At 59.2% G+C, this 57,249-nt stretch carries 54 protein-coding genes and 1 rRNA gene (1 of these 55 running past the window's edge); 17 read left to right on the top strand and 38 right to left on the bottom strand.

Annotated features, from left to right (window positions below; all coding sequences use genetic code 11):
* The first annotated feature begins 844 nt into the window (after positions 1–844).
* From CAUR_RS19560 to odhB, 3 genes are all read left to right on the top strand, one after another.
* On the top strand, positions 845–994 hold the full coding sequence (locus tag CAUR_RS19560; protein ID WP_157866497.1) for a hypothetical protein: 150 nt from the start codon (positions 845–847) through the stop codon (positions 992–994).
* 266 nt (positions 995–1,260) lie between these two features.
* Positions 1,261–4,083, top strand: coding sequence for a 2-oxoglutarate dehydrogenase E1 component (locus tag CAUR_RS19555; protein ID WP_012259558.1), 2,823 nt, complete (start codon positions 1,261–1,263; stop codon positions 4,081–4,083).
* 37 nt (positions 4,084–4,120) lie between these two features.
* Positions 4,121–5,467: a 2-oxoglutarate dehydrogenase complex dihydrolipoyllysine-residue succinyltransferase gene (gene odhB, locus CAUR_RS19550; RefSeq protein WP_012259557.1), complete on the top strand. Its 1,347-nt coding sequence runs from the start codon at positions 4,121–4,123 to the stop codon at positions 5,465–5,467.
* A 31-nt stretch (positions 5,468–5,498) separates the two neighbouring features.
* Here the strand turns inward: odhB and CAUR_RS19545 are convergent, their stop codons facing one another.
* Positions 5,499–6,182, bottom strand: a complete 684-nt coding sequence (locus tag CAUR_RS19545) for a hypothetical protein (RefSeq protein ID WP_012259556.1) — start codon at positions 6,180–6,182, stop codon at positions 5,499–5,501.
* A gap of 557 nt (positions 6,183–6,739) precedes the next feature.
* On the opposite strand from CAUR_RS19545, the gene mgtE reads away from it, so the two are divergent.
* Positions 6,740–8,095 carry a magnesium transporter gene (mgtE, locus tag CAUR_RS19540; protein ID WP_012259555.1) on the top strand — a complete coding sequence of 452 codons (1,356 nt, stop codon included), beginning with the start codon at positions 6,740–6,742 and terminating at the stop codon, positions 8,093–8,095.
* A gap of 6 nt (positions 8,096–8,101) precedes the next feature.
* On the opposite strand, the gene CAUR_RS19535 is transcribed toward mgtE, so the two are convergent.
* A complete protein-coding gene (locus tag CAUR_RS19535) occupies positions 8,102–8,908 on the bottom strand; it encodes an IS5 family transposase (RefSeq protein WP_012259554.1) in 807 nt (268 codons plus the stop codon).
* A gap of 142 nt (positions 8,909–9,050) precedes the next feature.
* Here CAUR_RS19535 and CAUR_RS19530 point away from each other — a divergent pair, with 142 nt between their 5' ends.
* Positions 9,051–10,763 (top strand): ABC transporter permease, encoded by a 1,713-nt coding sequence (locus CAUR_RS19530; RefSeq protein WP_012259553.1) that lies wholly within the window; start codon positions 9,051–9,053, stop codon positions 10,761–10,763.
* Between the two features lie 84 nt (positions 10,764–10,847).
* Complete coding sequence (locus tag CAUR_RS19525; protein ID WP_012259552.1) at positions 10,848–12,164, top strand: ABC transporter ATP-binding protein; 1,317 nt, start codon at positions 10,848–10,850, stop codon at positions 12,162–12,164.
* Positions 12,165–13,493: 1,329 nt separating this feature from the next.
* On the opposite strand, the gene CAUR_RS19520 is transcribed toward CAUR_RS19525, so the two are convergent.
* Positions 13,494–13,775, bottom strand: coding sequence for a hypothetical protein (locus CAUR_RS19520; RefSeq protein ID WP_162015823.1), 282 nt, complete (start codon positions 13,773–13,775; stop codon positions 13,494–13,496).
* Between the two features lie 95 nt (positions 13,776–13,870).
* Here CAUR_RS19520 and CAUR_RS19515 point away from each other — a divergent pair, with 95 nt between their 5' ends.
* A complete protein-coding gene (locus CAUR_RS19515; RefSeq protein ID WP_162015904.1) occupies positions 13,871–14,014 on the top strand; it encodes a hypothetical protein in 144 nt (47 codons plus the stop codon).
* 549 nt (positions 14,015–14,563) lie between these two features.
* On the opposite strand, the gene CAUR_RS19510 is transcribed toward CAUR_RS19515, so the two are convergent.
* The 5 genes from CAUR_RS19510 to solA form a co-directional block, all read right to left on the bottom strand.
* A complete protein-coding gene (locus tag CAUR_RS19510; protein WP_012259551.1) occupies positions 14,564–17,695 on the bottom strand; it encodes a hypothetical protein in 3,132 nt (1,043 codons plus the stop codon).
* A gap of 230 nt (positions 17,696–17,925) precedes the next feature.
* Positions 17,926–18,351 carry a hypothetical protein gene (locus CAUR_RS19505; RefSeq protein ID WP_012259550.1) on the bottom strand — a complete coding sequence of 142 codons (426 nt, stop codon included), beginning with the start codon at positions 18,349–18,351 and terminating at the stop codon, positions 17,926–17,928.
* Between the two features lie 391 nt (positions 18,352–18,742).
* Positions 18,743–19,048, bottom strand: a complete 306-nt coding sequence (locus tag CAUR_RS19500) for a DUF2442 domain-containing protein (protein ID WP_012259549.1) — start codon at positions 19,046–19,048, stop codon at positions 18,743–18,745.
* Positions 19,049–19,061: 13 nt separating this feature from the next.
* Entirely contained in the window at positions 19,062–19,247 is a 186-nt protein-coding gene (locus CAUR_RS21995) for a DUF4160 domain-containing protein (protein ID WP_012259548.1), read from the bottom strand.
* A 1,140-nt stretch (positions 19,248–20,387) separates the two neighbouring features.
* The gene (gene solA, locus CAUR_RS19490) at positions 20,388–21,551 is read right to left on the bottom strand and encodes an N-methyl-L-tryptophan oxidase (protein WP_012259547.1); all 1,164 of its coding nucleotides are present in this window, start codon (positions 21,549–21,551) and stop codon (positions 20,388–20,390) included.
* 152 nt (positions 21,552–21,703) lie between these two features.
* Here solA and CAUR_RS19485 point away from each other — a divergent pair, with 152 nt between their 5' ends.
* Positions 21,704–22,090, top strand: coding sequence for a hypothetical protein (locus tag CAUR_RS19485; protein ID WP_012259546.1), 387 nt, complete (start codon positions 21,704–21,706; stop codon positions 22,088–22,090).
* Positions 22,091–22,302: 212 nt separating this feature from the next.
* On the opposite strand, the gene CAUR_RS19480 is transcribed toward CAUR_RS19485, so the two are convergent.
* The 3 genes from CAUR_RS19480 to galK all read right to left on the bottom strand — a co-directional run bounded on the left by CAUR_RS19480 (position 22,303) and on the right by galK (position 24,978).
* Positions 22,303–22,527, bottom strand: coding sequence for a hypothetical protein (locus CAUR_RS19480; RefSeq protein ID WP_012259545.1), 225 nt, complete (start codon positions 22,525–22,527; stop codon positions 22,303–22,305).
* Between the two features lie 37 nt (positions 22,528–22,564).
* Complete coding sequence (locus tag CAUR_RS19475) at positions 22,565–23,503, bottom strand: alpha/beta fold hydrolase (protein ID WP_012259544.1); 939 nt, start codon at positions 23,501–23,503, stop codon at positions 22,565–22,567.
* Positions 23,504–23,805: 302 nt separating this feature from the next.
* On the bottom strand, positions 23,806–24,978 hold the full coding sequence (galK, locus tag CAUR_RS19470; protein ID WP_012259543.1) for a galactokinase: 1,173 nt from the start codon (positions 24,976–24,978) through the stop codon (positions 23,806–23,808).
* Positions 24,979–25,464: 486 nt separating this feature from the next.
* On the opposite strand from galK, the gene CAUR_RS19465 reads away from it, so the two are divergent.
* The gene (locus CAUR_RS19465) at positions 25,465–25,782 is read left to right on the top strand and encodes a hypothetical protein (RefSeq protein WP_157866495.1); all 318 of its coding nucleotides are present in this window, start codon (positions 25,465–25,467) and stop codon (positions 25,780–25,782) included.
* An 84-nt stretch (positions 25,783–25,866) separates the two neighbouring features.
* On the opposite strand, the gene CAUR_RS19460 is transcribed toward CAUR_RS19465, so the two are convergent.
* The 14 genes from CAUR_RS19460 to CAUR_RS19385 all read right to left on the bottom strand — a co-directional run bounded on the left by CAUR_RS19460 (position 25,867) and on the right by CAUR_RS19385 (position 37,942).
* Positions 25,867–26,121, bottom strand: coding sequence for a hypothetical protein (locus CAUR_RS19460; RefSeq protein ID WP_012259542.1), 255 nt, complete (start codon positions 26,119–26,121; stop codon positions 25,867–25,869).
* Positions 26,122–26,784 (bottom strand): hypothetical protein, encoded by a 663-nt coding sequence (locus CAUR_RS19455; RefSeq protein ID WP_012259541.1) that lies wholly within the window; start codon positions 26,782–26,784, stop codon positions 26,122–26,124.
* Positions 26,785–26,893: 109 nt separating this feature from the next.
* On the bottom strand, positions 26,894–27,556 hold the full coding sequence (locus tag CAUR_RS21990) for a DUF2442 domain-containing protein (protein WP_423191599.1): 663 nt from the start codon (positions 27,554–27,556) through the stop codon (positions 26,894–26,896).
* A gap of 581 nt (positions 27,557–28,137) precedes the next feature.
* Positions 28,138–28,446 (bottom strand): hypothetical protein, encoded by a 309-nt coding sequence (locus tag CAUR_RS19435; RefSeq protein ID WP_242604990.1) that lies wholly within the window; start codon positions 28,444–28,446, stop codon positions 28,138–28,140.
* Between the two features lie 504 nt (positions 28,447–28,950).
* Entirely contained in the window at positions 28,951–30,006 is a 1,056-nt protein-coding gene (locus tag CAUR_RS19430; protein WP_012259536.1) for an immunity 26/phosphotriesterase HocA family protein, read from the bottom strand.
* Positions 30,007–30,011: 5 nt separating this feature from the next.
* Positions 30,012–30,395: a GIY-YIG nuclease family protein gene (locus CAUR_RS19425; protein ID WP_242604989.1), complete on the bottom strand. Its 384-nt coding sequence runs from the start codon at positions 30,393–30,395 to the stop codon at positions 30,012–30,014.
* Positions 30,396–30,748: 353 nt separating this feature from the next.
* The gene (locus CAUR_RS19420; RefSeq protein ID WP_012259534.1) at positions 30,749–31,594 is read right to left on the bottom strand and encodes a hypothetical protein; all 846 of its coding nucleotides are present in this window, start codon (positions 31,592–31,594) and stop codon (positions 30,749–30,751) included.
* A gap of 45 nt (positions 31,595–31,639) precedes the next feature.
* A complete protein-coding gene (locus CAUR_RS19415; RefSeq protein WP_015909471.1) occupies positions 31,640–32,371 on the bottom strand; it encodes an RHS repeat-associated core domain-containing protein in 732 nt (243 codons plus the stop codon).
* Positions 32,372–32,482: 111 nt separating this feature from the next.
* Positions 32,483–32,992 carry a hypothetical protein gene (locus CAUR_RS19410; RefSeq protein ID WP_015909470.1) on the bottom strand — a complete coding sequence of 170 codons (510 nt, stop codon included), beginning with the start codon at positions 32,990–32,992 and terminating at the stop codon, positions 32,483–32,485.
* Between the two features lie 63 nt (positions 32,993–33,055).
* Complete coding sequence (locus CAUR_RS19405) at positions 33,056–34,093, bottom strand: hypothetical protein (protein ID WP_012259533.1); 1,038 nt, start codon at positions 34,091–34,093, stop codon at positions 33,056–33,058.
* A gap of 66 nt (positions 34,094–34,159) precedes the next feature.
* Positions 34,160–34,966, bottom strand: coding sequence for an IS5 family transposase (locus CAUR_RS19400; protein WP_044233954.1), 807 nt, complete (start codon positions 34,964–34,966; stop codon positions 34,160–34,162).
* A gap of 813 nt (positions 34,967–35,779) precedes the next feature.
* Entirely contained in the window at positions 35,780–36,034 is a 255-nt protein-coding gene (locus CAUR_RS19395) for a hypothetical protein (RefSeq protein ID WP_012259531.1), read from the bottom strand.
* The gene (locus CAUR_RS19390) at positions 36,035–36,703 is read right to left on the bottom strand and encodes an RHS repeat-associated core domain-containing protein (protein ID WP_044233952.1); all 669 of its coding nucleotides are present in this window, start codon (positions 36,701–36,703) and stop codon (positions 36,035–36,037) included.
* A gap of 639 nt (positions 36,704–37,342) precedes the next feature.
* Positions 37,343–37,942: a hypothetical protein gene (locus tag CAUR_RS19385; RefSeq protein ID WP_015909468.1), complete on the bottom strand. Its 600-nt coding sequence runs from the start codon at positions 37,940–37,942 to the stop codon at positions 37,343–37,345.
* A 311-nt stretch (positions 37,943–38,253) separates the two neighbouring features.
* On the opposite strand from CAUR_RS19385, the gene CAUR_RS21800 reads away from it, so the two are divergent.
* The gene (locus CAUR_RS21800) at positions 38,254–38,385 is read left to right on the top strand and encodes a hypothetical protein (protein WP_273067457.1); all 132 of its coding nucleotides are present in this window, start codon (positions 38,254–38,256) and stop codon (positions 38,383–38,385) included.
* A 570-nt stretch (positions 38,386–38,955) separates the two neighbouring features.
* Here the strand turns inward: CAUR_RS21800 and CAUR_RS21665 are convergent.
* Both CAUR_RS21665 and CAUR_RS19375 read right to left on the bottom strand, forming a co-directional pair.
* Positions 38,956–39,225, bottom strand: a complete 270-nt coding sequence (locus CAUR_RS21665; protein WP_242604988.1) for a hypothetical protein — start codon at positions 39,223–39,225, stop codon at positions 38,956–38,958.
* Between the two features lie 692 nt (positions 39,226–39,917).
* Positions 39,918–40,544, bottom strand: coding sequence for a hypothetical protein (locus CAUR_RS19375; protein WP_012259526.1), 627 nt, complete (start codon positions 40,542–40,544; stop codon positions 39,918–39,920).
* A gap of 400 nt (positions 40,545–40,944) precedes the next feature.
* On the opposite strand from CAUR_RS19375, the gene CAUR_RS19365 reads away from it, so the two are divergent.
* Positions 40,945–41,175 (top strand): hypothetical protein, encoded by a 231-nt coding sequence (locus CAUR_RS19365; protein WP_162015820.1) that lies wholly within the window; start codon positions 40,945–40,947, stop codon positions 41,173–41,175.
* Between the two features lie 219 nt (positions 41,176–41,394).
* On the opposite strand, the gene CAUR_RS21985 is transcribed toward CAUR_RS19365, so the two are convergent.
* The 6 genes from CAUR_RS21985 to CAUR_RS19330 form a co-directional block, all read right to left on the bottom strand.
* Positions 41,395–41,592 (bottom strand): DUF6881 domain-containing protein, encoded by a 198-nt coding sequence (locus CAUR_RS21985; protein WP_015909466.1) that lies wholly within the window; start codon positions 41,590–41,592, stop codon positions 41,395–41,397.
* A 29-nt stretch (positions 41,593–41,621) separates the two neighbouring features.
* A complete protein-coding gene (locus tag CAUR_RS19360; protein WP_012259524.1) occupies positions 41,622–42,344 on the bottom strand; it encodes a hypothetical protein in 723 nt (240 codons plus the stop codon).
* Between the two features lie 873 nt (positions 42,345–43,217).
* On the bottom strand, positions 43,218–43,649 hold the full coding sequence (locus CAUR_RS19345; RefSeq protein WP_012259522.1) for a hypothetical protein: 432 nt from the start codon (positions 43,647–43,649) through the stop codon (positions 43,218–43,220).
* Between the two features lie 17 nt (positions 43,650–43,666).
* Positions 43,667–44,407: an RHS repeat-associated core domain-containing protein gene (locus CAUR_RS19340; RefSeq protein ID WP_012259521.1), complete on the bottom strand. Its 741-nt coding sequence runs from the start codon at positions 44,405–44,407 to the stop codon at positions 43,667–43,669.
* A gap of 111 nt (positions 44,408–44,518) precedes the next feature.
* Positions 44,519–45,472, bottom strand: a complete 954-nt coding sequence (locus tag CAUR_RS19335; protein WP_015909465.1) for a carbohydrate-binding domain-containing protein — start codon at positions 45,470–45,472, stop codon at positions 44,519–44,521.
* A gap of 135 nt (positions 45,473–45,607) precedes the next feature.
* Positions 45,608–46,108 (bottom strand): glutathione peroxidase, encoded by a 501-nt coding sequence (locus CAUR_RS19330; protein WP_012259519.1) that lies wholly within the window; start codon positions 46,106–46,108, stop codon positions 45,608–45,610.
* An 844-nt stretch (positions 46,109–46,952) separates the two neighbouring features.
* On the opposite strand from CAUR_RS19330, the gene CAUR_RS19325 reads away from it, so the two are divergent.
* The gene (locus tag CAUR_RS19325) at positions 46,953–47,462 is read left to right on the top strand and encodes an NUDIX domain-containing protein (protein WP_012259518.1); all 510 of its coding nucleotides are present in this window, start codon (positions 46,953–46,955) and stop codon (positions 47,460–47,462) included.
* 3 nt (positions 47,463–47,465) lie between these two features.
* Here the strand turns inward: CAUR_RS19325 and CAUR_RS19320 are convergent, their stop codons facing one another.
* Genes CAUR_RS19320 through CAUR_RS19310 form a run of 3 tightly spaced genes read right to left on the bottom strand, consistent with a single transcriptional unit; the run spans position 47,466 to position 49,915 of the window.
* Complete coding sequence (locus CAUR_RS19320) at positions 47,466–48,164, bottom strand: energy-coupling factor ABC transporter ATP-binding protein (RefSeq protein WP_012259517.1); 699 nt, start codon at positions 48,162–48,164, stop codon at positions 47,466–47,468.
* 3 nt (positions 48,165–48,167) lie between these two features.
* Positions 48,168–48,926, bottom strand: a complete 759-nt coding sequence (gene cbiQ / locus CAUR_RS19315; protein WP_012259516.1) for a cobalt ECF transporter T component CbiQ — start codon at positions 48,924–48,926, stop codon at positions 48,168–48,170.
* A gap of 8 nt (positions 48,927–48,934) precedes the next feature.
* Entirely contained in the window at positions 48,935–49,915 is a 981-nt protein-coding gene (locus tag CAUR_RS19310; protein ID WP_012259515.1) for an energy-coupling factor ABC transporter permease, read from the bottom strand.
* Positions 49,916–50,402: 487 nt separating this feature from the next.
* On the opposite strand from CAUR_RS19310, the gene CAUR_RS19305 reads away from it, so the two are divergent.
* The 4 genes from CAUR_RS19305 (at position 50,403) to bchE (ending at position 54,035) form a co-directional block, all read left to right on the top strand.
* Positions 50,403–50,744, top strand: coding sequence for a hypothetical protein (locus CAUR_RS19305; protein ID WP_012259514.1), 342 nt, complete (start codon positions 50,403–50,405; stop codon positions 50,742–50,744).
* A gap of 2 nt (positions 50,745–50,746) precedes the next feature.
* Positions 50,747–51,529 (top strand): TlyA family rRNA (cytidine-2'-O)-methyltransferase, encoded by a 783-nt coding sequence (locus CAUR_RS19300; RefSeq protein ID WP_012259513.1) that lies wholly within the window; start codon positions 50,747–50,749, stop codon positions 51,527–51,529.
* Positions 51,530–51,711: 182 nt separating this feature from the next.
* Positions 51,712–52,314, top strand: a complete 603-nt coding sequence (gene bchJ / locus CAUR_RS19295) for a bacteriochlorophyll 4-vinyl reductase (protein WP_012259512.1) — start codon at positions 51,712–51,714, stop codon at positions 52,312–52,314.
* 71 nt (positions 52,315–52,385) lie between these two features.
* Positions 52,386–54,035, top strand: coding sequence for a magnesium-protoporphyrin IX monomethyl ester anaerobic oxidative cyclase (gene bchE / locus CAUR_RS19290; protein ID WP_012259511.1), 1,650 nt, complete (start codon positions 52,386–52,388; stop codon positions 54,033–54,035).
* A gap of 59 nt (positions 54,036–54,094) precedes the next feature.
* On the opposite strand, the gene CAUR_RS19285 is transcribed toward bchE, so the two are convergent.
* Together CAUR_RS19285 and CAUR_RS19280 are read right to left on the bottom strand one after the other, a co-directional pair.
* On the bottom strand, positions 54,095–54,655 hold the full coding sequence (locus CAUR_RS19285; protein ID WP_012259510.1) for a VTT domain-containing protein: 561 nt from the start codon (positions 54,653–54,655) through the stop codon (positions 54,095–54,097).
* Between the two features lie 22 nt (positions 54,656–54,677).
* Positions 54,678–55,409, bottom strand: a complete 732-nt coding sequence (locus tag CAUR_RS19280; RefSeq protein ID WP_012259509.1) for a DUF5995 family protein — start codon at positions 55,407–55,409, stop codon at positions 54,678–54,680.
* 427 nt (positions 55,410–55,836) lie between these two features.
* Between CAUR_RS19280 and CAUR_RS19275 the strand changes: the two genes are divergently transcribed.
* A 23S ribosomal RNA gene (locus CAUR_RS19275) occupies positions 55,837–57,249 on the top strand; it runs 1,528 nt beyond the window's last position.

The raw sequence follows: 57,249 nt of genomic DNA, 5'->3' as shown, positions 1-57,249 counted from the left end.
CCGACACCTTGCGCTGTTGCCCAGGGTTTCCGGCGATGAGGTACCGTTTTGGTCAAAATGTGATAGTGCGGATGGTCAAACCAGCCAGATATGCGCTGCACACCCGTCGTTCCCGTGGCCCGCACAGCAACCGCTGCCACCCGCCCGTGATCGCAAGCACGGCTGGCGCGGCAGCATGGCTGCCGCACTCCAAACTGCGCGACACGCGCATAATGGGCGCGTAAGACAACCCATTCAGCACGTGTTGGCACGGCTGGAGCGGCGCACTGCCACCGGGCCAGTCGCCCACAACAGCACCTAGGGTGATCATCCCCGCTGATACGCACGTGGTTGACACCAGGTATGGGTAATGCATAGCCGCTGGGGGTGGGAGAGGGGAGGGCAGACGTTTGATCCAGGGCTTCCTGATAGGGTAGATGTTGTGTTCGATCATCTACCCTGGCCGTCCGTGAATGCCGCCAGGGGCGGGAGCTTGCTCTCGTTTCCTTCCTCCAGCAATGGTACCGGCACCATGCGCGCCGGAGGCGCGCGCTCCCAGCTCCCGGCTGGGGAGCACGCCCGTCATCACGCCCCCGACCCGCTCCGGCACGCGAGCTATGCAATATCCGAGTTATGAATGCATAGCCCGGCGGGGGCGGAGTAGGGTGGGGGCTTGTTGGTTTCGTACTCCTCGTAGCATACAATTGCCCTGCGCAATGCAGCAATGGCAACACCAGAACCCGGTTACCATTCCAAATCGGGTGAATCTTCCCGGCATAAAGTGAGCATCACCCCTGGTTAGACACAGTATCAACCATTTATCTTCAAAGTACATGGCTATCAAGAATAAGTGTATAGTGAGGCAATGATGCAGCAAGAGCGAGTCATTTCGGTGAAGCAACGGGCATCCCGATTTGAGATGCCATACCGGCTTGCACAAACGATTGCAGTTCTGATCACCTGTGGCGCAATGGTTGCAATTGCAGCAGCCTGCAACGCAATTACTGCGATGTAGGAGCAGGTGCGCGGAGACGGTTTCTGGCTGGAAGTTGATGGTGGGTGAAGGAAATGCCTTCACCCATCATTCTTTTTCGTCCCCATCCCAGACTGGCGGTTTGTGGGTCAAAAAACAGTACCCGGTGGCGTTTTGCCTGGAAACGCCGTGCAGTCAACGTGGTACAATAAAGGCAGCGTAACAGCGTTGTTACTGCGCTGTTATTGTTTGTGATAATATGAACAAATAACTGACAACCCTTATCCAGGTAAAGGAGCGGGCGAAGCATGAATGAATGGAACGGCTTCTATGGCCCAAATGCCGGCTATCTGATCGAATTGTACGAGCGTTATTGCGCCGATCCCAATTCGGTCGATGAGGCAACCCGGGCCTTTTTTGCGCAATGGGCGCCGCCCAGCGACAGTGCGGCGCCGGCTGGCGAGGCCGGCCAACCGCCGTTGGATGTGACGCGGATTGTTGGTGCAGCGCGATTGATCCGCTACATCCGTGAATTGGGGCATCTGGCAGCACGGATTGATCCGCTCGGCAGTGATCCACCCGGTGATCCCGGTCTGGAGCTGGCAACACACGGGGTGACGCAGGCCGATCTGGCTGCACTACCGGCACACATCGTCCGGGGGCCGATTGCTACTCAGGTACGCAATGCTGCCGAAGGTGTAGAACGTCTGCGACAGGCCTATTCCGGTTCGATTGGCTACGAGACCGATCAGATTCAGGATTACCTTGAACGTGCCTGGATTCGTGAGGCGGCCGAGGATCGCCGTTTCTTCGGCGGGCTTGATGCAGACCGTCAGCGCGAACTACTCGACCGGCTGACGGAAGTTGAGTGTTTTGAGCGCTTTCTACACAAGACATTCCCCGGTCAAAAGCGGTTCTCGATTGAAGGCTGCGACATGCTGATCCCGATGATCGACGCCATCATTCGGAATGCTGCGGTCAATGGTACCAAAGAGGTTGTTATTGGGATGGCGCATCGCGGTCGTCTGAACGTTCTCGCGCATATTCTCGGTAAGCCCTATTCGATGATCTTGACCGAATTTCATTCGCCCGACTATACCAAAGATACCTATGAAGGCTGGACAGGTGATGTGAAGTATCATCTCGGTGCCCGCAAAGCCTACCGCGAGAGCGGGATTGCCGAGATGCCGATTACGCTGGCACCCAATCCAAGTCATCTCGAATTTATCAATCCGGTGGTCGAAGGTCGCGCCCGTGCTGCGCAAGAGCACCGTAATCGGCCTGGCTTCCCGGAAGAGGACGAGAAGGAGTCGCTGGCGATTCTGATCCACGGTGATGCTGCTTTCCCCGGTCAGGGTATTGTCGCTGAGACGCTGAACCTCTCGCGGTTGAAGGGGTATCATACCGGCGGAACGATTCACATTATCATCAACAATCAGATTGGGTTTACGACCGACAGCAACGACTCGCGTTCGACCCTCTACGCCAGCGATCTGGCGCGTGGTCTGGAAATTCCGGTCGTGCATGTCAATGCTGATGATGTTGAAGCCTGTATTGCTGCGGCCCGGATGGCTTCAGCATACCGTGAGAAGTTCCAGAAAGATTTCCTCATCGATCTGGTAGGTTATCGGCGGTGGGGCCACAACGAGGGTGATGAGCCGGAGTTTACCCAACCCAAGATGTACGAGCGAATTCGCAATCATCCGACGGTGCGCGAGATTTGGGCGCGCGAGCTGGAACGGCGCGGGATCATCACCCGCGAGGAAGCCCAGGCTCGCGTCGATGCGGTAATGAATCGGCTCCAGCAGGCATTTGAGAAGGTGCGTGAACGTCAGCGTCTGGCAGCGTCGTTGCCACCTGCACCACCGCCGCCCGTCCAACCGCTGCGTCGTCCACCGATCTTTGCCCGCCCGGTTTCGGCGAAAACGCTGATCGAGCTGAACGAGGCATTGTTAGATCGGCCTGAAGGCTTTACGGTTCATCCCAAGCTCGAACGCACCCTGCAACGGCGCCGACAGGCTATCTTTGAGGAAAGCGGTATCGATTGGGGCCACGCCGAGGCGTTGGCGTTTGCCAGTATCCTCGCCGATGGCACGCCCATCCGGTTGACCGGGCAGGACAGCGAACGGGGTACATTTAGCCATCGCCATGCTGTCTTGCACGATGTGGTGACCGGCGAGCGTTTCATTCCACTGCACCACATTCCGCAAGCCCGCGCCTCATTTGCCGTCTACAACAGTCCGCTTTCCGAGGCGTCGGTATTGGGTTTTGAGTACGGCTACAGTTGTCACGCGCCCGACACGCTGGTGTTGTGGGAAGCGCAGTTTGGCGATTTTGCTAACGGCGCTCAGGTGATCATCGATCAGTTTATCGTCAGTGGGCACGCCAAGTGGGGGCAGAACCCATCGCTGGTGATGCTGCTGCCGCACGGTTATGAAGGGCAAGGCCCGGAACACTCAAGCGCACGTCTGGAGCGATTTTTGCAGTTGGCAGCCAATGACAATATTCGCGTCGCGAATTGTACGACTGCGGCGCAATACTTCCATCTGCTCCGTTACCAGGCGGCATCGCTGTATGCCGACCCCAAGCCATTGATTATCCTGACGCCCAAGAGCCTGCTGCGCCATCCACGCAGTAGTTCGTCGTTGCGCGATCTCACCGACCATCGCTTCCAGCCGGTGCTTGGTCTGGGGGCAGAGGCGCCAGCGCCAGAAGGGGTCACGCGCCTCATCCTGTGTTCGGGGAAGGTAGCGATTGATCTGCTCTCCAGTGCCGAATGGGAAAAGACTGCTGGCCGGGTTGATGTGCTGCGGCTTGAGCTACTCTATCCCTTCCCTGCCGAAGAGTTGCGGATGGCCATGCAGCGCTATCCGAACCTGCAAGAGGTGGTCTGGTTGCAAGAGGAGCCGCAGAATATGGGAGCCTGGAGCTTTGTCTGGCCCCGCTTACAACAGCTCTTACCCGAAGGGGTTACACTCCGCTATGTCGGACGTGCCGAGTCGGCCAGTCCGGCAGAAGGGTTGCATAGCATTCACGTGCGTGAACAGGCTCGTATCTTACGCGAGGCGGTAGCTGATCTGCCGGAGTCTCCTGTACCGGCATTGCAAGGACGAGAAACGATGACGCGCTAAGGTATGTGCGTTACTGATGAGTGAGGTAGGTTAGGGCATGGCATACGAAATTCGCGTACCGTCACTCGGTGAGTCGATTGTTGAGGCGACGGTAGCACGCTGGCTTAAGCGTGAAGGTGAACCGGTTGCGGTTGGTGAACCGGTAGTTGAATTGGAGACCGATAAGGTTAATCTCGAAGTAGCCGCCGATCAGAGCGGGATTCTGACCAGCATCGCATGTCCAGAAGGGACTACGGTTGGTATTGGCGATCTGCTGGGTACGATTGAAGCCGGGGCATTGCCTAAAGAAGCACCGGTGGCGGCAGCCAGTACAACAACGGTAGCGGCCCCTGTCGCTGAACCGGTAGCTGCTACTGCGGTCAATGAAGTGCTGGCGACACCGGTTGCCCAGCGCATGGCTGCCGAACACGCTATCGATTTGCGCACAGTTCCCGGCACCGGCCCCGGCGGGCGCATTACTAAAGAAGATGTTATGCGGCTGGTGTCGGGTACCGGGCCGAGTGAAGCAACCGCTAAAGCGGATGAAGCGCGGGTCCACGTCAGCCATCCGACCCCGGCTGTGGTAGAGCGCCCACAGCCCGCTCAGCCGTCACCTGCGCCAGCTCCGGTTGCGCCGCCACCACCAGCACCGGCCCCACGGCCAACGCCACCTGCAGCCCCGGCAGTAGTCAGTACGAATGGTGACCGTCGTGAAGAACGCCAGCGCCTGAGTCGGCGCCGTTTAACCATCGCTCGCCGGCTGGTGGAAGCGCAGCACACCGCAGCGATGCTTACCACCTTCAACGAAGTGGATATGAGCGCGGTGATGGCGTTGCGCGCCCGTCACAAGGACTCGTTCAAAGAGCGGCATGGGGTTGGTTTGGGCTTTATGTCCTTCTTCACCAAAGCCGTGGTCGGAGCGCTCAAAGCTTTTCCGATGGTAAATGCCGAGATTCAGGGCGAAGAGGTCGTCATCAAGTACTACTACGACATCGGCATCGCCGTTGGTGTTGACGAGGGGCTGGTGGTGCCGGTTGTGCGCGATGCCGACCGTAAGACCTTCGCACAGATCGAGCGCGAAATCGCCCAACTGGCGAAGAAGGCACGGGAAGGAACGTTGAGTCTGGCCGAACTTCAGGGGGGCACATTCACGATCACGAATGGCGGTGTCTACGGTTCGCTCATGAGCACGCCGATTCTCAATGCCCCGCAAGTAGGCATTCTGGGCATGCACAAAATCGAAGAGCGTCCGGTCGTCGTCGGCGGGCAGATCGTCATTCGCCCGATGATGTACGTTGCGCTGAGCTACGACCATCGCTTGATCGATGGCAGCACAGCAGTGCGCTTCCTGGTGAAAGTGAAAGAGCTGATTGAAGACCCAGAGGCGTTGCTGCTGGAAGGGTAGCTAATCCAACCATCAAGAGGAACGGGGGCGGCTACGCGAGTCGCCCCCGTTGTGTTTTCGCAACCTCCCGAAAGACACTCAGCGCGTAAGCCGCCCAGAAGATAATACCGCTCAATTTGGCGACATCCTCGTATAGCGTGTGGCGAGGGGTAAACGGGAGCACTATGTCAATCAGGTACGAAGCGGCCAGACAGCCAGCAGCGATACCTGCCAGCAGGTAGTCGGTTTGCAACATACGAGGCAGGGCATAGCCGGCAAACGTGATTGCCAGGAGGGCATAACCGGCCAGAAACACCTTCTCGCTAAGTCCGGTTAACTGAGGTAAGAGGTATTCGTGCAACATCCAGCCATCATCAATCAACAAAATCGCGGTGATCACCCCTGCACTGATGGCTAACCCATAGCGGGGGTCAGCACGGTGCGGATGTAACAGATAGACGGTTATACTCCAGACAGTCGCTGCCACACACCAGCCCAATAAGCCAATGTTTGACATCAGTCCTGCATACGGCTCTGCACCAACAACGATGTAGACATCGCGTAACAGAATAATCGGATCAATATGCCAGAGACGTGCTGCGAGCCATACCACTGTTACGCAGCATGCAACGATCAGCGCTGCACTGCCGAGAAGGTAACGGTTGCGCTGCCATTGAAGGCGTAGACTGGCAACAACCTTACGCTCGATCCGGTTCTCCATATGTAACAGCTTCATGTTCAACCTCACCCTTTCGTTTGACAGGTACTATGGAGAATCGTCGTTAGTGATGGGATTCAGGATACGGCTTCAGAGCGGATTTTGGGGTAACATTTTCTTAATCTTTTTGATAGAAAATCTTTACATCTTTTGGTTAAATAACTTGTTCTTGAAGATATTTTTCTGGAGATTGTCAGTTAAACTTTCTTCAAATGTCTTAACACTTTCTTAATAACAAATTTACGGACAGACTCGCTCACTGCCAGAAAATGACTTACCAATGTGCGCAAGATTGACAAATCAGCGTCTCCGGCGTATAGTAGTGAAGCCTGTTGGCAACGTTTAGACACGATGAGGAACGGAACCGCTATGGATAGTAGTCATTCTCGTCAGCGGCACAGTATGGTAATGACAATCAATACCTGCACCGGCCTCATCGGCTCACGGTGTCGATATGAGTAGACGTTTGGTCTGATCATAACGATCTGCCCCGGTGAGGTTGAGCTTACCGGGGCTTTTTGTGTACTGAATGTCGTTACCTCCTGTGCCGCTGCCAGAAAGCACAGGGGGTGACAATGACCACATTCCCAACTCCCCGCCTCGATGAGGTTAAGGCATTGATTGCCGAACAGCGCTGGCTCGATCTGCGCGAGCAACTTTCGCGCTGGCCGGCGCCGGAGATTGCCGATCTGCTCCGCGAGCTGTCTGCCGCCGAGCGCATGCTGGTGTTTCGCGTTTTACCACGTGCGTTAGCCGGTGAAGTCTTCTCCTACCTTGAGCATGACGATCAATACGAGTTGTTGACCAGTCTGAGTCTGGAGGAGACGCGCTTACTGCTGGCGAATCTCAGCCCCGATGATCGCACGCAATTGTTTGAAGAGCTTCCCGGCCAGGTAACGCAAAAGTTACTCAATCTGCTCAGCCCACACGATCTCAAAGAAGCCCGTCAGTTACTCGGTTATCCTGAAGAGAGCGTCGGGCGTCTGATGACCCCCGATTATGTCGCGGTGCGTCCGGGTTGGACGATTGCCCGTGCCCTCGACCATATCCGGGTACGTGGACGCGATAGCGAAACAATTGATGTGATTTATGTGACCGATGAGAAGTGGCGGCTGCTCGATGCGATTGAGTTGCGTCGTTTTATTCTGGCCGAGCCGACACAGACGGTGCGTAGTCTGATGGACGAGAGCTATGTTGTGTTGTCGGCATTTGATGATCGTGAACGGGCAGTTGAGGCGTTGCGGCGCTACAGCTTGCCGGCTTTGCCGGTCGTTGACTCAGATGGGGTACTGGTTGGGATCGTAACCTTTGACGACCTGATTGACGTTGCCGAGGAGGAGGTCACTGAAGACTTCTATCGCAGTGCCGCTATTGAGCCGCTGCGTGGCAGCTATCTGGAGACCCCGATCTTTGAACTTGTCCGCAAGCGCGTGCCCTGGCTGGTCGCCCTGGTCTTTGTGAATGTCTTTTCTGGGGCGGCGATTGCTGCGTTTGAAGAGACAATTGCCGCAGTCGTGGCCCTGGTCTTCTTCCTGCCACTGCTGATCGGTAGCGCCGGTAATGCCGGTTCGCAGTCGGCAACGCTGACGGTGCGTGCGCTGGCGACCGGTGACATCGATTCAGGCGACTGGTGGCGTTTGCTGGCAAAAGAGTTGCTGGTCGCGCTGTTGTTGGGGAGTGCGATGGCGCTGGCGGTCGGTTTACTAGGTGTGATTCGGGTTGGCTGGCACGTCGCCAGCGTGGTTTCGCTGACGATGATGGTGCTGGTGCTGATGGGTAGTTTGATTGGGATGTCGTTGCCATTCCTGTTGCGCCGGCTGGGGCTTGATCCGGCGACGGCCAGCGGTCCATTGGTGACCTCGCTCTCGGATATTGGTGGGGTGTTGATCTATTTCTCGCTGGCGACCTGGTTGCTGGGACTAACAAGCTAGAGCCTGTTATGAACGTTGAACCATGAGAGCGACAAACCGATGGGCCAACAAGATGGCAAAGGCAACGACATGCAAGCCGGCCAGCGTCTCTGCCACACGGTCGTAGTCGCGCACCAAGCGACGGCAGCGCGTCATCCAGGCGCACCTGCGCTCGACCACCCAGCGCCGCGGCAGCAAGACAAAGCCCCGTTTGGCGGTCGGCAGCGTGACCACCGCCAGGCGACTGCCGTGGGCGGCGGCCTCGGCTGCCGGTTGCTCACCAGTGTAGCCCTGGTCAACGACGGCCACTTCCACCGTGTCGCCAGGTATCTCCTGCATGCGCTGCGCCAGCGCCGCCACCTGCGCCTGGTCGTGGTCGTTGGCTGGCGTGACCACCACCGCCAGCAGGTGCCCCAGCGTAGCCACGGCCAGATGCACCGTCGCGCCGTTCCGCCGCTTGTGTCCATCGTCGCCAGCACGTCCCCCGCGTTCCGGCGTCGACGGGAGCGTCCGGCTATCCACAATGACGGCACGGGGCTGGGGCGTGCGGTCGGTAATTTCGCGCAGCAGCATCCGCACGTCATGCACCATCTGCGCAACCACGCCCGCCGTCAGCCAGCGCTGGGTCTGGTGATCCACCACGGGCCACGGCGGCACGTCGGTGGGCAGCATCCGCCATGGCGCACCCGTGCGCAGCATGGAGCGCAGCCCGTTGGAGACGTCGCGCAGGGGATAGTTCCGCTGCGGCGCTTCTTCGTCCATCAGCGTCACAGAGGGCGCGACAAACGCCCACACTTCATCGGAAACATCACTGGGATAGGCTGTTCGTGTCATAGCGTCATGATATACGAGCAGAACCGAAAAGTCCATAACAGGCTCTAAGCGCTTATCCGGACCTTCCTATGGGACAGGCGAAAGTATTGTCTTCGCCTTCTCATCAAACAGACTCTGCTAACTTGTGAAAGTGAGACGTGGTATGTTCAAATTGCGCACCTTTACTCCCGAACCACCGACACGTGCAGTATTCACCCAAGCCGATTTGTGGCTTCTGCTCGTACTGATCGGTCTGATCGGTTTGGCAGGCGGTGTCGCCAGCAGTGCACCCGAAACTATCCGTGGGCCAGAAATATCTCTCAGTCTGACGGCATTACCGTTTTATGCGTTGTATTCAGTGGGCCGAATGGCGATGGCCTATATGCTGTCATTCATCTTCACGTTGGTTTACGGCTATATTGCCGCTTACAATCCACGGGCAGAGCGGATTTTAATCCCGCTGCTCGATGTCTTGCAGAGTGTGCCGATCTTGTCGTTCTTGCCGGTTGTGTTGCTGGGTTTAAGTGCCATTTTGCCACAGGCGTTCGCCGTCGAGCTGACGGCGGTTGTCCTGATCTTCACCAGCCAGGTCTGGAATATGACGTTTGCCTGGTATCAGTCGCTGACCACAATCCCCAAAGAGCTGCGCGAAGCGAGCAGCATCTTTCGTTTCTCGTGGTGGCAGCGTTTCATCACGCTCGAATTTCCGTTCGGTGCGCCGACGCTGGTCTGGAACAGTATGATGAGCTGGGCCGGGGGTTGGTTCTTCCTGATGGCAGCCGAGATATTTACCCTTGGCGAGCGTGATTTTCGGTTGCCGGGCTTAGGTGCTTTTTTGCAGACCGCGGCTGATACCGGTGATCTGGGTGCAATTGGCTGGGGCTTGTTCAGCCTGGCAGTTGTGATCGTTGTGCTGGATCAACTCGTCTGGCGACCGTTGCTTGTCTGGTCTCGTCGGTTTCGGCTTGAGTTCGTTGAGCGCGAGGAAGACTCAACGTCGTGGTTCTACGATCTGTGGCAACGCTCGATGCTGGTTGCATGGATTGGTAGAAGACTCCGCTGGCTAAACGACCTTCTGGGACGGTGGCTCGGTCAGCATCCGGCTGATGATGTGCCAACCGGGGAACGACGGCGTTCATTGTTTGGCTGGATTGCCCTGGCCGTCATTATTGTTCTTACGGGATGGGGCTTGTTGAATGGCAGTCGATTTCTGTTCAGTGTTTCGCTTACCCAGTGGGGAGAGATTTTGCTAGGGGTGGCAGCTACCTTCGGGCGGGTTAGTGTAGCGATGTGCATTGCGTTGCTCTGGACAGTGCCGTTGGGGGTGTTGATTGGCACACGCCAAAAGATTGCGGCAGTCTTACAGCCGGTGGTACAGATTCTGGCTTCGATTCCGGCAACTGCACTCTTTCCAGTGTTGGTTTTGGCTTTGTTGGAGTTTCCAGGTGGCCTCAATCTGGCTGCCATCGCTTTGATGATGCTCGGTACACAGTGGTACATCCTGTTCAATGTCATTGCCGGCGTCAATGCCATTCCACAGGATTTACGTTTCACCAGTGATTTGTTGCAGTTGCACGGATGGCGCCGCTGGCGGACGTTGATTTTGCCCGGTCTCTTTCCGTATCTGATCACCGGTCTTATTACGGCAAGCGGTGGGGCCTGGAACGCCAGCATTGTCGCTGAGTACGTGGTATTCAATCAGCAAACATATCAGACTATTGGGATCGGATCAACGATTGCTGCCGCTACCGACGCTGGCGATTTTGCAAAGCTATTTGCCGCAACCCTTACGATGATTATCACTGTGGTAACCATCAATCGTCTGGTCTGGCGGCGACTGTATCGGCTGGCCGAAGATCGATATCGTCTGGAATAGGAGTAAAACGATGCAGCAGTTATAGTGGAGGAGGAACCAACGGAGAGTAGAAAGATCGATATCGTCTGGAATAGGAGTAAAACGATGCAGCAGACACAATTGCAGCCCCTGGTGGAAGTGCTGCGCGTGACGCAGCGCTATGGCGGCAAGGACCGGCAGTTTACCGCCATTCAGGATGTGAATCTGACTATCGGTGATGGTGAGTTTGTTGCTTTGCTCGGTCCGTCGGGTTGCGGGAAGAGCACGTTGCTGCGCATTATTACCGGTCTCAATCGCCCCTCTGAGGGTCTGGTTCGTTATCGCGGACAGGCACTTCACGGGGTCAATCCGCACGCGACGATTGTATTTCAAACCTTTGCCCTTTTTCCGTGGCTAACGGTGCAGGAGAACGTTGCAGTCGCCCTGCAAGCACGGGGTGTTACTTATGATGAAGCGCAGAAACGTGCGATTGAGCTAATCGACCTGGTTGGTCTCGACGGCTTCGAGCAAGCTTATCCGCGTGAGTTGTCGGGAGGTATGCGGCAGAAGGTCGGTATTGCCCGTGCGCTGGCTGTCGATCCAGAACTCTTGTGTCTGGATGAACCATTTAGCGCGCTTGATGTGTTAAGCGCCGAGACATTGCGCGGCGAAGTGTTGGAGTTGTGGACAAGCGGTAAGCTTCATATTCGGGCCGTGTTGATGGTGAGCCATAACATCGAAGAGGCCGTGTTTATGGCTGACCGCATTGTGGTCATGGATAAGAATCCGGGTCGGGTTATTACTGAAATTCCGATTAATCTGCCACACCCACGGGATCGCAAATCAGAGGCATTTGCCGCACTGGTAGCACGGGTTTATGCTGTGCTGGCCGGGCAAACTCAACCGGAGGCGGTCGAGTACGGTACTGAGCCTGGTCAGAGCGGGCAGACTCGACTGCTTCCTATGGCCAGTGTTACAGCGCTGGCCGGCCTGATCGAGCAGGCGAATGCGTCTGATGTAGAGCGTGATCCAATCGTTCACTTACAGGATGAGCTAGGGCTTGATCTTGATCAGCTCTTGCCATTGATCGAGGCCGCCGAGTTACTCGGTTTTGCACGGGTGGAGAGCGGTGATCTGATTTTAACCCCACTCGGTGAGGCATTTGCTGAAGCCAGTATCCAATCCCGCAAAGAGATTTTTGCTTCTCGCCTGCGGCGATTACCGTTCTTCCGCTGGATGATGCGAATGTTGACCGCAGCCGATAATCAATCGCTACGGTGGGAGGTGTTTCTGGCTGCGCTGGAGCGTGAATTTCCCCGCGCCGAGGCTGAACGTCAGCTCGATATTGCGCTGGAGTGGGGACGCTATGCCGAGCTGTTCGCGTATGACGATGCGGAAGGTCGCTTCTTTCTGGAGGCGCCGGTGGGTACGGTGGCTGGTTAGGAGATAGGAGAGAGAAGATAGGGTGTAGGGTGTAGGGGAGAGTGGAGATGGGTTTGCTCCTGATGACTCCCGTGCACCGCAATCCCGGCCCCCCTCACCTCACCCCCCTGCCCCCGCTCCTCTCCCTCGTGGGAGAGGAGCGGGGGAGGATGGTGGGCGTGCTCCATACTGGTGGTCGCGCACCGCAATCCCGGCCCCCCTCCCGGCCTCCCCCCGCTGGGGGGAGGAGATATGAGTGTATCCCCGCTGGGGGGAGGAGACAAGAGCGTATCTCCGCTGGGGCTATGCATTACCCACATGTCGCGCTGCGTTAGGTCGGGATCCAAGCGCTCCCTGTGGCGCAGGCTTCCGGCCTGCGTGCAGGTATCCCCTCCACCGCCGGCAGGTGCTGGCCGTGGCCGCTGGTGCGCAGGCTGGACGTCTTCCCCATGGTCTGATCCAACGGCTACTTTCGCTGCTATCATCCGCTTTCCGTTCGTGACGTAAGACCCACGCTACAACAGGGTGACGCGATAGTGCACAGGATCGCGCACAATGAGATAGGTTCGACTGATGAGCGAAGCGGTTAACAACCTGGGTATGGGTAAGGCATAGCGCTGCGCGGGAGCGGGGAGCGTAGCGGCTGCGATCACCTCTGAACAACTATCCATTGCACGCGATGCAAGACATTCCCGTCCCCCACATCCCGTGGATGGTCAGGTGAACGGTACAGGTACCGTCCGTAGGGGCGGGTTCTCAACCCGCCCCTACCGAACCCGCCCCTACATACCACCGGCACCAGCACGCTGTGGGGCAGGCGGTTAGCCTGCGTTCAGCCATCTCCATCATCAGAGTCACATACCGGCACGGGCGTCCGCTGCAATCCGCGTCGGATCGAGAGCGCGGCTGCTGTGGCAGACACGCTGCCGCGCACCACACGTCGCGCCACGGGTAACGCCGCCGGACAACCGTATCCACCCCGGCGGGTGCAGCGGCAATGCCGTGCGCCGGGTCTGTGATCACGACCGGCGTGACAGGGTGATCTCCCTCATCCCCCACATCCCGTGGATAGTCAGGTGAACGGTACAGGTACCGTCCGTAGGGGCGGGTTGAGAACCCGCCCCTACCGAACCCGCCCCTCCACACTACCGGCACCAGCACGCTGTGGGGCAGGCGGTCAGCCTGCGTTCAGCCATCCCCATCATCAGGGACCGGCACGGGAGTCCGCTGCAATCCGCGCCGGATCGTGAGCACGGCTGGCGCGGCAGCATGGCTGCCGCACGCCATACGAGGGCAATCCGGGCTGGAAGCGGTATCCTTGCCGGTGTGCGGAATGGGAACGAGATACAGCTATTTGTTCGTGCTATGACCATCCGGGGCACCGCTCCACCACGCGCCGGATGGTGAGCGCGGCTGGCGCGGCAGCATGGCTGCCGCACGCCATACGAGGGCAATCCGGGCTGGAAGCGGTATTCCTGCCGGTGTGCGGAATGGGAACGAGATACAGCTATTTGTTCGTGCTATGACCATCCGGGGCACCGCTCCACCACGCGCCGGATCGTGAGCACGGCTGGCGCGGCAGCATGGCTGCCGCACGCCAAACTGCGCGCCACGGGTAATGGTGGTCGGCAACGGTATCTCCACTGAAACGTGATCCCACTGTGCGCAGAGCTGCGGGGTAACCGCTGCGACCTCCACGTGATCGCGAGCACGGCTGGCGCGGCAGCATGGCTGCCGCACTCCAAACTGCGCGACACGCGCATGACGAGCGGGCAAGGCAATCAATCCAGCACGCGCCGGCACGGCTGGAGCTGCGCGCTATCACCGGGCCAGTCGCCCACAACAGCATCCATGGCGATCATACCTGCTGATACACACGTGGTTGACATAAGTTGTGGGTAATGCATAGCCCCGCTGGGGGGAGGAGATATGAGTGTATCCCCGCTGGGGGGAGGAGGTGAGGGTCTATTCCCGCCCCCAGCGGGGGCGGGTTAGGGTGGGGGTGTGTCTCCAACTGGCGGGGAGGAGAGATGGGCGTGCTCCATACTGGTTATCGCGTACCGCAATTCCGGCCCCCTCACCTCACCCCCCTGCCCCCGCTCCTCTCCCCCACGGGAGAGGAGCGGGGGAGGAAGACAGGCGTGCTCCATACTGTTGGTCGCGCACTGCAATTCCGGCCCCCCTCCCGGCCTCCCCCCGCTGGGGGGAGGAGACGAGGGTGTGGCCCCCGCTGGGGGGAGGAGAGAAGAGGGTATCCCCGCTGGGGGGAGGAGAGAAGAGGGTATCCCCGCTGGGGGGAGGAGGTGAGGGTGAACTCTTGCCACCAATGGGGGCGGTTGGGGTGTGACGTGTCTCTCCCCTCTCCCGCGCACTGCGCGGGAGAGGGGCCGGGGGTGAGGGCGTGATCTGTTTTGAACTCCTTACTCTTCAACCCATAGTCGGCTGATTTGCACGTGCAGGACGCGCTGGTCGTTCTGGCGCGGGTCTTCGGCTGCCGGTATCCAGGCCGGGCCGGTGAGGTGGAGCAGGAGGGCGCCGCTCGCTGCCGGTGGTAGTTGCGCCGGGTCGAGGGTGAAGCGGATGGTGGTCGGTTGTTGTCCGATGGTGTGGCAGCCCAGTTCAACGAGCGGGGTGGCAGTCGTTGGCCAGAGGGTCGCTTCGATCTGGGCGCTGATGCAGAGGGTGGCCGGGCCGAGATGGGGTGGGCGGAGGCCGCTCGCTGCTTCGAGGGCGATGGTTTGGGTTGTGGTGGCCGACCAGGGCAGGCGGATGATCGCTTCGCCGTTGCTCCAACTGTACGTCCAGCCGTCGCTGTGCTGTTCGGGGCGATAGAAGCCAATGACCTGGGCGGCGAAGGCGGTTGTGATCAGCGGTGGCTGATCGGTTGCTACCAGCGGTTCGGTGGTCGGGTCGAGGCGGTAGATGGTGAACGGTAAGGTCAGGCGCGAGACGTTTTGTGGTTTCTGGTCGGTGAGTTGCTCGAATTCGGCCAGGTTAAGCTCTACGCCGGCGATTGGGGTTAGCCGGAAGCCGGGAAAGGCCAGGTTGCCGCCACTGGCACTGAGCATCAGGTAGACGGTACGGCCATCGGCCTGCCAGTGTCTGATCTGCTCGGCGAGCAGGTCGGCGTAGGGAGCGGTCGCTACGCTCTTGACGGTAAAGGCGTTGATGCCGTGCGCGAAGCGGAGTGGTGTCGCCAGGAGGTCGGGGATGTCGCGTGAGTCACTGTAGACCGGGGCACCACCGCGCAAGAGGACAATATCGCTCTCTGGGGTGAAGTGACGGGCTATAGCCGCTACCTGGCCGAGGGCGCCGGCATATTCGGTGTGGGCAAAGTAGTAACGGCCTGTCCATCCTAAAAACAGAATCAGCAGACCGGCACAGCCAGCCGCGATTCCCTGGCGCCAGCGGTTGGCGGTTGGGCGGATTTGCCACGCGCCGGCCAGGGCGGCCAGGGTATACGCGGCGCTCAGGGCGAAGATCGGGTAGGCAATCGGTACGAACCGGCGCAGAATGTAGATGTAGGTCTGTTCGGAGGTGCCGTAGGTCTGGCGCAGGTAGAAGAAGCTGCCGAGGAAGCCAACGGTGAGCATGAGCCAACTGGCCGCGGTCAGGCCGCGCCACCACCAGAGGGCAAAGCCGATGCCGGCCAGGATGACGCCGAGCGGTGAGAGGTACCAGCCGACGCGCACCAGTCCGGCCAGTGGGATCAGTTCCTTCGCCTGTACCGGGGCCGGTTCGCTGGTGAAGGTGGACGGATCGGCCAGCAGACGTTGCCACCAGTTCATTGAGCTGTATTCCTGGTAGTACAGTACCAGCGGCAAGCGGATGGGGGCGCCAACGTACCCTTGCAGCCGTAACCAGTTCAGGGTCTGGTTCGAGAATGGCCCTTGCCACGGCCCGCGACTCGCCGCCAGTTCAGCACGTAGCGCTGCGGTTGCCGCCAGATCGGGTTCGGCTTCCCAGGGTCGCCCCTGCAGGACAACGCCGGCTTGCAGGCGGGCTTCGGTGGGTGTCATAACGCCGCTGCGCACGTCGCCGGCGACCAGCGCCGGATCGCGGGTCAGCGGGTCGTTCCAGCCGCCGCGGGTGTTGAAGAGCAGGTCGGCATCGATGATTTGGGGGCGGATCAGGTAGGCCCAGCCGACGAGGAGCAGCAGTGCGATGGCGATGCCGCGCTGCCAGCGTTGGCGGTGCGTGACAATCCGGCGCTCAATCGCATTGATTAGCCCACGACGACGGACTACAATCAGCCCGACCACCAGCACGGCAATCACCGCCAGCTCCAGCCAGATGCGCCATGGCTCATCGAGCGAGCTGAACTTCGAGGTGAAGTAGGCTTCGCGCACCGCCGGCGAGAGAAACGGCAGCGCGATGAGCGAGGTGAGGGCAAAATCCTGAAAACGGGCAAAGCCGGTATCGAAGAAATAGGCGCGGGCGATGAAGATGATGTGCAGCGCGGCGTGTGCCAGCATCGCCAGCATCCCCAGTGCGAGTGCCGTCTGTTCGGGTTGCCAGCGGCGGCTTAGCCAGCAGTAGCCCAGGTAGAGCATGGCCGGCGCCAGCAAGAAGAAATCAATGCGCGCCAGCGCAACCTGCCCAAACGCAATCCCGGCCAGCGCAGCGTACACGATCCGCGTCGCAGGGGAGAGACCGCGGTCGTGGTATTTGGCGAACAGGTACAGTCCGCCCCAGGTCAGCATCTGCGCCGTGGTTTCGGCGGTTGAGTAGCGGGCAAACCAGACCTGCACCGCATTCAGGCCGAGGAAGACCATACCCAGCCAGCCCACCCACGGCCCGGCGAGCCGGCGACCGATCATGCCGACGCTCCACACGCCGAGCATGCCGAGGAGGCCGGTGGCAAAGAGGCCGAAGAGCGGCCCGCCGGCAGCGGTCAGCAACCCGATCCAGGCCGGAAAGAGGTGAAACCCTTGCGGCACAATCCGCCCCTGGGCCAGATCGCCTTCGTTGATCAGAAAGCCGGCGGCGCGCAGGCGTGACGCGATGTAGCGATCACGGGCCTGGGCAATCATGAAGTTGCTGATGGCCTGGGCTGCCGGTTCGCGGATCGCCGGATCGGTGCTCTGCGCCGCCTGACCCAGTTCAGCCACGACGGCATCGGTCTGGACAATGCTGCCGGTGCGGGCCATGGCAAAGCCGGTGACCGCGTAGACGCCAGCGTCGCGCACGCCCAGAATCACCTCGAAGGGACGGGCTACCAGCAGGGTGAGTAGCAGCAGGGTCGCGAACCAGACCAGCGCGGTGGAGGTGGCAAGCGGGGCTGTCACCCGGCGAGCGCGGCGGAATGCCCACCAGAAGAGGAGCGCGGTGACGATCAGGGTGAGGCCCAGATGGAGCCAGAGCGAGAAGATACCCAGGCTCCCCAACAGCAGGGCCAGCCAGCCACTCCAGAGGGCGCTGATCAGACAGCGTTCAAGATGCAGTTCCAGGCCGTCGAGCCGATCAGAGGCGAGCAGAGCCTGGGTGAATGCCCACCCCGGTACGTATATAATCAGCGGTAACAGCAGAATCCCGACAACAATGTGTTCCATAGCGCTTCCCGGCAATCAGTGCCGGGCGCGATTATAGCACAGCGTAGCGATGGCGACGAATGGGTTGATGGGGGCGAAGGATGAGAGGCAGGGCCTGAGCTGAAGGCTGATGAGTGCCGTGATGTGGATTCAGCGCGGCAAGCGCTCTCTGACAAGCAACGGACAGTGCATAAGAGCACGGCAACGCTGCTACCGGCAAACGTACCGTCGCGGCTACCGATTCGTCCTCATCACTGCCATACGATAGCCAGGATAACCGCAATCACACAGGCGATGCCGCCCAGAAACAGCACCTGTGCAACCTGAAGCAAGGAGGCCTTGCGTCTGAGCAGGTGATCATACGCCTGCCGCATAGCGGTCAGATTGTCTTCCTGATAGGCGATCCGGCGGGGCAGCAGCACCAGCATCGCCGCCACCAGGGAGGCGAAAAAGATACACACCCCGGCACTGCCGGCCCAGCGCACGACCGGCAATTGCAAATAGGTCGGCTGATCGCTCAGGGCCAGTACTGCGAACAGCACCCCGTACAACCCGCTAATCACCTGCATCATCGTCTGCGCCCCGGCTTCCAGGCGCTCGATATTCCCGCGCTCCTGGGTGGCAAACCACTCGCGCAGCTCGCGATCCTGCTCAGTTTCCGGCCCGACAAGCCGCATAACCGGCCTCACTTTTTCGATATCTGAATGCGCATCCGATGGTCGCAATCCCGGTTCTTACAACGCACGCTATACTCCAGCACGTCAACCGTCTCTTGCCGATAAACGATTTTCTGCCCTTTCTGCAACAACTCATCGCGGGTCCAGATGTTGAGGTAATCGCACTTCGGGCACTTGTAGCTTACACTGTTGTTATCGCTCATCGTCGGTTCCCTGGTTCGATGTGGCTGATGCGGTATATGGTACTGCACATTGGGCGAGTCCGGCAAGAGGTGTTATCACCGCAGAGGCGCAGAGGCCACAGCGGATAGGTATACCCCAGATTGCTACTGTAAGATATGATGTAGCACGTCCGGTGGAGCACGTATCCGTTGCCGCCAGGGTTGGGTGATTACCCAACCTTCGCCATTGTTGTCGCCCAGCGCTCTGCCATTCGCTTCATCTCATCCGCATACGTCGGCCACTCATGCAACGTCTCTGGGTCAAAATCCGCCCCATTTGGCCACACCAATGTGTGTACCTCTGCGTCTATGCTCACTTGCTTGAACAATTCTTCGTCCCGCAACGCGCCATACACCGGCCCTGCCAGCACCGGCTTGAAATTGATCTCTCGAACCATTCCATCGTCAAATGTGATGCGCAGTGTGTATGGGCCGGTGATTTCACATCCAACCACCCGGTAGATCGCATGTCCCATCTCGCTCACCCCTTTAGCGCAGCGGTGCTATCTTGTACGCTACCTGTCCTGCTTGCAACCGCTCCCAATTTTCTTTCAGTTTGCCCTGGTGCAATTCCGCCCATGCTTCCACAAGTCGTTGTTCTCGACGCGGCAACTCACCACGTATCAGCTCTATTGGGTCAATGCTGTATACCGCAGCATGGTTCTGGTAGTACACGTGGAAGTGCGGAACATGATGGGGTACACCTGGCTCCGCGTATATTGCGGATGATAATACCGAAGAAGCGAGCAAGTTCAGGCAAGATATCACTCCACAATCGTAATTATTGTACTTTAAAGTTCACGCCACGCAATATTATGATCAGGTTAACGATGCCGTGGAATCGGCTTCTACCCGGCAACCATCCGCCTAACCATTACAATCCGGCATCTGCCCGAAATGAGCTACAAAAACCAACGATTACCTCTCCGTTGCACTGTGTGATGCTCTATGCCATCTTGGGGATGTGGAGCAAAATCATACGTTTCTCTGTAGTATACATTGTGATCTCGGAAGTGATCAAAACCTTTGCGGGTAGAGCCTGGAGCAATCGCCTGTGAAATATATGATAATCCAGGTTGCTACCTTACGTCACCACAGCGGTGCGGGGCGTTGAGCGCGACGGGGGGAAGGGTGGAACACGGATGGACGCGGGTGAGGCGGATGCACGCGGATAGATCGTCAACCAGGGTGCTCCCTTATATCACCACAGAGACACAGAGGACACAGAGGATGGGGAGAACCCAGGTTGCTGCCGTGAGACGCAACGTCGCACGTCCATGGGCACTGGCTGCTCACCACGTTGCTGGTGCGATTACGCTATACGGTGTTACGGGCAATGTCGTACTGGTCATCCTGGCACTCAGTCTCCGTAGCCTGTCACAGGGTAGGTGGCAACTTGAGTTGTGATAATGATAATCCAGGTTGCCACCTTACGTCACCACAGCGGTGCGGGGCGTTGAGCGCGACGGCTATGCATTACCCATAACTATTTTGTCAACCTCTTCACGCATCAGGAGCGCCTATCTCATCGTGCGTGATCCTGGGTACTATCGTATTGTAACGCTGTCGCGTAAGTCTCACGTCACGAACGGGAAGCGGTGTACCAGCCCGTGGCGCAGGCTGGAAGCCTGCGCATCAGCGGCCACGGCTCGCACCTGACGGTGGTGGAGAGGATGCCTGCACGTGGGCTGGAAGCCCACGCCACGCCACCCATGCTACGGGGAGTGCTTGCAGTCCGGCATGACGCAGCGCGACATGTGGGTAATGCGTAGCCAGCGGGGGGAGGTAGGGAGGGGGGCAAGGAAACCCCAACCCTCATCCCGCCTGTTGCGCCCGAAACCGCAGTGGATCGAACAGTCGGATCGGGTGGCGGGTGGTGCCATCGATGGCGAGGTCGGTCAGGATTTCGCCCATCACGCTGGCGAATTTGAAGCCATGTCCAGAACACGGCGAGGCGATGACGACGTTGGGGTGTTGCGGGTGCAAACCGACGATGAAGTGCTGATCGGGGGTGGTGGTGTACATACAGACCACCGCAGCCAGGTGGTTGCCGTTCAGTGCCGGAATGCGATCAGCGATGGCGGCACGCATGGCTGCGATCTCTGCCGGATGTACGACCCGATCAACTGTATCGGGATCGCACGGTTCACCGGCGCGGAAGAGGGCCACCTTGACGCCGCCGGGTGGCCCTTCCTGGTGGGGAAAACCGTAGAACTGGGTGCCGTCTTCTGTCTCCCAGATATAGATCGGGAAGCGGTCGGGCAGAAATGGCTCCAGGCCACCCGTGGGGGCGAACCAGTGCAGGGTTTGGCGTTCGACCACCAGCGGCAGGCCGAGGTCGGCCAGGAGACGCGGTGCCCATGGGCCGGGTGTGATGATCAGGCGTTCGGCGACGTAGCGGCCACGCGAGGTTGTGACGGTCACGCCAGCGGTGTCGGCTTCCCAGGTCAGCACCGCTTCTTCAGCGTGAATCTCGGCGCCGAGCGCCGCTGCGCATTGCAGGTGCGCGGTGACGCTGGCTTCCGGGCAGAGGAAGCCGGCCTGGTGTTCGTAGAGCGCAATGGTGCCCTCGGTCGGGTGTAGCGCCGGGAAACGGCGCCGGATCGCAGCGGCGTCGAGGAGTTCGTACTCCAGCCCGTGTTCCCGGGCACTGCGGAGCGCTCCGGCAACGGTGTGGCTGTCAGGAGGGCCGATCATCAGGCCGCCGGTGATGGTCAAAAGGTGCGTACCGCTATCGTGTTCAATCTGCCGCCATAGCTCGTAGGCGCGCAAAAGTAACGGCACATAGGCCGGGTCTTCAAAATATGCCTGGCGAATGATGCGGGAACGTCCGTGGCTGGAGCCGAGGGTGTGGGCAAGGGTGTGGCGCTCGATACCGAGGACGCGCTGCCCGCGCCGGGCGGCGTGATACGCTGCCGCGCTTCCCATTCCGCCGAGGCCGATAATGATGATGTCGTAGGTCGGTTTCATACCGTGCATTGTACCACACGCTGCGGGCAGGGATGGTGGGTGAGCGGTTTGTCGTACCGCAGACGCACGCCGATCAGCCCTGAGATGTCGGATCAGGTGTGGTATGCTGATAGGCGTAATCTTCCGTACCTGGCCTGGAGAACGGCGTAGAAAGATGGGGCATGGACAAAGACACCCTCATTCGTGAACTCGGCGCGGCCATCATCGCTCATCCAAAGGTTGCCGCACTGCCGTGGCAGCGCTACGCGCTGGTGGCACGGATTGATGCGCAGCAGAGCAGCCTGCACGGTTTCGCTTTCGATGCTGATGGTGGTTATCAGATGGCGACACCGACGGGGCTTGCGATACACGATAAACTCAGAGCACTGCGTGAGGCGATGCACGTCGCCGGTGAAACGCCCTGGGGCGCATGCGTGGTGCGTCTTGTGCGGGCCACGCAACGGATCACGGTTGAGTTTGAGTACGATCATCCTGAGCGCTGGTCTGTTACGCCGCAGCGTGTGGCCGAGATCGCCGTTCGTTTAGCGGATGATCATGCTTTCTGGTAGACGGCGTCGTGATCCTGGTCGTTGCCAGACGGACGTGCGCTGTCGCTGCCGCTGTTTCTGCCTTTCCGGCGTGCAACGTGGAGGTAAAACCACATCGCACGCCGACGATGATTGAGCGAGGATCGGGTGTGCGAACCGATTCGGTAGGTTGCCGGTGATCCCTCTCCCTTCTACGGGCCGTCGAACACCAGGCGGCCTATGCAAAGGCTGATTTATGACGGGCGTGGGGTGATGTTGGTCACCACCCCCACCACATAGCTCACCAACACCTGATCGCCGGGCTGGGGGTTGGGATAGACGCTCTCGGCCCCGATCCGGGCGCGGATCGGTTGCGTTTCACCGGTGTGATGGAAGGTGACGTCGTAGAAGATTGTGCCGTGAATATCAATCCGCTGCACGCTCAGCAGTACCGCTTCACGAGTGCCGGACAGGATCATTGCGGTTTCCTCTCTGTAGCAACGAACGACCTTTTGCTTACCCTGCGCTGTGTTGGCTGTGGTGCTGGGCTGTCGTTGCCGGCGCCTGGCCGCTTATCTCCTGAGCAAAACGCCGGATGAAGGCGGCAACCTGGCGTGGCCGTTGCTGTTGCGGCATGTGGCCGCAGCCCGGCAAGAGCAGCAGGCGCGGGTTGGGCAGATTGGCGCAGAAGAACTCGCGTGATTCGGGCGGCAGGAAGCGGTCGGCCTCGCCCCAGATCAGCGCCGTCGGCACCTGAAGCGCTTGCAGGTCGGTGGGGCGCAGCATCGCCTGTTCGTCGAGATGGGCGATGAATTGGGTCACCGGGTCGCGGTGAAAGATTGAGCGCAGGCCGTGGCCGGCCAGGTAGAGCGGCAGCGGTGGCCGGCCATACATCTGGCGCAGAGCCTGCCGTACCGCGCGGGCATCGGCCAGCTCGATGGTGTGCAGAAACGGCTCCCACGACTCGCGCCCACGCAAGATTGCGCCCCCCGGCGCGAGCAGCACCAGCCCAACCACCAGTTCTGGCGTGGCCAGCGCGACCCGAATGGAAATCCACCCACCCATCGAGTTGCCGACCAGTAACGCCGGTCGTCCGATCACCTCGCGAATAAACGCCTGCACCAGTGCCACCTGCTGATCGATGGTGGCGTAGCGCTGACCGGGCGGAAACCCACTCAGCCCAAACCCGGCCAGATCGAGCGCGTACACCGGCCCAATCGTGGTCAATTGCGGCATCACAAACGACCAGGTCTGGGCGCGGTCGGCGATCCCGTGCAACAGCAGCACCGGCAGATCACCCGCCCCACGGGCCGGCATAGCGTAATAGTGAGCACGAATCCCGTTCAGACAACGCTCCTGGCTGGTTGCCCCCATACGCAGCAGCGCGCGATGGCTCAACCCGTACACCAACGGCAGCGAAACGGTTGACAGTGGCGCAAAGATGCGACCCAGCATACGCTCCTCCCACAAGGGTACTCACGATCTCCTCGTGCGCCTCGTGTCCAGCCTTATCCCGCCGGCACCGGCGCGAGCACCCCCCTGATAGGGATAAACGGATGGATGATTGACGATTTGCCGGTCGGCGATACGATATTTCCGCTATAGACTACGCTCCGGCAGGCAGGGCGGTCGTGCAATTGGCGAGAGTGGGTCAGCGCTGAATCGCACCTGCCTGCCCCGTGGCGATTCCGCACCACCGGCGGATGGCCGCCCTACCGGCTTGCCTCGCGCAGGCGAACCATCCGCAGGGCGAGACCCTATTCCTCTTCGCTGGCGTAGACACACGACACCCCGGCGCCGGCGGTGCAGACCAGCGGTTGCAGTTTGCGTCCGGTACGAATGGCATAGCCGTCTACCATCGCTGCCACGAACGCATCAACGTGATCGGCGGCTACCAGCGACACTGTGCTACCACCGAAGCCACCGCCGGTCATGCGACTGCCGAAGCAACCCGGTGCGGCCAGCGCCAGATCGACGAGCGTATCGAGTTCGCGCACACTCACCCGATAGTCGTCGCGCAAGCTTACGTGCGAAGCGACCATCAACTGGCCCATCTTCACCAGATCACCGGCAGCCAGCGCCTCGGCAGCCGCCAGCGTGCGTTCATTTTCGCTCACCACATGGCGGGCCAGCGGCAGCAAATCGGGCGGCAACAGGTGACCGTACATAGCCAGATCGCTCGAACGCACATCACGCAGCGCCTGAATCTTCCCCAACGCCGGCTTGAGCAGGCGCACCGCTTCTTCGCAACCGGCGCGGCGCTGATTGTACTCGGAACCGGCCAGGCGATGGCGTACACCGCTATCGCACACGACTACCCGCGCTTCGGCGGGAATCGGCACCGGACGATAACTCAAGTCGCGGCAGTCGATCAGCAGCGCATGGCCGGCTTCACCCAGGGCAGCGATCAACTGATCCATAATCCCACACTTGACCCCAACAAACGTATGCTCCGCGCCCTGCGCCACCAGCGCCAGCTCCTCACCGAGCAGGTTGATATTGTTCAGCAGTTGAAACGTATACCCAACCGCCACCTCCAGTGCCGCCGACGACGAGAGACCACTCCCCGCCGGGACATCGCTATCGATCATTAAATCGGCACCACGCAGCGGCAAATCACGGGCCAGTAACCCTTTTGCCACACCGCGAATATAATTCACCCACTGCCGGCGCTCATCGCGCACAATCTGCTGTAAATCGAACTGATCCTCGTCGCGGAACTTTATACTAAACACCCGCACAATCTGATCGTTGCGTGGCCGGGCCGCCACATAGGTGGCGCGATCCAGCGCCATCGGGAAGACAAAACCATCGTTGTAATCGGTGTGCTCACCGATCAAATTCACCCGACCAGGAGCGCGAGCGATGCGGGTTGGTGGATGACCGAAGTACTGCTCAAATGCAGCGTACAGTGTAGATAATTCGTACATAACCTTACTCCAGCAGGAACACCCCGCGAGTGATACGAGCGCTTTGTGTTGTCTTGCGTACTATATCACTTTTTGAGGAAATAGGAGATAGGAGATAGGAAATAGGAGGGAGGAGAGAGGGAGTAGGGAAGGGGAGTAGGGACGAGGAGATAGGAGAGAGGGAGTAGGGAGGGGGAGTAGGGACGAGGAGATAGGAGAGAGGGAGTAGGGAGAGGGAGTAGGGACGAGGAGAGAGGGGAGAGGAGATAGGAAATAGGAAATAGGAGAGAGGAGATAGGAAATAGGGGGAGAGGGTAGGGCGTAGGGACGAGGAGAGAGGGGAGAGGAGATAGGAAATAGGAGGGAGGAGATAAGGAGTAGGGAGGGGGGAGTAGGGAGTAGGAACGAGGAGAGGAACGTGGTGCCTGCATCGACCACCGGACTGATCACGCTGTCGTTGCAAACGGCAATCCCGCACGCCACTCCAGAAGTCGCCAGGCACCCAGGTTGTTTGCGTTATCGCGGATAGTGCCGCTCTGGTCGATGAAGGTGGAGGGGCAGGATGGTGTCCGTGGGGTATGTACCGATTTGGAGGTGCAGGTACAGGGAGGGGTGAGTTGTATCCCACGCCGTCCAGCCGTCGTCAATCGCCTTCAGCAGCGCCAGCCCGCCAACGAGCAGCACCGGCAGCAGCGGCAGATGCTCCGTCGGATCGGTATATTTCAGTGGATTGCTCCGCGTATCGGCGGAGCGGGTCAGGTGCTGTGGATTGACCGGGCCGCTACTGGTACTACGCTCCCCATCACCTGGTACGACTGTTCATGATGGGCTGTTGGAGAGACGGGGAGTGATTACTATCGCATGCTACGATAGCAGTTGGTTGGTGTCCAGGCTAGAATGGACGCTATGCTAGCGCAGCAGCTCATCGGGATCGATGTTGGGGATGCCGAGCTGATCAGCCGGAATACCAAAGACCTCAGCTTGATGCACAAACGTAGACAGCACCTCATAGTAAGCCTGAGCATGCCCGCACGCAAAGTCACGACTGCTAGGCTTATCGGGTCTCTTCTGAGCAGCCGTGCATCGCTCCTTACTTTCCAAGGCTCGTTCGTACAAAAGCCCTGCAAAATACTGCAAAAAATAGATAAGGGTCTTTTCATCCATTCACGAGCCTCCTTGACTACGTTCCATCAGCAGGCCGCGCAGCACATCAGCTTGCTCTGCGTAATTGGTAGCTTCTTTATGCCAGTAACGCAGTAGAGCTTTCCGTCGCTCGGCAGTCATGGCTTCCCACTCTTCGGCATACTGTGCGGGATTGGCAAGCTTGTCACGATGCAGTGCGGCCTGCCGCTCCAGGCTGCGTAGTGCACGCTCAATTTCTGCCGAACGCCGTGAGAGATAGTTTTTGAGAATGCCAGCCTGACGGCCACCAGCCTTCGCGATCTCATACGCAGCGGGTAATGATTTCCCTGCCCCCTTGCTCCCCCCGATGATCCCAACCCGAAGCAAGTCATCGCGGGGCAAGCCGACCGGCAGCAGGTCATCAGGTTCGGCCGCTTCCAGCGCAGCGGTCAGGGCCAGGTTGACGGTCGCCGCGCGCTTCTCCTCAGCAGGAGCCTCCGGGTCGGCCAGCGTGCGGGTGGCTTGCACGGCATCCCACGTCGTCCAGCCGTCGTCAATCGCCTTCCGCAGCGCCAGCCCGCCAGCAATGAGCACCGGCAGCAGCGGCAAATGCCCCGTCGGGTCGGTGGAGGGCAGTGGATTGTTCAACGCATCGGCGGAGCGGGTCAGGTGCTGTGGGGTGGCCGGGCTGCTGCCGCGCTGCACTCCCTATACACTGGTACTACTGTTCATGACGGGTTTGTCACAGCACTGCGTCTGACATACGATGACCCATAACCAACCTGCCACCAGGCAGGCTTCATACAGCGCACGACTATGATTCTTGCCTCCGTCGTTGCAGCCATCGCTCAAATGAAGCACGACTCTCAGTAGATTTCTTGCCCAAGAGTAAACCTTCAACACTGATGTCTTCGTCGAGGTCCGGCCAATGGATGCCGTACCCGGCGCTGCTGATTTCAAAATTGGCCCGCTCAGCAGGGGTTCCGTATGCCAGCCGTGGGTACCAGCCGATGGGGATAGCAATGGTTCGTCCATCGTCTAAATCCACCGCCAGCGTATCATCCGTCACAGTGACGTTGATCACCCTAGGAAGTACCAGTGTCACCACGACAGAAGGCGTCCCATTCATTGCATAACCTCTCTCGATGGTCGCGTATGATTCGTTCGATTGTGCGGAGTTCCTGGCGGCTGTAGCCGTGATTTTCTGCGAGCGATACATCAGGGTCAAGCCAGAATTTGGCACTCCTGTTTTCTCGATCCACGTGCATATGGCGCGGTTCGCCGCAGTCGTGCGAATAGAAGTAGAAACGGTAGGCACCAATGCGAAGAGCTGTCGGCACAGCAGGTCCTTACTTCGTGTATCAAGTTGCGTGCTTTGTCCTGTTGTAGCGCAACGACTTTGGCGATCGTCTGACAGGTGCAGACACTCCCATTGTAAAGTGGGGTAACGGAACGTGCAATATGGTTTTGCTGACATCCTGTCGTTCTATCACTCTGCTACCGGGTGTTGGACGAACTCAGTTGCCCGCTCCAGGCATTCTCTCGAACGATTCCCGACATCCTCGAACAGGATCATTACCGCAATTGCGCTGCTATCTGGCAGGACATACCGCGCTCACCAGGATGGAGGTCTTTAGGGAATCCCTGAAATTGTCCATCCTTGGGAGGACGCGAATATTGGCAAAGGATGTTGTCATCAGGGAGATCATCGATAAACTCATTCCCACCCCTTCCCCCCGCCTGCGCCGCACCCGCCGCCTCATCGGCGTGGGCCATAGCGTGCAGGGCAGCCGCTGCCTCATCGGCGTGGGCAGCGGCGCGGACTACCACCCCCGTGCCGGAGGGATAGAGGAGCGTCGCACGTGCGGTCAGACGGCCGCAGTGCTGATGGCGAGAGAGGTACGCTTCCCTGCCTGATGCCCGGTTGGATGATGATACCGCCGCGCCTGTTCAGGAAAGCGGCGCTGTCCGTGCGCTGCGGCAGGGGCCATCTCTCACGTGTCAACGGGTCGCAGGAGGAACAGGCGTTCCGCAGACGGCGCTGCAGTGGGCCGAGCGCTAGCTCGCTGCGTTCAATCCCAACTTCGCCTTACATTCCTGCTTCATCTGGGCCACTGCATCCGCGCTAACCCCAAACCCTGCCAGGACTTGCCCGATCCCGGCAAAGACCAGGTCCAGATACTCGTGCACATCGGCAATCACTTCGGGCAGGTAGATGCCGTAGACATACTCCTTGTGCCGCCGCGAGATGTCTGGGCCTTTGACCGCAAGCGTCGTCACGCCTTTCTTCGCTATCAGGTAGAACCATAAGTCATAATCTGGCTTGCGCTTGAGAAACCCCGTCCAGGTCGGGAAATGTGTGTTCAAAGTCTCCTGTATAGCCGACCTGGTGTTCAAGCAGTACGGGTCTTTCGCCTCCCATGCAAAGCATGTGACAATGACCATATGCGTGTCTTCCTATTCCGGTCGAAAGCTGCGCTGATTGCCCGGTGGGATCCGTCCGGTTTGGGCATAGTAGCGTTGCAAGGCAGCGCGCTCGGCCTGCTTCGCCTGTTGTGTCGTGACGTAGCCAAGGTCATTGATTACCTCTGCCTCGACATTCTGATACGTTTTCAGTCATTGACGCACCTGCTGATGGATGCGGGTTGGCCGTCCCGACGATTGCGTCACGCGGTCGAGGTCTGCCGTGCCGAACTTGGACGGGTGCTGCGGATCGGCGTCCATTCCCTCCGAAGATTGCCGCGAGCTATATGCATTAGGTCTTGGTGTCATCAAGGAGCTTTCCAGGAGCACGGACCGAAGAAACAACCTGTCCATATCACCCAGTGATCGCCAACACGCATTTGCCGTCCTTCGGGCGAATGGCAACTGCTATCCTTCAGCACCCGCATCGGGCTTCCTGCGGGCTTTCTTCAATGAGCGCTCCTGGTCAGAAAAGATCGTCTCTAACCGTGACTCAATACCCGCAAAGCTATCAACCCTATCGTCTGGAAGGCGGCCTGCCCTTTTCGCATCCACATAGGTTTGCTGCTCAGGAATCTTCGACCCATCATCATCCTGGCGATACGCAACAACCCAGCCCTTACCCAGGTTACCCGGCTCAAAGCGCCAAAACGCAGGCACCGGCCATTCTTCGCGGCGAAAGGGTCGAGTGCTGGGGATCAGCGGCCACTGCCCCCAGCTGATCCCATCGTCCAAGAACCACGCGACAAGAACTGCATCCGCGGGCTGTTTGCGCCAGGTTTCGTCCTCATCGGGAACGTCTGGATAGCGCGGGCCAAAGAAATAGCCCAGCCCGCCTCTGGTTTTGGAGCTGCCGCGCACGATGATCCCCAGACCATAGCCGCCATCCGGCAACGGCACGGCAAACCACTGGCCTTCGCCGTATTTGATGCGCCTGCCGCGAGGCTCGCCGAATAAGGCAATCTCGTGCGCAGAAATGAGTGTCGTCAACTCGATCTCAACCGATACATAGCCGCAAACGCGATCTTCTGGGAGATGGGCTATTTTTTTTGTGTCCGTGTACGTCTCTCGCTCGGGGGGAGCAAATCCATTCATATCCTGGTGATACTCGACGAGCCAACCCTTATCGGGGTTGAGGGCGTCAACGCGATGAAACTTGGGCACCGGCCAGTCCTCGCGGCGGAAAGGACGGGTGCTGGCAATCAGCGGCCACTGTCCCCGGATGATCCCCAGGTCGCCGAACCGAGCAATAAGAATCGCCTCCGCGGGCTGTTTGCGCCAGGTTTCGTCCTCATCGGGAACGTCTGGATAGCGCGGGCCAAAGAAATAGCCCAGCCCACCTCTGGTTTTGGAGCTGCCGCGCACGATGATCCCCAAAGCGTAGCCACCGTCCTTCAAAGGCACAGCAAACCACTGGCCCTCCGCATATCTGATGTGTTTTCTGCGGGTTTTCTTTTCCGTCATCGGCGTTACTCCTGACCCCTACTTGCCTCGAACTGTCGTGCAGCCTCCAGATACTGGGACCTGTGCGGATTGCGGGGGCTGATGGGGCGCAGGCGATTTTTGTCCGGCTGATATTGCTCGTAGAGCATCTGCTCTCGCCCCCGCATGACACGATAATCGTCAGTTCTCCAGTCTACTTCAAAATATAGACCTGCTTTGTCCGGGTCACGCGCATGCTCTGCCTCACGCCTCGCCAAATCCCTGGTGCGCCCCACGTACCGAACCTCTCCGGTTCGTTGATCGATCAGCTTGTAGGTGCCGCCTCGTGGCAGTTGCTGGGCGATCTCCTCAGCAATCGTCCCCCGCGCCGCCGCCTGCGCCGCCCCCGCCGCCTCATCGGCGTGGGCCATAGCGTGCAGGGCACCCGCTGCCTCGTCAGCGTGGGCGGCGGCGCGGATCAGTGCCCATCCGCCGCCGGGGACGACGGGCAGCACGGTGGTGGTGTGCAGGGTCGGGGTGGACTATCACGTCGCGCCACGCTCCCGGCTCAGCGGCTCAGCCGTGTGCCGGCCAGGTCCCTCATCGCGCGTACCCGCCGGCGTGGCGTACGGGGCGCTGATAGTGCGCGTGCCCCCCTCCTCTGCCGCTATCGTTGTGTTCGTGCTGACCGTGGCCTGGCCGATGGCCGTCAGGCGGTCGTCGTACCGGTGGCGGCGCCGGGATCCCTCGTTGCCTTGTCCGCCCTCACCCCAGCGCGACCCGCTCACGCTGAGGCCACAACCCGGATCGGTTCACAGCCAACAAGCTGCGTGACCCCCATCGCCAGCAGCAGGCGGTAGACCCGGTTTGAGATGATGACGATGCGCCCTGTGGCCCTGCCGCCATCCCCGAACACCTCATACGAGGCATTGACGTCGGCGGCAGCAAAGCCGTCCTGTCGATAATAGAGCTCCGATGTGGGAGATTCCCAGTGGTGGTCGCGGGCGCAGTGCGGGGTTGCCGTGGGTAGCCGGCGCATCCGGGTCGGTGGCACCAGCAGCGGAGGCAAGAGGTGGGTTGGCTGCAGCGCATACCACCCGGCGGGCCGCTCTGGACCCACCGGGATGAGGGAGAGGCCGGTGACGTCTGCCTGCTGCAGCGCCTCCGCCAGCGGTGCACTGACAACCAGGGGGTGCCAATCGACCGCCGCCAGGTGCGAGCCGGTGGGCAGGTCGCTGATCTGGAGGTGTTGCCAGTCCCAGCGCTCCTCGGCGAAGCCGCAATGGGGACAGATGGTGACCCAGTCCCAGCGGAGGGTGCCGTCGACGGAACTGACCACGGCCTCCGTGCCAAGCCTGAGGAAGGCGGCGTCGAGGAGTTCGGTGGGGGTGTATTCCCGCCGTTCCCAGACCGAGCCGTAGAAGCCGCGGGCTTGCAGGTGTTGCCAGACCTCGTCCAACTGGGCAGGATAATGGTCGAACTGGAACGTGAGCACACACGGATTGGGCCATCGCTCAATAGCAATAAAGCCCAAAGGCTCCAGGATTTGCAGCACCTCGCGTTCCCACTGCGGTCGATGGGCCGCCTCTTCCTTGGGAAAGGACACATCGAGCGTGATGATTTCTTTCATCGTTTTACTCCTCGCTACACCCTTCCAGCCAATGCTCTCGTGCTCCTAATACGAGATGCCGAGTGGCTTGAAGTATACTTCCCACACCAGGTGTGCCCAATCGTTAAATCCAAGCCGTTCATAAACCTTACGATGCACCTCCCAGATTTTTTGTGCTGATGGCGGGTTGCTCGGTTGATACGGAAGCTGATCGCGGATCATATCCGTTATCGTCTGCTTCCCTTTCCCGGCCGGGCCGTGCAGCGTCTGTGGGCTGAGCACTGCCAGGATCCGCTGTTCAGCCTCTGTCGGGCTCGTGAACCCTAGTTGCTGCCAGAACCGCTTCTCCACCAGGTGATGGACGGCGGTACCCGACGGTGCCAGGGGACGGTCAAACTCACCGTAGGGTTGGATGCCGTATGTCCGGATGGTTGCCAGGGCCGCCTGGCTCAGGGAGGTGACGGCGCGTCCTGAAGGAACGGCGCGTCCCACCTGGCGCAGGAGGTCGGCATCGGAGAGGACATTGGCAACTTTCGCGCCGCGGATCACCGCCCCCGCGCCGCCAGGAACGCCGGGCAGCACGGTGGACGCGGTGTCGGCAGCGAGTGCGGCCCAATTCCAGGGGTCGCTGGGGTTTTGCCAGACGGCAGCAGCGCTCAGGACCAGATTGGCAAGGTCCCACGCCGTCTCAACCCAATGCCCCGTCGGGTCGGTGTATTTCAGCGGATTGTTCAGCGCGTAGGCATAGCGGTTCAGGTCCTGCGGGTTGACCGGGCCGCTGCCGGCGCTGCGCCACATCCCCTGCGCAGTCGCATCGCTCGGCCAGACGGTGAGCGGCGGGCTGGCGGGGATGATGGTGTCGGCGGAGAGAAACCGCCCGATGTCGGGATCGTCGTATCGTGCATGATACTACAATAATCCACTGGCATCACGCGTTTGGCCGGTAGACGCTCGATTCGTCGCCGTGATCGGGACGTGGCCGGCCTGGACGGCCGGCACCCGTACTGCGCCCCACGGGTCATCCTCCTGCCGGATGACGCTCCCCTGGGCCGTGGTGGCAACGCTGATACTGCCCAGGTGATCCAGGTGGAGGAAGGTACGCGTGCCACTGGTGACGTCACGCACGCCGACCAGCCGCTGCCCAAGCGTATAGACATGGCGCATGCTGGTGCCGTGGTGTTCCCAGAGGCCCCCGACGACGCGCTGGCGGACCCCGTTGCTGATGACCGTGACTCGCGCGCCGGTCGCATCATAGCCATATTGCTCACTGACGCCGGCTGTGCTCACGCTGGCCGGTACCCCGCGGGCGTTCCAGCCACGTTGACCGTCGCCGTCGGCGACGATGTCGGCCGCCCTGCTGACCCATACCAGCCGGTTCTCGGCATCGGCGACCAACGGGGAGGGGAGGCGTCGCCGCACCCACCGGGCGCCCCTCCGGGTTTGTTTTCTTGCGACGGTGCTGTCGCCGGGGCGCACCCCACCCTATGACCCCAGCGCCGGTTCCTCCACCCACACGAAGTGGGGGTTGTCCCGGCCGGCCAGGTCCGCCAGCATCCGGTCCAGGTCGTCCGGGATCGCATTGAACTCCAGGCGAATGCGGTGCCCCGGTGACCGCTTGATCTCGGCAACCGCCGCTTGTCGGATGGCCGCCAGCGCCATCGCCCGCTGCCTGGGCGTCAGGTCGGCCCACGGGATGACGATGGGCTTGACCCGGGTACCGTCCTCCAGCACCAGGGTGGTGGCCAGCATCTGGTGCAGGTATGCCTGCACCTGGTCATCGGTGGCGGCGTGCTGCGGCGCAGGCATCGGTGTGAGACCGGGGATCACGAACGGCGCCCAGCAGGTGACCCGCCGCCCGTGGCGGGCGCAGTAGGCGATGACCTCCTGGCGCACGGCCCTGGCGTCCGCCTCGCTGGGGGCCACGAAGGTGGGCGCGAGCTGATGGAACACGCCGCCGTCGGGCAGGAGTTCGGTTTTGTGGCCGGGCAGGCCCAGCAAGAACTCCCGGCCGTACTTCTGCACATACGCCGGGCTGAAGAAGTTGACCCAGGCGATGTGCTTGAGGCGCAGTTTAGGGGCATCTTCGGGATACACAGCATTGTCGCCGTCCACAAACCCCAGCCCCGGCTGAACCATGGGATAGAGCGCCCGCCCCAGGTCCACCAGCCGTTGCGCCAGCGGTTCGGCAAGATGCTGTTCATCGGCGAAGAGCACCGTTCCGACAACAAATAGATTATGCTTCTGCTTGGAATCGAACTGGTCGATGCTGAAATACAGCGATAGGTCGGGTAGGTCTGCGAAGCGAATGGCCAGAGGTACATTCCATTCCTGAAATTGCCACTTTCTCTCCATAAGCGCTTGCACGACGGTCAACCATTCCTCGGGCGGAAGAGGGCGGTCGTCGGCTGCCGTCCAGAACGCAGCGCCGTGACGGGCCGTCTCCGCCATCAGCGCTACGATGTCTGCCGCTGCGTTCGTTTGCACCTGAAAGAACCGTAGCTCGACGCTAATCTTGTCCATCTTGCTCCCTCACTCTAAATCCACCAGGCGAATGCGATCCCGTGTGATGGTGACGCCTAGAGCCTGTTATGAACGTTGAACCATGAGCGAGACAAACCGATGGGCCAACAAGATGGCGAAGGCAACGACATGCAAGCCGGCCAGCGTCTCCGCCACACGTTCGTCGTCACGCACCAGGCGACGGAAGCGCGTCATCCAGGCGAAACTGCGCTCGACCACCCAGCGCCGCGGCAGCAAGACAAAGCCTCGCTTGGCGGTCGGCAGCGTGACCACCGCCAGGCGACTGCCGTGGGCGGCGGCATCGGCTGCCGGTTGCTCACCGGTGTAGCCCTGGTCAACGAAGGCCACCTCCACCGTGTCGCCAGGTATCGCCTGCATGCGCTGTGCCAGCGCCGCCACCTGCGCCCGGTCTTGTTCATTGGCTGGCGTGACCACAACCGCCAGCAGGTGCCCCAGGGTAGCCACCGCCACATGCACCTTCGAGCCTTTGCGCCGCTTATGTCCATCGTAGCCGGCACGTTCCCCGCTTTCTGGCGTCGACTGGAGTGTCCGGCTGTCCACAACGACGGCGCGAGGCTGGGGCGTGCGGTCGGTGATGTCGCGCAGCAGCATCCGCACATCATGCACCATCTGCTCAACCACACCCGCCTTCAGCCAGCGCTGGGTCTGTTGATACACCACATGCCACGGCGGCACGTCAGTGGGCAGCATCCGCCACGGCGCACCGGTACGCAGAAGGTAGCGCAGCGCATTGGAGACGTCGCGCAGGGGGTAGTTCCGCTGCGGTGCTGCTTCGTCCATCAGCGTCAAATAGGGCGCGACAAACGCCCACTCCTCATCGGAAACATCACTGGGATAGGCTTTTCGTGTCATAGCGTCATGATATACGAGCAGAACCGAAAAGTCCATAACAGGCTCTAGTCCTTGCAGCTCTTTGAGCAACTTGTCCAGATACGCCTCGGTGATCGGGTCGGTCTTCGTCCGGCCCAACTCCAGGATGATGGGGCGACCCGAGGCCTGATACCGCTTCAACTGGTTGGCAAGCCTATCGATATTTGTATCTGTATGCTTTTGCGTCCAGTACTTGAACTCTACCAGTTCGTCGGTGACCAGCACAAAGTCGACGCGGCCACCTTCGACCAGCACCTCCACCCCTTGCAGCTTGCCTTGCGCGTACAACATCTCGGCCCGCTGCAACTGCATCGCCAGCCCGTGGCGGTAGGCCGGGGGCACGTTAGGGTTTTCGACGATCTTGGCTAGCCGCTCCACGCCTTGCCGGATCGCCGGGCTGGCGCCGGCAAAGCGCTCCATTCGGGCGGCGACGCGCACCAGCATCCCGCCGCCGGTCAGCCCTGGCAGGAGCAACCCGCCCACATCCGCCGCCAGCGCCAGTCCGTTCTCCCGCGTCAACCCGTTCTGGGCAATGTCCCATAGATCATACGCGATGAACGCGATATCGATGGCGCTCTCAACCCACTGCCCCGTCGGGTCGGTGTACGTCAGCGGGTTGTTCAGCGCATAGGCAGAGCGGTTCAGGTCCTGCGGATTGACCGGGCCGCCGCCGGCGCTGCGCTCCCCATCACCTGGCACTGCTGTTCATGATGGGCTAGTGGAGAGACGGGGAGTGATTACTATCGCATGCTACGATAGCAGTTGGTTGGTGTCCAGGCTAGAATGGACGCTATGCTAGCGCAGCAGCTCATCGGGATCGATGTTGGGGATGCCGAGCTGATCAGCCGGAATACCAAAGACCTCAGCTTGATGCACAAACGTAGACAGCACCTCATAGTAAGCCTGAGCATGCCCGCACGCAAAGTCACGACTGCCAGGCTTATCGGGTCTCTTCTGAGCAGCCGTGCATCGCTCCTTACTTTCCAAGGCTCGTTCGTACAAAAGCCCTGCAAAATACTGCAAAAAATAGATAAGGGTCTTTTCATCCATTCACGAGCCTCCTTGACTACGTTCCATCAGCAGGCCGCGCAGCACATCAGCTTGCTCTGCGTAATTGGTAGCTTCTTTATGCCAGTAACGCAGTAGAGCTTTCCGTCGCTCGGCAGTCATGGTTTCCCACTCTTCGGCATACTGTGCGGGATTGGCAAGCTTGTCACGATGCAGTGCGGCCTGCCGCTCCAGGCTGCGTAGTGCACGCTCAATTTCTGCCGAACGCCGTGAGAGATAGTTTTTGAGAACGCCAGCCTGACGGCCACCAGCCTTCGCGATCTCATACGCAGCGGGTAATGACTTTCCCGCCCCCTTGCTCCCCCCGATGATCCCAACCCGAAGCAGGTCATCGAGGGGTAGCGCAACCGGCAGCAGGTCATCAGGTTCAGCCGCTTCCAGCGCGGCGGTCAGGGCCAGATTGGCCGCCGCCGCGCGCTTCTCCTCAACCGACGCCTGCGGATCGGCCAGCGTGTGGGTGGCTTGCACGGCATCCCACGTCGTCCAGCCGTCGTCAATCGCCTTCAGCAGCGCCAGCCCGCCAGCGATGGGCACCGGCAGCAGCGGCAGATGCCCCGTCGGGTCGGTGGCGGGCAGCGGATTGTTCAGCGCGTAGGCATAGCGGTTCAGGTCCTGCGGGTTGACCGGGCCGCTGCCGGCGCTGCGCCACATCCCCTGCGCAGTCGCATCGCTCGGCCAGACGGTGAGCGGCGGGCTGGCGGGGATGATGGTGTCGGCGGAGAGAAACCGCCCGATGTCAGGATCGTCGTTGCTGGCATTATAGTACAATAACGTCAGTTCTCTTTAAGCCGACATCACGTGAAACTCATCCATTGGCATTCCTTAATGACAGAGATCGCGTTGTGCTCCGTTCACGTGTAGCCAAAACGGAGTTCCTGATCCCGAACTGATGTTCCTGTAATTCGGTAGTGCCACCTTGTTGACCTGCATAGGTTCAATGTGTTGCTGTGATTGAGTCCTGCCCGGCTTGAATTGCTGGTACCTTGAGCGCATCCCACAGGCCATAGTCCTGACGTTTTCTGCACCCTTTGCTGTGGTTGCCACGCTGATGCTGCTAAGCTGTGCAGCACACCCATCGTGCTGTTGGGGTGTGTGGCAATCGAGCTGGCTGCATCGAGGGGGCATGGACGCACGTACTTATCTCATGAGGGGGCCTCAGCGTTGGACGATGTCCTTACCCAATCAGCGGCTCCAAGAACTACCCCTCGTTCGACATACCAACCCTTCCATTCTAGCTTTGCCGCACAGCATTAGTCGGCGGATGGCATTTCGATCCGCGATACGTTCTCTCTATACATTTCCAGTTTCAGCAAACATCATCGCTACACCCTCGGTTATCAGCAGCGGCCCGGGTTCGGTGAGATAAAAGAAATCTTCGCTGCACCACGTGTTCGGGAACACGTGGCGCGGTGGTTGTATCGTCTCACCTGCTATGTCAGGCGTAAGGCGCTCGATGTTGATGCGTTTAGGTGGGATAGGGACTGGTTGGCTACATAGAGCGCAAGGTTCGCCTTTCGTGGCGTACATCCATGGGCCATCGCATCGCACGGTGATCACTAGGTGGTGAAATTGCGGTGCCAACTCCGGCAAGTCGGTCATCTCAGGATAAAAGCGGTGAACATCATCGCTGAAGCTCATCTTGATCGGACGATAGGTGTACCCGCTCGCATTGATGTCTGCTAACCGCACGAGGAATCGCGGCGAAATGAAGTATGCCTCCTCGCTGCTCGCAACAAGATCCCACTCCGGCACGTGATCGAGAACAAGATCGAGTTCTTGCCAATCACCAATCTCGTGTCCACATTGTCGGCAGTATATGGTGGACGGTACCATCTTCGTAAGATAGCCTATAACTGGAACAAATTGCAAGGCATAGAGCCATGGTAGCATCTCCTGCATCCATATATTTGCATCTCACATCAGATGACCAGTTAACCGCGTCCAAGCCAGCGCAGCATCGCACACGCTGTGCGATGGATCTGGAAATCAAGCAACAATGAACGGAAAGGAGGTGATCGTAAGCACGCTTGGTAAGCGAGGTTGTTGAGGGTAAGCTCTTCATCGAGTGCCGCATCACTTCAATCTCGATCAACCCACCGAGCCGGGTACAGCTCAATAGTATGAGGATCTGCATACGTTAGAGCGTGTCCGTGTTGTGCCTTTGTAGAATGCACCGGTCTCACACGTTCCGGAGAAGGTCTGTGTGGCACAATGAGCTGCGCGACTCGCTCAGTAATGAGCGGAGGGCCTGGTTCGCTGAGATAGAAGAGGTCTTCCTGGTGCCAGGTGTCGGGATACACCAGTCGCGTTGGTGGTGGAGCATCATCGAGTAAGGCAGTGATAAGGGTTTCCATATCGTCCACGATAGCCATCGCTTGCCCACAGGTGGGACACTGACCAGCTCGACGATGAGATACCCAGGGACCGTCACACAATCCAGTAATCGCAAGATAATACAATGGTTGCTGCCTTTGTGTCCGGTCATTCCTTATTGATGCCCAGCGGTAATAATCATCGCTAAACTCAAACGGAATCTCTTGCGTCACATAACCTCGTGCGCCTAACGTTTCAAGCTGGTTCTTCAACCTATCCGTGATAAACCACGTTCCGTCCGTGCTTTTAAAAATCTCTGTAATGAAAGGAACATCAATCACAAGTCGTGCGTTCCGCCACGGGTGTACTGGTCGCCCACACGTCACACAGTAGATAGTGTCAGGAATCGTATCGCGTAGATGTCCGACAACGGGTACCGTCACAAGGGTGTAAAGATGAGGCAAACTATTCATACAATCCCTCCACCGAGCAATGGCATGCGTTGTTGAGGTCATCGGGATCCTACTCCCATATTTGTACTAGTGCTCCTGAAGCGTCTCTTGTATACATTACGCACAGAAGCTTTATCTTTACGGCTGAAGGAATGCCTTGTACGCGAGGTTTTGCAAATCATACTGCTCATCAATGCTCCGTGCGAAAGCGATGATGTGCTCACGAGTTGCGTGCGGATTATTCGTCCAGAACTTGTCCCACAAGTTGCGATGGATGACAGACAAGTGGAGATGAGAATGCTCACGTACAGGAATACCTCTGAGCTTGGTGGCAGCATTCAACTCTTCGGCGGTAAACAGACCTGGTCGTCGTAACAAGACATCCAATGGTATCCGATGATGTACCACAATGTGTTCGCTGAATGGGCGAAGACGGGGGTGGTGTGCAAAATAGGTGCCACGGTAGTTGACACGACGTGCTGTCTCATAGATTGCTCGTGCTTCCCGACCAGCGGGTTCAGGTGGCTGATGCGAATCCTGGGGCTCCAACCCACCCGGATCCGCCGGTTGCCCGCCAGTATCCGTGCTGAACGGGGGCAGCCGCGGTCCCTGACCATCAGTTGTCGCGTGGCGGATGCTTTCGCTGATGATGATACCACCCGCCGCCACAGCGACGGCGAAGAGCAGGCAGCTCACCGCAACGGTAGCGCCAACCGGCCCGCCGGCAACGAGCAGTGTACACGGATGATGCCCCGTCGGGTCGGTGTATGTCAGCGGATTGTTCAGCGCATACGCGGAGCGGGTCAGGTCGTGCGGGGTGCACCGGGCTGCTGCCGTCCAGTCCCCACGCTGCGCACGGTGGCGTAGTGCGGCGCCGCTGTCAGCGGCTCCGCGCCGACGACGCTGCTGTCCAGCGCAATGAACTGCCCGCTCGCCGAATCGTCGTACCGGGCATGATACTCCAGCAACCCGCTGGCGTCCAGGCGCGGTCCGGTGTCACTGAGCGCTGTCTAGCCGCAGGTTTATGTGCGAAGCGCCAGACGGTGACGTCCTGGATACGCACCCGGGGCGGTCTAATGATGTGTTCTGGTGCTTCACCGCTATGTCGGTGGTTCAAGCACCGGCTGGTACCGGACTACCAGCCGAACCCCGTTGGGAATAGTGATGCCACTGCGCAAGGAAGCGGTAGCAACCGGCTCAATGCGCTGGCTGCTCCTGATGACGGCGATCTCCGGGTGGGTCGTAAGCCACCAGTGCAAGACGGCTGCCGCCAGCGCTTCAGTTGCTGCGTGAATGATCAGTGTTTGCGTCGCCGTCACCTGATCCAGCGTCCAGCTCGCCTGCGGCTCCGACGTGGCCGCGTCGTCCCAGCGTTGCCATGCGGTGCGCCCAGCGGTAGTTATCTCATACCATACGCCAATCTCATCGACCGCCAGGTCAGCGAGGTCGGCTGCGGGAAGCCAACGCTGATAGGCGAGGAGTGCTCGCTCCCGGTCAGCGGCATGCAGTGCGTGAACGTGGCCATCCGCGCTCATCTGCCAGGCGGTAATCCACCCATGCTGCTCTAGGCTGTGCAAGGTTGCCATAAGGTCAGCAAGATTCAAGGTGCGTGGATAGCCGTAGTGGCGTACTAACCCACCGTACAACGCTGCAAACGAGGAGGGAGCGTCGACGAGCAATGACAGCACATGGTAGGCCAGGGATTCACGTTCGCTGAAATACTGCATGTCATGGTCTCCCGAACTTGGCATACGAACGAAATGTCTCGTGAAGTATCTTGCCGTCGCGCACTACGATATGCCGGATGATACGCTCCCCAGTTTGTTGATGAACGTACACCTCCTCAATACTTACCCCTCCGCGATACACCGTTGCCTGCGCAGGCTCTGCGTGCGCCGTTACCCGATTCCAGGGGCCCTTGCCGGTCTGGAGCTGGTGCTGCAAGGTCTGAACCGAGCGTCCAAAGGGAGTAGATGCAGGGCGAGCTGGTGCAGGTCCTGGCGCCACCTCCTCCTGCTCAGCTCCCCGCCGGTTTGGGTCTGGCTCCAACCCACCCGGATCCGCCGGTTGCCCGCCAGTATCCGTGCTGAACGGGGGCAGCCGCGGTCCCTGACCATCAGTTGCCGCGTGGCGGATGCTTTCGCCGACGATGATACCACCCGCCGCCACAGCGGCGAAGAAGAGCAGGCAGCTCACCGCAACGGTAGCGCCAACCGGCCCGCCGGCAACGAGCAGTGTACACGGATGATGCCCCGTCGGGTCGGTGTATGTCAGCGGGTTGTTCAGCGCGTACGCGTAGCGGTTCAGGTCCTGCGGATTGACCGGGCCGCTGCCGGCGCTGCGCTCCCTATCACCTGATACTGCTGTTCGTGACGGGCTGGTGGGGAGCGATTGCTATGACATGATACGATAGCAGTCGGCTAGTGTCTAGCTGTTGGGGAGTAAGCACGCGCTCCAGATGGTCGTGGTGCAGCTACGTCACTGTGGTAGTAGACGTCTGTTGCTGTATGACGAGCGGGCTCGGGCTTGTCGTACCTGACACTGGTCACACCGGTAGTGCCGCGCACTTGCATTATGCTATCGGCCAGCGGGAGCGTCCTGTTGCCAGAGCTGCTCGCTCTGATCATGCCGCGGGGCAACTGCTGCGTGACCACCCGCAACGATTTCGATCCTGCGCAGTTCCCATCCAGGCTCGTCGAGTTCATGAGAGAACTCAACGGGTTCATCTGCTAGCTTAGATGGTGTTTCAATCCTCCCAGCGCGCGACGTGATCATAGCGCACTCGTCGCCCACGGCGTGCATGTCTAGCCACCGTGCGCATCACCGACGTCTGGTTGATCCCAAAGAATGACCATATACAGCCCCTGGTGCGCTTGAAGCGCCGCCGAGAGCATGTGACAGGCCGCTTGATACCCCTGGATGGCTGAGGCACGGAGGTCTTCCGGCAGATGCCGGCCAGGTGCGTGCGTGCGCTGACGTAGCTCGTGGTCACGTGCACAAAGCCGACGAAAGAACGTGGCACAGTGTTCGAGTCCCAGCCAGCCCCCGTGAGTATAGCTATAATCAGGTCGGATCCACCGCCAATACGGGTCGTGGTGTCGCACGATGTGGTCCTGGATGCCCACTGGTGCTTTTCCGATCAGCGTACCGAGCGGCTGGCCGTGCATCAGGAGATCGCATTCGGCCTGCGTCCAGCCTCGTTCGCGCAAGGCTAGCTTCAGGGCCTGCCAATGGAAGCCAATCGATGACGGACAGGGGCGGACGTACTGCGACAAAACGATCATCAGCCAGTCGCCAATCTCAGCATTGGAGACAGGATTGGTTCCAACGTCGGCCAGTGGCCGCGGCTGTCGCAGCGGTTCACCATATGCCCGGAGAGGAAACAGTGCTGCCGGCGTTGCCGCAGCGATCTGGGTTGCGCGCTGGTGCAGGAGCTGGAGGTCACCGCGGTCTACGCGCTGCGCCAGGGCGCGTGCCTCCTGGGCAAACCCGGTGGTATCGAACAGGAGTGCAGCATGATAGAACATCGACAGTGCCTCGCTAATGTGACGGATTGCATCGTTATCAACGAACCATGGTCGTCGCCGAGTATAGCTGTTACTCGGCCAGCACCTTGCGTGGTGCGCTCAACCACTGCGGTAGTGTTCGCTCAACCCAACCTTTCGATCGATCGGGAAACACGAGAGACACATGGCCACGTGGGTATGTCCCACCCAAGGGCTTGCCGTGCACATCCATGATCGGCTGACCGCCATCGAAGACGATGTGTCCACCGTGTTGCTGGACTGCAAACGTATCGACCTCCCAATACCGATCATCTGGCCGCGGATTGCGATTGAACGAACTGCGGATTCCATCTGCTGGTTCAAGGCAGGTACACGACACTTTTCCGTCACGTCCCGGGCGGGTACTTGGCAGGGAAGGGTTGCTCGGTGAACCATATAAGATAACCTTTCCTGACTCATAACCCTCAGCCCCCGCCTACGCCGCGCCCGCCGCCTCATCGGCGTGGGCCATAGCGTGCAGGGCACCCGCTGCCTCGTCGGCGTGGGCTGCGCCGCGGATCAGTGCCCCTCCGCTGCCAGGAACGACGGTCAGCGCGGTGGACGCGGTGTCGGCAGCGAGCGCTGGTGGTCAGACAGCAGCAGTACTAGAATGCCTATCATCCAGTGGTATGCTTATCTGTCGATTAGGATACCAGAGATAGTAGCGTCATGCAACGAGTACGTTGTCCATACCGTTCGGGACCACGCTGCATCGCATGGGAGTACCCTGGTTGCCAGTATTGCGACAGTTGCCCCTGATTTCTCCTTGCTAGTGTCTTCACCTCAACGATGTGAGTGTGATGGGAACGAACCTGGGACAGATGTGGCGCTCATCGCTCCTTGCCAGCATCTTCCTCACACCGGGGGTATCCTGCGCAAGAGCTGCCACGAGGACGTATACGAGAAGTACAGCAAAATGATCGGTAAGCCAAATACAATTATTCCTAGTGGGTGAAAGAGCGGTAGCAGGGCGAAGGCTAACAACATGGCGCAGTTTATCAGACCATAGTAGAGCCAGGCACAGATGGAGGCTGCCATGCCCAGTTTTGCCGCGAGACGACCCCGCCATCTCATAAGACTGATGCTAGCAAGAAAGAAAAAGATCGAGATGAACAGAAAGAAGATTGGAAATGCATCTACTAATGTTTGCCAGGAAACGTTGCCCAGACCATCAGCGGCATAATCCAGATGATAGTACGCTGTAAATACCAGCGAGGCCATGGTGATGAGATACACTAGCACAATACGTCGATACAGTGGACGTGTCGTGATTGTTGAATGCCCCATAGCAGTATAACCTCCGACTAACGTGTTTCATTGCGAGCCAGGGGATTAAGCCAAATGAATGGCCCCAGATTACCTACAAAGTCACATTCAGGCAATCGCGCAATGGTATACTGTAATGCTCCGTTGTAATAGTGGTAGATTTCCAAACTAGGATATGGATCGCGGTTCAAGCGAGAAAGGTTGAACTGCCCATCAGCAGATAAAGATAGGGTCAACGTACCATTGATGGCTGGAAGCATTCTTCCGATGAAACCCACAAGGGTAGAGCCTATCGCCATTGATCCAATGTCTGCCTCTGCGCGATAGATGTCCTCGCTAAGGCGCAAGAGGTGACTTGAAACACCATTCGTCAGGTTCCATGATAGCGTAATGTCAAGCGTATCCGGGTCTTGTGATGCTATCAACACATTGTGTTCATTCAGTGGTTGAAAACACCCAACCACAATCACACACGATGGGTTAATGTGCGATACGACGTTTTGCAGCACGCCACGCTCATCCAGATATAAGTAGAAGTATGCACGAGACTCTGCGGAATGTGAGTTTGGATCAAAACCTCGTCCATCACCTTTTCCCGTTCCGAAGATGATGGTATGAGTTTGGATAAAAAAGTCTACACAGATCACATGGCCTGAGTCGTTGGTGGGAGCTGGGCAATGCCCCGTCGGGTCGGTGTATTTCAGCGGATTGTTCAGCGCGTAGGCATAGCGGTTCAGGTCCTGCGGGTTGACCGGGCCGCTGCCGGCGCTGCGCCACATCCCCTGCGCCGTTGCATCGCTCGGCCAGACGGTGAGCGGCGGGCTGGCGGGGATGATGGTGTCGGCGGAGAGAAACCGCCCGATGTCGGGATCGTCGTATCGTGCATGATACTACAATAATCCACTGGCATCACGCGTTTGGCCGGTAGACGCTCGATTCGTCGCCGTGATCGGGACGTGGCCGGCCTGGACGGCCGGCACCCGTACTGCGCCCCACGGGTCATCCTCCTGCCGGATGACGCTCCCCTGGGCCGTGGTGGCAACGCTGATACTGCCCAGGTGATCCAGGTGGAGGAAGGTACGCGTGCCACTGGTGACGTCACGCACGCCGACCAGCCGCTGCCCAAGCGTATAGACATGGCGCATGCTGGTGCCGTGGTGTTCCCAGAGGCCCCCGACGACGCGCTGGCGGACCCCGTTGCTGATGACCGTGACTCGCGCGCCGGTCGCATCATAGCCATATTGCTCACTGACGCCGGCTGTGCTCACGCTGGCCGGTAACCCGCGGGCGTTCCAGACAATCTGCCGCCCATTCACCGTCGTGAGATTGCCTGCCGCGTCGGCCCGCACCTCCTGCCCACCGATGGTCGTCGGTCGGTGCGGGCCATTCCCGGTGGTGCCATAGGTGATCGGCAGGTCTGCTTTCCGGGTCAGATTGCCCACGCTGTCATACGTATACCGCTCGGTGAGCCGGAGTGCGCCCTGCCAGGGGAGCGCGCCCGTGCTGGCGTACACGTCGCGCCCATCAAGTGCCCCCCGGTCATAGCTGACCCCCCGCTGGCCGGCGCTGATGACCTGGGAGCCGATCTGAATGGTGTCAATGAAGAGATTGCGGTCGTCGTTGCCCACCACACCATCGTTCTCGAAGAGCAGGTCAATGGTCTGATCGGCGTCGAGGGGGGTTGGGTGGGTATAGGTATAGGTCTGAAAGGTCGTGCTGGTGACCGTCCAGCGCTGGACGATGGCGCCGTTAATCCGCAGGGCCATGCTCGGCCAGACCCCGCCGGCTGCGGTGCCCCGTGCCCGGATGGTCAGGGTCGGACTGCGGGTGGTGGCATCAAGCACACTGGCGCGGATCAGGCGATTTCGATTGTCTGGATATTATGGCGATTCGTTGAGGATTTGCCCGTCATGAAGAGTAACTTCCTGTAGCTCGTGCACCCGATGGTATCACGCTCAATCAGGTATAGACACTGATGACTATGCACTCAAAGATTTGGGCTGTTGACGCAGGAGCAACACGATGTCGTCTTCGATCTGCGATGGCAGATCGGTCGGTGCGTACCGGCGGTATGGCTTGCCATTGCGATCAACCAGGAATTTCGTGAAGTTCCATTTGATCGCTGTGCTGCCAAATAGACCGGGCAATTGAGTCTTCAAATAGGTAAATAACGGGTGTTCGTTCGGCCCGTTGACATCAATTTTGGCAAAGAGGGGGAAGGTCACCTGATATGTACGCTCACAAAATTCGGCAATTGCTTCATTATTGCGTGGTTCCTGCATAAACTGGTTGCTCGGAAAGCCCAATACTGTGAAGCCCTGGTCGCGATAACGACGATAAAGCTGTTCGAGACCCGCATATTGAGGAGCCAAACCACACATGCTGGCTACATTAACAATCAGCAACACCTGACCGCGAAAGTCGGCCAGTGATTGGGTTGAACCGTCAATTCGTTGTGCGGAGAACTGATAGATAGTCATGGGTGTATTCCTTTAAGTTTATTTAAATATTTCTGATAGTGCTTGTATTATCATTATTATTGTACTACCAAAATGCGTGGATTACGGGTGAGAATGACGCCGATTGCAGGCATTGACGAAACGCAACAAGCCTCTGTGGTGAAATGCGTTCCGTATCTTCGAGATCAGGTTTTAATAAATTGCCGCCGGTTGATGCTCTCTGCACAGTGACAGAGCGGTGGGATGGCACGGGCGCTCGCCAGCGGGGTGTAAGATGGAGCCGGCAGTATGTGAGTCTGTCACACCATGACCAGGGTTCTGTTTGCAGGGTGAGAGTGGGTGAGGCGTAGGGTGATGAGGTACCGCTGTAGTGAAATGCGCACTGTATTTTTTGAGACCGGGTCTTAATAAATTGGCGCCGGTTGATGCTCTCTACACAGTGACAGAGCGGTGGGATGGCACGGGCGCTCGCCGGCGGGGTGCAAGATGGAGCCGGCAGTATGTGAGTCTGTCACACCATGACCAGGGTTCTGTTTGCAGGGTGAGAGTGGGTGAGGCGTAGGGTGATGAGGTACCGCTGTAGTGAAATGCGCACTGTATTTTTGAGACTGAGTCTTAATAAATTGGCGCCGGTTGATGCTCTCTACACAGTGACAGAGCGGTGGGATGGCACAGGCGCTCGCCGGCGGGGTGCAAGATGGAGCCGGCAGTATGTGAGTCTGTCACAATCTGGCCGAGGTTTAAAAGCTGGACACAACCATCAGCCTCGTGGTATCAAGTGGGTGAATCCGCAATGCGCAAGGGGGACTGTTTTATGTTATACTACAGTCCTTGCTGGAATTGTTAATCGTCGCTTTAGAGACACATGTATCGCCAACATTCGTTCTGTTCATTTTGCGGTCACCCCTTCGCCGAGCATCAGCCATGGCCACGATTGTGTGCCAACTGTGGAAGCACAACCTATCGCAACCCCTTACCGGTTGTGTTATTGTTGCAGCCGGTTGATGATGGCCTGCTCCTGATTCGACGCGCTGCCTATCCACGGCGTGGGCAATTAGCACTGCCGGGTGGGTTTATCGAGATGGGTGAGCGCTGGCAGGATGCGGCTGCGCGCGAGCTGCACGAAGAAGCCGGGGTTGAGGTTGATCCGGCATTGATCAGCGATTTTGCGGTACGCAGCACCTCTGACGGCTATTTGCTGGTATTTGGGTTGGGGCCACTGTTGCGGAGTGAGGATTTGCCCCGCTTTCTGCCAAACAGTGAAGCTGCGGAACGGGTGATTGTCACTGCGCCGATTGAGCTGGCCTTCCCGCTGCATACCGAGATGGTTGCGCGCTTCTTTACGCAGCTCCGGCAGTGGCGTCCTCTTACCTGATTCCTATCGCAAACCGAATTCATACAGACGGTGCTGATCGGCAAGCAGGGTTGTCGTCGCTTCATCGGCGACGATCTGCCCATCGGCCATGACAATCGCACGTGGCGCGAGATCGGCTACCAGGTCAAGGTCATGCGTGGCGATGATCATCGTTTGGGGGAGGGCGTGGAGGAGTTCGATCAGTTCGCGGCGGGCACGCGGATCAAGGCCGGCAGACGGTTCATCGAGGGCGAGGATGGCCGGTTGCATCGCCAGCACCGTGGCCAGAGCGACCCGCTTGCGTTGACCGAGACTGAGGCGATGGGGCGGGCGCTGCTCGAATCCCTGCATGCCGACTGCCACCAGCGCCTGGTGTACTCGTTGGGTGACATCTGCCGGCGGTAGCCCCATATACTGCGGCCCGAATGCGACATCATCACCGACGGTTGCCGAGAAGAGCTGGTCATCGGGGTTTTGAAAGACCAGCCCGACCATTGCCCGCACCTGGCGCACGGTCTGTTTTGTGACCGGTGTCCCGTTGACGACCACGGTTCCGCGTTCTGGATGGAGCGTTCCGTTGAGGTGGAGGAGCAGCGTGCTTTTGCCGGCACCATTAACGCCGAGCAGGGCGACTTTTTCGCCTGCGGCGACGGTCAGGTTGATCCCACGCAGGGCCGGTGTGTGATCGGGGTAGCGATACCAGAGCTGGGTTAGTTCAATCATGGTTCAGGTGTAGGCAATGACAAGGATACTTGCGAAGACCACGAATCCACCACCGAGCAGCGCATACTCGCTCCCCCGGAGTGGGGGATGGGTGGTACGCAGGGGATGACCAGTGTAGCCGCGGGCCAGCATTGCCGCGTAGACCCGCTCACTCCGCTCGTAGGCACGGATCACGAGGGTGGCAATCATCTGGCCGGTGATCCGTGCCCGCCAGCGGAGGGTCTGACCATGGCGGTAGCCGGGAATGGCGGCGCAGCGGCTGTCGCGTGCCCGCAGCATACGGATCGCTTCCTCGTGCATAATGAACAGATAGCGGTAGGTCATGTCCAGGATAGCCAGCAGGATCGGCGGCAAACGAAGGGCAGCACCGGTCTGCACAACCTCGCTGAAATGTGTGGTTGCCATGAGCGTCAGCATTGCCTGCACTGAGAGCCAGGCTTTGATGAGGACGGTGGCGGCGGCAGCGATGCCACCGTCGGTGGCGATGATGGCCTGTTGCCCGACCGTGATGCTCACCAGTGGTGTACCGGGTTGTGACACCACGAGGGTGAGCGCGGTCAGGACGAATGGCACGGCAATCAGCGACCGGCGCCAGATCGTCCATACGCCGACCCGGCACCACCAGAGTGTTCCCCACAGGACACCGGCTGCCAGCAGCAATGCATCCCACGCTGCCACCGGAATCCACGCCATCGTGAGCACAAATCCGAGGGCCAGCCCGGTCTTGACTCGTCCGTCTCCAGCGGTATACCCTGCCTGCATAGGGGTCGTTACGAGCGTGATGGCCTGCGGGCGCGGAGCATGACAGCAATGCCCCACACGATGCCAACTGTGATGATGACCCCGATGAGACCGGAGACAATCGTCGAGAGTGGAGTCTCGCCGAGCAATGGGACGGTATAGTCGGGCATAATCTGGTATGGTGCGTCGAGGGCACGATCAAGGAACCCGACATCTTCAGCGACCCGCTCAAGCCCATCCGGGTCGGGAGAGGCAAGCGGTGCAAGCACGGCAAGCAGAGCAGCGATGAACACACCTGCTGTTAGCAACTGGGTGCGCATCGGGGTTGGCGTATCGCCTGGCTGCAGGATGTCTGGCCGGGCCGTGACCAGGGCGAGCAACGCAGCCGCCGTCAATACTCCTTCGCCAATCCCAATCAGTGCATGGACGCCGAGCATCGCCGGAAAGACGATTCCTGCCGGCAGGTCAGAGAGCACGAGTTGCGCAGAGGTAAGAACGGCGGCGACCATCACCGACAACCAGCCGGTAGCGGTAGCAACCAGGGCAATACGGAGTCGATTGGTGGTGAAGGCATGATCCTGAACCAGCAGGGGACGGGCGATCCAGCCACCAATCGCGGCGGTGGCAATCCCCATGTTGAAGATATTGGCCCCCATAGCCACGATACCGCCATCTTGAAACACAATGGCCTGAAGGACAATCACACATGTCATCACGACCATACCGGCCCATGGCCCCAGGACGATAGCAGCAAGCACACCACCCAGGAGGTGACCGGATGTACCACCGACAATGGGGAAATTCAGCATCTGTGCGGCGAAGATAGCCGCAGCCAGGACACTCATCAGGGGGACGGTGCGTTCGGCAGCCGATTGTTGCACGGCGCGTAGGGCAAGACCGATCATAATCACCGTTGGCACCCACCAGAGTAGGGCAACGGGTGCGTGCAGAAACCCGTCAGGAATGTGAAGCGCAAGAATCCAGTGATCGAGAAGCGATTGCCACCACATGGTGAAACCCTCTATGCTAGCCGGTATTGGTGTTGTACCTGTTCCATTATAAACCAAATCAACGATACGGCACCTTCTGGTGATGTCGGTGCATTATAAAGGGACGGAACGACTGGTGATGATTGAACGATCCCATCCAGCACCCCCGTGACCAGGATGGGGAACGGTGGGCCACGCGCCGGATCGTGAGCACGGCTGGCGCGGCAGCATGGCTGCCGCACTCCAAACCCTGCGCCACGCACATGATGGGCGCGTAAGGCAATCCATCAGGCACGTGATAGCACGGCTGGAGCGGCGCGCTGCCACCGGGCCAGTCGCCCAAAACAGCATACATCGCGATCATACCCACGCCCCATTCCCTACTCCCCACTCCCCCGATGGAAGCTGGGGCTAGGGGTGAAGTGAAGGGCGCGACGCCGGCATAGGGTGATGATTGGATGGTGGGTCACGCTGTCGCTGCGCCCAGATTTGATATAATGAGGGCAGTATGAGCGGATATTTTACGATTCCAACTCGCTTTCGGCTGACCCCGGCCCAACGTGAGCAACTGAACTGGTTGCTCCGGGAGCGGGATATTGAGCTTGATGATTTGATCACCGAACTGGTGACTGACTACCTTGCCGGTCAACCATTGCCACCCGCTTCACCACCGGTTGATCGCCATTCAACCATTCGTGAACAGTTGCGTTTACGGCGCAGTCAATTACGTATGCTGCGCGCCCAACTCCACGATCCCCACAACCCACCGCCGGACTGGTTACGGGCCATGGTGGCCGAATTAGAGGAAGAGATCGCCCGGCTGGAACTTGAATTGCAGCGGGAAGAGTGAGTATGCCCCGTCAGCGCCTCGATCAGGTACTGGTTAGTCGTGGATTGGCTGAAACACGGGCACGGGCGCAGGCATTGATCATGGCCGGCCAGGTGCTGGTGAATGGTCAGGTACAGACCAAGGCCGGGACGCTGATCGCTGACGATGCCAGTGTTGAGGTGCGTACCGGCTTGCCGTATGTCAGTCGTGGTGGTTTTAAACTGGCCCATGCCCTTGATCAATTTGCGCTTGATCCGACAGGCCTGACCGCGCTGGATGTTGGTGCCTCGACCGGTGGTTTTACCGATGTCCTGCTGCAACGGGGGGCCGGGCGCGTCTTCGCGGTTGATGTTGGATACGGCATTCTCGATCACCGTTTACGGAATGACCCGCGCGTCGTGGCGCTTGAACGAACGAACATTCGCCATCTGACGGCGCTGCCGGCCAATACGTTGGCCGACTGTGCCGTGATCGACGTGAGCTTCATCTCGTTGCGCCTGGTTCTGCCGGCAGTGCAGCGGCTCGTGACGCCGACAGCCTGGATCGTTGCACTGATTAAGCCGCAATTTGAAGCAGGGCCAAAGCATGTCGGCAAAGGCGGTGTGGTACGTGATCCCGCAGTGCACGCGCAGGTCATTCGCGATATTCTCAGCTTCGCACGCGACTGTGGACTCAATCCGGCGGCCCTGACCCGATCCCCGATTACCGGCCCTGCCGGCAATGTTGAATTCCTGGCCCTCTTTCACCCGGCCCGCCCCACGCTCGATAGCGAACGGGCAATCGCCTCAGTAGTACACACGCATTGATATGGCTCGATAGAGCCAGTGTGCCTGGCGGTCATTGCCAGGTAAAACCTCTTGCCAACCTTCTGCCCAGCTTTCTTCACCCGGTTTTTACGCTGAGTGAATGAATCACAACGAGCGGATGGAAGCAAAAATGTTACATTTAAGGCATACATTGACACTTCAAGCAATAGTGCAGGCTGACTATGCAAGAGGTTGCTACGGAAGCTCGAATTGGGCCAAATTCGATCATTCAGACTGTTGCAGCAGCGCGTGCTCAGTACGGTGAAGAGGCAGTTGCGGACTGGCTGCGGCGAACAGGGCGTGGACATTTGCTGGAGGCGATGCCCGACCATATGCTGCCAGAGAGCGAATTTGGTGACCTGATTGCCGATCTGCGTTTCTGGTTAGGGGTATCGGCAGCAGCAGATGTGCTCGCGCAATCTGGTGACTTGACTGCGCAGTATGTGGCAACACACCGCGTACCGGTGCCAATTCGCTGGTTACTTCCCCGTTTGCCGGTTGGACTCGCCCTGCGCATCTTTCTGCCCGCTATTGCCCGTCATGCCTGGACGTTTGCCGGGAGTGGACGGTTCGGCTACACGTTGCAGCCCGCATGGCGTTTGACCCTGGCCGATAGTGTTGAAGCCCGTGGGGTACGCGCTACCGAACCGGTATGTGCCTACTATCGGGCTGCGTTCGAGGGCTTACTGCGCCGGGTGGTCTGTGATCGATTGCGGGTACACGAGGTGGCGTGCCGGGCGATGGGAACGGGCCGGTGTGAGTTTGCAGTGGAGTTGAGCAGATGATCTGCTGCTCATCATAGCTTTCTATGTACGTGTAGTTCAGACTTGGTCGTCAAAAGGAAGAGAGGTCTCGCATGCGGATCATGATGATCCAGCCGAATTACCATGCTGGTGGAGCAGAGATTGCCGGCAACTGGCCACCGAGCTGGGTGGCGTACATTGGCGGGGCTTTACGGGCAGCAGGTTTTGATAACCTGCGCTTTGTTGATGCCATGACCGAAGACCTGCCTGACGAGAAGCTACGTCTTATCTTGCGCCACAATCGCCCTGATGTTGTCATGGCGACGGCGATCACGCCGATGATCTACAAAGCCCAGGAGACGCTCAAGATTGCCCGCGAAGAACTACCAAATGCCCGGCTGATCCTCGGTGGTATCCATCCGACCTTTATGTATGGTCAGGTGCTGACTGAAGCGCCCTGGATCGACTATATCGTGCGTGGCGAAGGTGAAGAGATTATTGTCGAGTTGATGCAGGCCATCGCCTATGGTAGCGATCAGCGTGACCGGGTAAAGATTCGCGGGATTGCCTACCTCGAAGATGGCAAAGTCGTGGCGACGCCGGCCCGTGATCCGATTGCTGACCTCGACAAACTGACACCGGATTGGAGCCTCTACGACTGGAAGCGCTACATCTACGTGCCGTTGAATGTGCGCGTGGCCGTGCCCAACTTCGCACGTGGATGTCCGTTCACATGCCGATTCTGTTCACAGTGGAAATTCTGGCGCCGTTACCGTGCGCGCAGCCCACAGAAATTTGTTGATGAAATCGAGACACTGGTACGTGATTACAATGTTGGCTTCTTCATCCTGGCTGATGAAGAACCGACAATCAACCGCAAGAAATTCACTGCCCTCTGCGAAGAATTGATACGGCGTCAGGTACGAGTCTACTGGGGCATCAACACGCGGGTGACCGACATTTTGCGCGATGAAGCGCAGTTACCGCTCTGGCGAGCGGCGGGATTGGTGCATATTTCGCTCGGTACCGAGGCGGCAGCCCAGATGAATCTCGACCGCTTCCGCAAACAGACCACCATTGAACAGAATAAACGGGCAATCGAACTGATTAAGAAGCACGGCATGGTGGCTGAAGCCCAGTTCATCATGGGTATGGAGAACGAGACGCCGGAGACCATCGAGGAGACCTATCGTTACGTCCTCGACTGGAAGCCGGATATGGCGAACTGGAACATGTACACCCCGTGGCCATTTGCGGAACTATTTGAGGAACTGGGCGACCGGGTTGAGGTGCGTGATTACGCCAAATACAACTTCGTGACTCCGATCATGAAGCCTGATTTGATGGATCGGGAAGAGGTATTGAAAGGCGTCCTCCGCAACTATGCACGCTTCTACATGCGTAAGGCGTTTCTCGAATACCCGTTTATCAAAGACCCCTTCAAGCGCCGCTATATGTTGGGTTGTTTACGTGCCTTTATGAAGACGACGGTCACCCGCCGCTTCTACGATCTGGGTCGTGTGCATGTGCGCGGCACACAGCTTGAGATTGATCTGGGTTTCGACGAGTCACGTGTGTTGACGCCAGAGCAGATCGCTGCGCTGAAAGAGCAGAAAGTATTGCATGCCGATACCACCTTTGGTGGCGCAGCACCCGGCATCGATCCAGAGGAGATCAAGATTCAAGCGGAAAACCCACTCAACTTACCGCTTGAGGCAGCAAGCGTCAACCCCGGTAGCGAATCCGAGACTCGCTCAGCCTGAAGGTCAATTGCCTGCACCGGTACGCTGTCACGAGAACAACGACAGCGTACCGGTTTTTATCACCATCCGCCAAACAGAGTATAGCCCAGCACCACGACCAGTCCCATGCGCACGATGCGGGCAAGAAACACCGTAATGACAAATGTCCACACCGGCACCCCAACTGCACCGGCAATAATGCCTGCCACATCGAAAAAGGGATTGGGAGGGGCAGACAGGACGAACAGCACCAGTGGAGCACGCCATGGGTGTTGCATCTGGCGATGCACCCAATCGTAGAACGAGGTGCGCTCCATCGCTTTGCGCCCACTGCGTCCAGCGTAAAAAGCCACCAGCTCGCCCAAAACCGATCCGGCAGCCGCAGCGATTGCGACGCCGTAGGGATTAAACGCCTGTCCCAGGCGAATCAGCAATGGGTAATACGGTACCGGCACCACAATCGACGCATTCGCAATTCCGGCAGAAAGAAACGCCCCAACGTAACCAAGGGCGCCTAACCGTTCAACCAGATCGGGAGGGAGAAGGATAAAGACCAGAACATTGGCAACAGCGATAGTGATACCTACCACTGCTGGCCAGAGCCAGACCCGCCACAATGGCAATGGTGTTTCAGCAGACATATCTCCTCGTTGTGTTTATAGCTTAAAGCAAACGTAGTCGTTTCAACCAGCGCAATGGATAGCCAAAACTTCTCACTTCGGTCAGATTACCGCTGAGAAGATAAGCCCTGGCCAGTGCGAGCTGATCAACCTGACGACGTGCAGCAAGACGTTCTTCCTGATCGTCCAGGCTTATCACTGTCAGTGCCTGTTGCCAGACATCATCACGCCAGTTACGGATCAGACGAGCGGTACACCACTCATCGAATGGCCCACAAACCGCATCGAGAAGCTGGAGTGTTACTGAGTAGGGAGCAATAACTTCATCCTGCACCCGATCAATAGTTTGTTCGATGACACGATTAACGGCTAGATAATCAGCATGGCGCTGACGCTGTTGTTCCGCAGAGAGCAATGGCCATTCCTGGTGTAGCAGATCGTCCAGTACCAGCACCAGATCGCAATTGATATGGGCATTCACACCGAGTAGTAAATGTTGAGCAACGGATGCATCCTGCCGATTGGCATAGGTGAAGGTATACTGCCAGACAGCCGGCCCACTCTGGTCGCGTTCCCAGGCTGCGAGAGCGGCAAAATAATAATCGGCAAAGCTGCCGATTAAATGAGCGACCCAATCGGGATCGAAGAAGTCGTGACGCGCCACTGCGGAGAGCATGTTCTCAGTCATCCGCTGGTAACAGGCAAGAAAGATCGAACGCCGGTCGCCGACTGCCGTCCACTGCTCGACCAGAGTTGTCATTCGTTGCGTCAGCACAAAAAATAGTCCTTTCGGGATTGGTTTGGGGAGCGTTCTTCGTTTTCCCGCTAACAGTGTACCATGTAAATATCGTCGCGAAGTGCAGGAATATCTTCAAGTCCCGGATTACTCTTATGCCTCATTCTGACGGGATAAATCTTGTTGCGCTGTGCCCGCTTGACAAAACCGGCAGCTCTTGCTATACTCTCACCCGTCAATCGCTCCGGCGATGACACGGAGGACGGCCCAGCCGGGCACGCTCCGCAACCAATTGGCCCGTCGTCCACGGCGCAGCGCAGTTTGCCTGCACCGCTTTTTTTCGCCACGGGCCGGTCGTACCTTGACAACTCACGCGATTGTTGAGAGAGAACCTGCATCATCACCATCCCTGGTGCGCGTTGTCCACCCGTGCACCAGGTGCCGTTCGGCCCATTGGCCGTGACGGACGGAAGACATGATGAGCACACGATGGATGCCATGGCGCTGCGTGCCGAGGAAGGACGGGGCACGGCACCGATATGCTCCGGGGAGCCGCGTGCAGGCTGTGATCCGGAGGTCTCCGAATGGGGCAACCCGCTGCCATCTGGCAGCGCTCCGCATGCGCGGAGCGGGAACCCGGCCAACTGAAACATCTCAGTAGCCGGAGGAAGAGTGAACGACACCCGTAGTAGCGGCGAGCGAACCGGGTGAGGCCTAAACCGTGCGCGTGCCAAGGGGGCAGCCGTTGCGCGCACGGGGTTGGAGGACGACCCACGCCCATCCTGCTCGATGGGCCTCACGCGACCGCGTTCAGCAGAAGCAGTGTGGAACCCTGCACCAGAGAGCGTGAGAGTCGCGTATGCGTGCGCCTCAGCGTGAGGGGTCGTTCCTGAGTAGGTCCGGGCACGAAGAACCCGGGCTGAAGCCGGGCAGACCACTGTCCAAGGCAAGCTACACGCAGTGACCGATAGCGCACAGTACCGTGAGGGAACGGTGAAAAGTACCCCGGTGAGGGGAGTGAAAGAGACCCTGAAATCGTGTGCTTCCACGCCGTGGGAGCCGGGCAACCGGTGACCGCGTGCCTTTTGGAGTATGATCCGGCGAGTAATCCTCGGTGGCGTGGTTAAGGCAGAGCCAGCCGGAGCCGGAGTGAACGCGAGCCTGAACAGGGCATACCGTCGCCGGGGATTGACCCGAAACCGTGTGAGCTACCCATGGCCAGGCTGAAGCGTCCCTAACAGGACGTGGAGGGCCGCACCGGTGTCTGTTGCAAAAGGCTCGGATGAGCTGTGGGTAGGGGTGAAATGCCAATCGAACACGGAGATAGCTGGTTCTCCCCGAAATGTATTGAGGTACAGCCGCGGCAATGGCACACCCGGAGGTAGAGCACTGTTGTTGTGCGGGGGCTTCACCGCTTACCAAGCGACGGCAAACTGCGAATGCCGGGTGTGTGCACCGCGAGTGAGACGGCGGGTGCGAATATCCGTCGTCGAGAGGGAAACAACCCAGACCGCCGGCTAAGGTCCCCCAGTGGTCGCTAAGTGGGAAAGGTTGTGGCGCCGCTTAGACAACCAGGAGGTTGGCTTAGAAGCAGCCATCCTTGAAAGAGTGCGTAACAGCTCACTGGTCAAGCAGCGCTGCGCCGAGGCTGTAACGGGGCAAAGCGACCCACCGAAGCCGCGGGTTGACTGAGAGGTCAACGGTAGGGGAGCGTCGTGACCGCAGGGAAGGGACGGCGGAAGCCGCACTGGAGCGGGCACGAGTGCGAATGCCGGAATGAGTAACGGAGAAGCGATGTGGCAATCATCGCCACCGAAAGTCAAAGGGTTCTGCCGCACGGATGCACCGCGGCAGGGTAGTCGGGCCTAAGGGGACGGCC

This window comes from Chloroflexus aurantiacus J-10-fl (genome assembly GCF_000018865.1).
Taxonomy (GTDB): Bacteria; Chloroflexota; Chloroflexia; order Chloroflexales; family Chloroflexaceae; genus Chloroflexus; species Chloroflexus aurantiacus.
The sequence above is the reverse complement of the archived record's forward strand: the minus strand, read 5'-3'. Positions and strand labels throughout refer to the sequence as shown.

Excerpts from the sequence above, each read along its gene's own strand:
- CAUR_RS21985 (WP_015909466.1), bottom strand. The coding sequence starts at position 41,592 with ATGATCACGTCGCGCGCTGGGAGGATTGAAACACCATCTAAGCTAGCA.
- CAUR_RS19285 (WP_012259510.1), bottom strand. The coding sequence starts at position 54,655 with ATGTCTGCTGAAACACCATTGCCATTGTGGCGGGTCTGGCTCTGGCCA.
- CAUR_RS19555 (WP_012259558.1), top strand. The coding sequence starts at position 1,261 with ATGAATGAATGGAACGGCTTCTATGGCCCAAATGCCGGCTATCTGATC.
- CAUR_RS19460 (WP_012259542.1), bottom strand. The coding sequence starts at position 26,121 with ATGGATGAAAAGACCCTTATCTATTTTTTGCAGTATTTTGCAGGGCTT.
- CAUR_RS19505 (WP_012259550.1), bottom strand. The coding sequence starts at position 18,351 with ATGCGGCTTGTCGGGCCGGAAACTGAGCAGGATCGCGAGCTGCGCGAG.
- CAUR_RS19405 (WP_012259533.1), bottom strand. The coding sequence starts at position 34,093 with ATGGACAAGATTAGCGTCGAGCTACGGTTCTTTCAGGTGCAAACGAAC.
- CAUR_RS19530 (WP_012259553.1), top strand. The coding sequence starts at position 9,051 with ATGTTCAAATTGCGCACCTTTACTCCCGAACCACCGACACGTGCAGTA.
- bchE (WP_012259511.1), top strand. The coding sequence starts at position 52,386 with ATGCGGATCATGATGATCCAGCCGAATTACCATGCTGGTGGAGCAGAG.
- galK (WP_012259543.1), bottom strand. The coding sequence starts at position 24,978 with ATGTACGAATTATCTACACTGTACGCTGCATTTGAGCAGTACTTCGGT.
- CAUR_RS19375 (WP_012259526.1), bottom strand. The coding sequence starts at position 40,544 with ATGCAGTATTTCAGCGAACGTGAATCCCTGGCCTACCATGTGCTGTCA.
- CAUR_RS19430 (WP_012259536.1), bottom strand. The coding sequence starts at position 30,006 with ATGACGGAAAAGAAAACCCGCAGAAAACACATCAGATATGCGGAGGGC.
- CAUR_RS19415 (WP_015909471.1), bottom strand. The coding sequence starts at position 32,371 with ATGTGGCGCAGCGCCGGCAGCGGCCCGGTCAACCCGCAGGACCTGAAC.
- bchJ (WP_012259512.1), top strand. The coding sequence starts at position 51,712 with ATGCAAGAGGTTGCTACGGAAGCTCGAATTGGGCCAAATTCGATCATT.
- CAUR_RS19400 (WP_044233954.1), bottom strand. The coding sequence starts at position 34,966 with ATGACACGAAAAGCCTATCCCAGTGATGTTTCCGATGAGGAGTGGGCG.
- CAUR_RS19395 (WP_012259531.1), bottom strand. The coding sequence starts at position 36,034 with ATGGATGAAAAGACCCTTATCTATTTTTTGCAGTATTTTGCAGGGCTT.
- odhB (WP_012259557.1), top strand. The coding sequence starts at position 4,121 with ATGGCATACGAAATTCGCGTACCGTCACTCGGTGAGTCGATTGTTGAG.
- CAUR_RS19340 (WP_012259521.1), bottom strand. The coding sequence starts at position 44,407 with ATGTGGCGCAGCGCCGGCAGCGGCCCGGTCAACCCGCAGGACCTGAAC.
- CAUR_RS19420 (WP_012259534.1), bottom strand. The coding sequence starts at position 31,594 with ATGAAAGAAATCATCACGCTCGATGTGTCCTTTCCCAAGGAAGAGGCG.
- CAUR_RS19325 (WP_012259518.1), top strand. The coding sequence starts at position 46,953 with ATGTATCGCCAACATTCGTTCTGTTCATTTTGCGGTCACCCCTTCGCC.
- CAUR_RS21990 (WP_423191599.1), bottom strand. The coding sequence starts at position 27,556 with ATGTCAGCAAAACCATATTGCACGTTCCGTTACCCCACTTTACAATGG.
- CAUR_RS19305 (WP_012259514.1), top strand. The coding sequence starts at position 50,403 with ATGAGCGGATATTTTACGATTCCAACTCGCTTTCGGCTGACCCCGGCC.
- solA (WP_012259547.1), bottom strand. The coding sequence starts at position 21,551 with ATGCACGGTATGAAACCGACCTACGACATCATCATTATCGGCCTCGGC.
- CAUR_RS19480 (WP_012259545.1), bottom strand. The coding sequence starts at position 22,527 with ATGATCCTGTCCGGCACTCGTGAAGCGGTACTGCTGAGCGTGCAGCGG.
- CAUR_RS19500 (WP_012259549.1), bottom strand. The coding sequence starts at position 19,048 with ATGGGACATGCGATCTACCGGGTGGTTGGATGTGAAATCACCGGCCCA.
- CAUR_RS19425 (WP_242604989.1), bottom strand. The coding sequence starts at position 30,395 with ATGGCCCACGCCGATGAGGCGGCGGGGGCGGCGCAGGCGGCGGCGCGG.
- CAUR_RS19300 (WP_012259513.1), top strand. The coding sequence starts at position 50,747 with ATGCCCCGTCAGCGCCTCGATCAGGTACTGGTTAGTCGTGGATTGGCT.
- cbiQ (WP_012259516.1), bottom strand. The coding sequence starts at position 48,926 with ATGCAGGCAGGGTATACCGCTGGAGACGGACGAGTCAAGACCGGGCTG.
- CAUR_RS19385 (WP_015909468.1), bottom strand. The coding sequence starts at position 37,942 with ATGCTACCATGGCTCTATGCCTTGCAATTTGTTCCAGTTATAGGCTAT.
- CAUR_RS19535 (WP_012259554.1), bottom strand. The coding sequence starts at position 8,908 with ATGACACGAACAGCCTATCCCAGTGATGTTTCCGATGAAGTGTGGGCG.
- CAUR_RS19390 (WP_044233952.1), bottom strand. The coding sequence starts at position 36,703 with ATGTGGCGCAGCGCCGGCAGCGGCCCGGTCAACCCGCAGGACCTGAAC.
- CAUR_RS19360 (WP_012259524.1), bottom strand. The coding sequence starts at position 42,344 with ATGTTCTATCATGCTGCACTCCTGTTCGATACCACCGGGTTTGCCCAG.
- CAUR_RS19510 (WP_012259551.1), bottom strand. The coding sequence starts at position 17,695 with ATGGAACACATTGTTGTCGGGATTCTGCTGTTACCGCTGATTATATAC.
- CAUR_RS19485 (WP_012259546.1), top strand. The coding sequence starts at position 21,704 with ATGGACAAAGACACCCTCATTCGTGAACTCGGCGCGGCCATCATCGCT.
- CAUR_RS19310 (WP_012259515.1), bottom strand. The coding sequence starts at position 49,915 with ATGTGGTGGCAATCGCTTCTCGATCACTGGATTCTTGCGCTTCACATT.
- CAUR_RS19330 (WP_012259519.1), bottom strand. The coding sequence starts at position 46,108 with ATGACTATCTATCAGTTCTCCGCACAACGAATTGACGGTTCAACCCAA.
- CAUR_RS19545 (WP_012259556.1), bottom strand. The coding sequence starts at position 6,182 with ATGAAGCTGTTACATATGGAGAACCGGATCGAGCGTAAGGTTGTTGCC.
- CAUR_RS19525 (WP_012259552.1), top strand. The coding sequence starts at position 10,848 with ATGCAGCAGACACAATTGCAGCCCCTGGTGGAAGTGCTGCGCGTGACG.
- CAUR_RS19345 (WP_012259522.1), bottom strand. The coding sequence starts at position 43,649 with ATGGGGCATTCAACAATCACGACACGTCCACTGTATCGACGTATTGTG.
- mgtE (WP_012259555.1), top strand. The coding sequence starts at position 6,740 with ATGACCACATTCCCAACTCCCCGCCTCGATGAGGTTAAGGCATTGATT.
- CAUR_RS19320 (WP_012259517.1), bottom strand. The coding sequence starts at position 48,164 with ATGATTGAACTAACCCAGCTCTGGTATCGCTACCCCGATCACACACCG.
- CAUR_RS19560 (WP_157866497.1), top strand. The coding sequence starts at position 845 with ATGATGCAGCAAGAGCGAGTCATTTCGGTGAAGCAACGGGCATCCCGA.
- CAUR_RS19515 (WP_162015904.1), top strand. The coding sequence starts at position 13,871 with ATGGCTGCCGCACTCCAAACTGCGCGACACGCGCATGACGAGCGGGCA.
- CAUR_RS19475 (WP_012259544.1), bottom strand. The coding sequence starts at position 23,503 with ATGCTGGGTCGCATCTTTGCGCCACTGTCAACCGTTTCGCTGCCGTTG.